Source organism: Sphingobium sp. LMA1-1-1.1 (genome assembly GCF_040676365.1).
Lineage (GTDB): Bacteria > Pseudomonadota > Alphaproteobacteria > Sphingomonadales > Sphingomonadaceae > Sphingobium.
The window spans coordinates 1-57,084 of record NZ_JBEGHS010000073.1 but is presented as its reverse complement, the minus strand read 5'-3'; the positions used below and the strand labels follow the sequence as shown (position 1 = coordinate 57,084).

The 57,084-nt window shown below is 63.4% G+C and carries 50 protein-coding genes, 1 tRNA gene and 2 pseudogenes (1 of these 53 only partly in view); 38 read left to right on the top strand and 15 right to left on the bottom strand.

All coding sequences use genetic code 11. The features are described from left to right. A protein-coding gene (locus MRBLMA1_RS21135) for a cadherin domain-containing protein (protein WP_363739648.1) crosses the window boundary here: on the top strand, positions 1 to 89 show its 3' portion. It extends 3,649 nt beyond the left edge of the window; the window shows 89 of its 3,738 coding nt (coding positions 3,650–3,738); its start codon lies beyond the left edge, outside the window; the stop codon is at positions 87 to 89. Between the two features lie 223 nt (positions 90 to 312). Here MRBLMA1_RS21135 and MRBLMA1_RS21130 read toward each other — a convergent pair whose 3' ends face one another. The 6 genes from MRBLMA1_RS21130 to MRBLMA1_RS21105 all read right to left on the bottom strand — a co-directional run bounded on the left by MRBLMA1_RS21130 (position 313) and on the right by MRBLMA1_RS21105 (position 6,161). Continuing rightward, positions 313 to 1,695: a lipopolysaccharide biosynthesis protein gene (locus MRBLMA1_RS21130; RefSeq protein ID WP_363739646.1), complete on the bottom strand. Its 1,383-nt coding sequence runs from the start codon at positions 1,693 to 1,695 to the stop codon at positions 313 to 315. 29 nt (positions 1,696 to 1,724) lie between these two features. Next, positions 1,725 to 2,315 carry a response regulator transcription factor gene (locus MRBLMA1_RS21125; protein WP_363739644.1) on the bottom strand — a complete coding sequence of 197 codons (591 nt, stop codon included), beginning with the start codon at positions 2,313 to 2,315 and terminating at the stop codon, positions 1,725 to 1,727. 504 nt (positions 2,316 to 2,819) lie between these two features. Continuing rightward, a complete protein-coding gene (locus tag MRBLMA1_RS21120; RefSeq protein ID WP_363739642.1) occupies positions 2,820 to 3,503 on the bottom strand; it encodes a PIG-L deacetylase family protein in 684 nt (227 codons plus the stop codon). A gap of 3 nt (positions 3,504 to 3,506) precedes the next feature. Then, positions 3,507 to 4,421, bottom strand: coding sequence for a formyltransferase family protein (locus tag MRBLMA1_RS21115; RefSeq protein WP_363739640.1), 915 nt, complete (start codon positions 4,419 to 4,421; stop codon positions 3,507 to 3,509). Continuing rightward, positions 4,384 to 4,980 carry a sugar transferase gene (locus MRBLMA1_RS21110; protein ID WP_363739638.1) on the bottom strand — a complete coding sequence of 199 codons (597 nt, stop codon included), beginning with the start codon at positions 4,978 to 4,980 and terminating at the stop codon, positions 4,384 to 4,386. The genes MRBLMA1_RS21115 and MRBLMA1_RS21110 overlap by 38 nt, the downstream gene beginning before the upstream one ends. Further along, on the bottom strand, positions 4,977 to 6,161 hold the full coding sequence (locus MRBLMA1_RS21105) for a glycosyltransferase family 4 protein (protein ID WP_363739636.1): 1,185 nt from the start codon (positions 6,159 to 6,161) through the stop codon (positions 4,977 to 4,979). Before MRBLMA1_RS21105 ends, MRBLMA1_RS21110 begins: the two co-directional genes overlap by 4 nt. Positions 6,162 to 6,526: 365 nt before the next feature. Here MRBLMA1_RS21105 and MRBLMA1_RS21100 point away from each other — a divergent pair, with 365 nt between their 5' ends. The 11 genes from MRBLMA1_RS21100 (at position 6,527) to MRBLMA1_RS21050 (ending at position 18,605) form a co-directional block, all read left to right on the top strand. Then, entirely contained in the window at positions 6,527 to 8,665 is a 2,139-nt protein-coding gene (locus MRBLMA1_RS21100) for a polysaccharide biosynthesis protein (RefSeq protein WP_363739634.1), read from the top strand. Between the two features lie 20 nt (positions 8,666 to 8,685). Then, positions 8,686 to 9,918 carry a DegT/DnrJ/EryC1/StrS family aminotransferase gene (locus tag MRBLMA1_RS21095; protein WP_363739632.1) on the top strand — a complete coding sequence of 411 codons (1,233 nt, stop codon included), beginning with the start codon at positions 8,686 to 8,688 and terminating at the stop codon, positions 9,916 to 9,918. Between the two features lie 17 nt (positions 9,919 to 9,935). Further along, a complete protein-coding gene (locus MRBLMA1_RS21090; protein ID WP_363739630.1) occupies positions 9,936 to 10,778 on the top strand; it encodes a sulfotransferase family protein in 843 nt (280 codons plus the stop codon). Between the two features lie 176 nt (positions 10,779 to 10,954). Then, the gene (locus MRBLMA1_RS21085; protein WP_133654428.1) at positions 10,955 to 11,530 is read left to right on the top strand and encodes a polysaccharide biosynthesis/export family protein; all 576 of its coding nucleotides are present in this window, start codon (positions 10,955 to 10,957) and stop codon (positions 11,528 to 11,530) included. Beyond that, positions 11,530 to 12,768 carry an outer membrane beta-barrel protein gene (locus MRBLMA1_RS21080; RefSeq protein WP_363739628.1) on the top strand — a complete coding sequence of 413 codons (1,239 nt, stop codon included), beginning with the start codon at positions 11,530 to 11,532 and terminating at the stop codon, positions 12,766 to 12,768. Before MRBLMA1_RS21085 ends, MRBLMA1_RS21080 begins: the two co-directional genes overlap by 1 nt. 161 nt (positions 12,769 to 12,929) lie before the next feature. Continuing rightward, positions 12,930 to 14,039, top strand: coding sequence for a glycosyltransferase family 4 protein (locus tag MRBLMA1_RS21075; RefSeq protein ID WP_363739626.1), 1,110 nt, complete (start codon positions 12,930 to 12,932; stop codon positions 14,037 to 14,039). Continuing rightward, positions 14,036 to 14,899 (top strand): sulfotransferase domain-containing protein, encoded by an 864-nt coding sequence (locus tag MRBLMA1_RS21070; protein ID WP_363739624.1) that lies wholly within the window; start codon positions 14,036 to 14,038, stop codon positions 14,897 to 14,899. The genes MRBLMA1_RS21075 and MRBLMA1_RS21070 overlap by 4 nt, the downstream gene beginning before the upstream one ends. Further along, a complete protein-coding gene (locus MRBLMA1_RS21065; RefSeq protein ID WP_363739622.1) occupies positions 14,835 to 16,037 on the top strand; it encodes a glycosyltransferase family 4 protein in 1,203 nt (400 codons plus the stop codon). Before MRBLMA1_RS21070 ends, MRBLMA1_RS21065 begins: the two co-directional genes overlap by 65 nt. Before the next feature lie 2 nt (positions 16,038 to 16,039). Next, the gene (locus MRBLMA1_RS21060; RefSeq protein WP_363739620.1) at positions 16,040 to 16,744 is read left to right on the top strand and encodes a metallophosphoesterase family protein; all 705 of its coding nucleotides are present in this window, start codon (positions 16,040 to 16,042) and stop codon (positions 16,742 to 16,744) included. A gap of 8 nt (positions 16,745 to 16,752) precedes the next feature. Beyond that, positions 16,753 to 17,724 carry an ATP-grasp domain-containing protein gene (locus MRBLMA1_RS21055; RefSeq protein ID WP_363739618.1) on the top strand — a complete coding sequence of 324 codons (972 nt, stop codon included), beginning with the start codon at positions 16,753 to 16,755 and terminating at the stop codon, positions 17,722 to 17,724. Beyond that, positions 17,721 to 18,605, top strand: coding sequence for an NAD-dependent epimerase/dehydratase family protein (locus MRBLMA1_RS21050; protein ID WP_363739616.1), 885 nt, complete (start codon positions 17,721 to 17,723; stop codon positions 18,603 to 18,605). The genes MRBLMA1_RS21055 and MRBLMA1_RS21050 overlap by 4 nt, the downstream gene beginning before the upstream one ends. A 54-nt stretch (positions 18,606 to 18,659) precedes the next feature. Here the strand turns inward: MRBLMA1_RS21050 and MRBLMA1_RS21045 are convergent, their stop codons facing one another. After that, positions 18,660 to 19,181, bottom strand: coding sequence for an outer membrane protein assembly factor BamE (locus MRBLMA1_RS21045; RefSeq protein WP_363739614.1), 522 nt, complete (start codon positions 19,179 to 19,181; stop codon positions 18,660 to 18,662). A gap of 141 nt (positions 19,182 to 19,322) precedes the next feature. Between MRBLMA1_RS21045 and MRBLMA1_RS21040 the strand changes: the two genes are divergently transcribed. From MRBLMA1_RS21040 to dinB, 4 genes are read left to right on the top strand one after another with little or no spacing between them, the layout of a single operon-like run. Further along, positions 19,323 to 19,838 carry a ubiquinol-cytochrome C chaperone family protein gene (locus MRBLMA1_RS21040; protein ID WP_363739612.1) on the top strand — a complete coding sequence of 172 codons (516 nt, stop codon included), beginning with the start codon at positions 19,323 to 19,325 and terminating at the stop codon, positions 19,836 to 19,838. Then, positions 19,835 to 20,359: a YceD family protein gene (locus MRBLMA1_RS21035; RefSeq protein ID WP_363739610.1), complete on the top strand. Its 525-nt coding sequence runs from the start codon at positions 19,835 to 19,837 to the stop codon at positions 20,357 to 20,359. The genes MRBLMA1_RS21040 and MRBLMA1_RS21035 overlap by 4 nt, the downstream gene beginning before the upstream one ends. Next, complete coding sequence (locus MRBLMA1_RS21030; RefSeq protein WP_363739608.1) at positions 20,356 to 20,895, top strand: hypothetical protein; 540 nt, start codon at positions 20,356 to 20,358, stop codon at positions 20,893 to 20,895. Before MRBLMA1_RS21035 ends, MRBLMA1_RS21030 begins: the two co-directional genes overlap by 4 nt. 51 nt (positions 20,896 to 20,946) lie before the next feature. Further along, positions 20,947 to 22,026, top strand: coding sequence for a DNA polymerase IV (gene dinB, locus MRBLMA1_RS21025; protein WP_363739607.1), 1,080 nt, complete (start codon positions 20,947 to 20,949; stop codon positions 22,024 to 22,026). Between the two features lie 111 nt (positions 22,027 to 22,137). On the opposite strand, the gene MRBLMA1_RS21020 is transcribed toward dinB, so the two are convergent. Further along, positions 22,138 to 22,947 carry a DUF1134 domain-containing protein gene (locus MRBLMA1_RS21020; RefSeq protein WP_363739605.1) on the bottom strand — a complete coding sequence of 270 codons (810 nt, stop codon included), beginning with the start codon at positions 22,945 to 22,947 and terminating at the stop codon, positions 22,138 to 22,140. Positions 22,948 to 23,177: 230 nt separating this feature from the next. On the opposite strand from MRBLMA1_RS21020, the gene MRBLMA1_RS21015 reads away from it, so the two are divergent. From MRBLMA1_RS21015 to MRBLMA1_RS21000, 4 genes and pseudogenes are all read left to right on the top strand, one after another. Beyond that, positions 23,178 to 23,269, top strand: a tRNA-Ser gene (locus MRBLMA1_RS21015). A 107-nt stretch (positions 23,270 to 23,376) separates the two neighbouring features. After that, positions 23,377 to 23,592, top strand: a pseudogene (locus MRBLMA1_RS21010) (Arm DNA-binding domain-containing protein); the annotation flags it as partial. 166 nt (positions 23,593 to 23,758) lie between these two features. Continuing rightward, the gene (locus tag MRBLMA1_RS21005) at positions 23,759 to 24,652 is read left to right on the top strand and encodes a tyrosine-type recombinase/integrase (RefSeq protein ID WP_363739603.1); all 894 of its coding nucleotides are present in this window, start codon (positions 23,759 to 23,761) and stop codon (positions 24,650 to 24,652) included. Positions 24,653 to 24,680: 28 nt separating this feature from the next. Further along, a complete protein-coding gene (locus tag MRBLMA1_RS21000; protein WP_363739602.1) occupies positions 24,681 to 25,382 on the top strand; it encodes a replication protein A in 702 nt (233 codons plus the stop codon). A gap of 1,362 nt (positions 25,383 to 26,744) precedes the next feature. On the opposite strand, the gene MRBLMA1_RS20995 is transcribed toward MRBLMA1_RS21000, so the two are convergent. Together MRBLMA1_RS20995 and MRBLMA1_RS20990 are read right to left on the bottom strand one after the other, a co-directional pair. Continuing rightward, positions 26,745 to 28,328: a PepSY-associated TM helix domain-containing protein gene (locus MRBLMA1_RS20995; RefSeq protein ID WP_363739600.1), complete on the bottom strand. Its 1,584-nt coding sequence runs from the start codon at positions 28,326 to 28,328 to the stop codon at positions 26,745 to 26,747. Beyond that, positions 28,325 to 28,597, bottom strand: coding sequence for a hypothetical protein (locus MRBLMA1_RS20990; protein ID WP_363739599.1), 273 nt, complete (start codon positions 28,595 to 28,597; stop codon positions 28,325 to 28,327). Before MRBLMA1_RS20990 ends, MRBLMA1_RS20995 begins: the two co-directional genes overlap by 4 nt. Before the next feature lie 168 nt (positions 28,598 to 28,765). On the opposite strand from MRBLMA1_RS20990, the gene MRBLMA1_RS20985 reads away from it, so the two are divergent. From MRBLMA1_RS20985 to MRBLMA1_RS20970, 4 genes are all read left to right on the top strand, one after another. After that, positions 28,766 to 30,877, top strand: coding sequence for a TonB-dependent siderophore receptor (locus tag MRBLMA1_RS20985; protein WP_414714737.1), 2,112 nt, complete (start codon positions 28,766 to 28,768; stop codon positions 30,875 to 30,877). Between the two features lie 220 nt (positions 30,878 to 31,097). Next, positions 31,098 to 33,281 carry a TonB-dependent siderophore receptor gene (locus MRBLMA1_RS20980; protein WP_363739595.1) on the top strand — a complete coding sequence of 728 codons (2,184 nt, stop codon included), beginning with the start codon at positions 31,098 to 31,100 and terminating at the stop codon, positions 33,279 to 33,281. A gap of 342 nt (positions 33,282 to 33,623) precedes the next feature. Further along, on the top strand, positions 33,624 to 33,806 hold the full coding sequence (locus MRBLMA1_RS20975) for a hypothetical protein (protein WP_363739594.1): 183 nt from the start codon (positions 33,624 to 33,626) through the stop codon (positions 33,804 to 33,806). A 186-nt stretch (positions 33,807 to 33,992) separates the two neighbouring features. Further along, positions 33,993 to 34,262, top strand: coding sequence for a helix-turn-helix transcriptional regulator (locus tag MRBLMA1_RS20970; RefSeq protein ID WP_414714782.1), 270 nt, complete (start codon positions 33,993 to 33,995; stop codon positions 34,260 to 34,262). A 353-nt stretch (positions 34,263 to 34,615) separates the two neighbouring features. Here MRBLMA1_RS20970 and MRBLMA1_RS20965 read toward each other — a convergent pair whose 3' ends face one another. Continuing rightward, on the bottom strand, positions 34,616 to 35,503 hold the full coding sequence (locus tag MRBLMA1_RS20965) for a LysR family transcriptional regulator (protein ID WP_363739592.1): 888 nt from the start codon (positions 35,501 to 35,503) through the stop codon (positions 34,616 to 34,618). A 321-nt stretch (positions 35,504 to 35,824) separates the two neighbouring features. Between MRBLMA1_RS20965 and MRBLMA1_RS20960 the strand changes: the two genes are divergently transcribed. From MRBLMA1_RS20960 to MRBLMA1_RS20950, 3 genes are all read left to right on the top strand, one after another. After that, complete coding sequence (locus MRBLMA1_RS20960; RefSeq protein ID WP_363739590.1) at positions 35,825 to 37,168, top strand: aspartate aminotransferase family protein; 1,344 nt, start codon at positions 35,825 to 35,827, stop codon at positions 37,166 to 37,168. Beyond that, positions 37,165 to 38,559 carry an amino acid permease gene (locus tag MRBLMA1_RS20955; protein WP_363739588.1) on the top strand — a complete coding sequence of 465 codons (1,395 nt, stop codon included), beginning with the start codon at positions 37,165 to 37,167 and terminating at the stop codon, positions 38,557 to 38,559. Before MRBLMA1_RS20960 ends, MRBLMA1_RS20955 begins: the two co-directional genes overlap by 4 nt. 347 nt (positions 38,560 to 38,906) lie before the next feature. Continuing rightward, entirely contained in the window at positions 38,907 to 39,431 is a 525-nt protein-coding gene (locus MRBLMA1_RS20950) for a MarR family winged helix-turn-helix transcriptional regulator (RefSeq protein ID WP_363739587.1), read from the top strand. 153 nt (positions 39,432 to 39,584) lie between these two features. On the opposite strand, the pseudogene MRBLMA1_RS20945 reads toward MRBLMA1_RS20950, so the two are convergent. Next, positions 39,585 to 41,010: pseudogene (locus tag MRBLMA1_RS20945) on the bottom strand (aldehyde dehydrogenase). Between the two features lie 197 nt (positions 41,011 to 41,207). After that, a complete protein-coding gene (locus tag MRBLMA1_RS20940; protein ID WP_363739586.1) occupies positions 41,208 to 42,101 on the bottom strand; it encodes a 3-keto-5-aminohexanoate cleavage protein in 894 nt (297 codons plus the stop codon). Positions 42,102 to 43,084: 983 nt separating this feature from the next. Between MRBLMA1_RS20940 and MRBLMA1_RS20935 the strand changes: the two genes are divergently transcribed. From MRBLMA1_RS20935 to MRBLMA1_RS20910, 6 genes are all read left to right on the top strand, one after another. Next, complete coding sequence (locus tag MRBLMA1_RS20935) at positions 43,085 to 44,446, top strand: MFS transporter (protein ID WP_363739584.1); 1,362 nt, start codon at positions 43,085 to 43,087, stop codon at positions 44,444 to 44,446. 43 nt (positions 44,447 to 44,489) lie between these two features. Further along, entirely contained in the window at positions 44,490 to 45,917 is a 1,428-nt protein-coding gene (locus MRBLMA1_RS20930) for an NAD-dependent succinate-semialdehyde dehydrogenase (protein ID WP_363739582.1), read from the top strand. An 83-nt stretch (positions 45,918 to 46,000) separates the two neighbouring features. Next, entirely contained in the window at positions 46,001 to 46,672 is a 672-nt protein-coding gene (locus MRBLMA1_RS20925; RefSeq protein ID WP_363739581.1) for an aminotransferase class III-fold pyridoxal phosphate-dependent enzyme, read from the top strand. Positions 46,673 to 46,842: 170 nt separating this feature from the next. Then, positions 46,843 to 48,306, top strand: a complete 1,464-nt coding sequence (locus tag MRBLMA1_RS20920) for a carotenoid oxygenase family protein (protein WP_363739579.1) — start codon at positions 46,843 to 46,845, stop codon at positions 48,304 to 48,306. 32 nt (positions 48,307 to 48,338) lie between these two features. Beyond that, complete coding sequence (locus MRBLMA1_RS20915; RefSeq protein ID WP_363739577.1) at positions 48,339 to 49,790, top strand: NAD-dependent succinate-semialdehyde dehydrogenase; 1,452 nt, start codon at positions 48,339 to 48,341, stop codon at positions 49,788 to 49,790. Between the two features lie 87 nt (positions 49,791 to 49,877). After that, positions 49,878 to 50,366, top strand: coding sequence for a DUF3237 domain-containing protein (locus tag MRBLMA1_RS20910; RefSeq protein ID WP_363739576.1), 489 nt, complete (start codon positions 49,878 to 49,880; stop codon positions 50,364 to 50,366). Positions 50,367 to 50,539: 173 nt separating this feature from the next. On the opposite strand, the gene MRBLMA1_RS20905 is transcribed toward MRBLMA1_RS20910, so the two are convergent. Further along, positions 50,540 to 50,803, bottom strand: coding sequence for a hypothetical protein (locus MRBLMA1_RS20905; RefSeq protein ID WP_363739574.1), 264 nt, complete (start codon positions 50,801 to 50,803; stop codon positions 50,540 to 50,542). A 5-nt stretch (positions 50,804 to 50,808) separates the two neighbouring features. Beyond that, complete coding sequence (locus MRBLMA1_RS20900; RefSeq protein ID WP_363739791.1) at positions 50,809 to 52,398, bottom strand: serine hydrolase domain-containing protein; 1,590 nt, start codon at positions 52,396 to 52,398, stop codon at positions 50,809 to 50,811. 346 nt (positions 52,399 to 52,744) lie between these two features. On the opposite strand from MRBLMA1_RS20900, the gene MRBLMA1_RS20895 reads away from it, so the two are divergent. The 5 genes from MRBLMA1_RS20895 to MRBLMA1_RS20875 all read left to right on the top strand — a co-directional run. Continuing rightward, complete coding sequence (locus MRBLMA1_RS20895) at positions 52,745 to 53,191, top strand: acyl-CoA thioesterase (protein ID WP_363739573.1); 447 nt, start codon at positions 52,745 to 52,747, stop codon at positions 53,189 to 53,191. 268 nt (positions 53,192 to 53,459) lie between these two features. Further along, positions 53,460 to 54,527, top strand: a complete 1,068-nt coding sequence (locus MRBLMA1_RS20890) for an amidohydrolase family protein (protein WP_363739571.1) — start codon at positions 53,460 to 53,462, stop codon at positions 54,525 to 54,527. 197 nt (positions 54,528 to 54,724) lie between these two features. Further along, entirely contained in the window at positions 54,725 to 55,057 is a 333-nt protein-coding gene (locus MRBLMA1_RS20885; protein ID WP_363739570.1) for a LysR family transcriptional regulator, read from the top strand. Next, positions 55,021 to 55,662 (top strand): LysR substrate-binding domain-containing protein, encoded by a 642-nt coding sequence (locus MRBLMA1_RS20880; RefSeq protein ID WP_363739789.1) that lies wholly within the window; start codon positions 55,021 to 55,023, stop codon positions 55,660 to 55,662. The genes MRBLMA1_RS20885 and MRBLMA1_RS20880 overlap by 37 nt, the downstream gene beginning before the upstream one ends. A gap of 497 nt (positions 55,663 to 56,159) precedes the next feature. Continuing rightward, on the top strand, positions 56,160 to 57,084 hold a 925-nt coding region (locus MRBLMA1_RS20875; protein ID WP_363739569.1), incomplete at its 3' end, for a TonB-dependent receptor plug domain-containing protein.

Genomic DNA, 57,084 nt, shown 5'->3' with positions numbered 1-57,084 from the left:
ATGCCAATGGCGATGGCGCATTCGACCAGAGCGTTCAGCTGGTCGGGGTCAACACCCTGGCCGGGGTCGATGCGAGCAGCTTCTTCTAGATTGGTTTCGATCTGATCAGATCGACCGCTCAAATGACATAAGCAGCCGAGCCGATCAAATCGGCTCGGCTGCCATATTTTTTGAGCCGTCCTTTTCTGGAACGAAAGATGACGCTGCCTGCCGAGTTCGACGGCCAGGCAGCATGCCACCGTCGCGGGCACTTATTTCTGACCTTACCGCGGCGGACGGGGAATGCGCCGGGCGAGTCACCGCCCGGTTGGCTCATCCGATGCTCGCCGCGACCGGCCGAACCCTCGCCCTTCGCAACCAGGCGACGTCCAGCAACACTGCCGTCACCACGCCCAGGATGACATGGGCCATATTACCGCCAATGGGTCCATAACGGGGAACGGCATAGGCCGCGACCGCCACGAACAGCGCCGTGCCGAAGCCCGAGATCGCAAGAACGGTCCAGCTTCGGTTCATGGCCAGCATGGCCGATCGGGAAGGCGCCGCATGCAGCATCAGCATCACGGCGACCAACTGTGTCAGCAGCAGGATATAGGTTTCCGAATAGGCGACGCCCGGCCCGATGCGGATGAGCAGCGGACCCAGCAGCCAGGCCCCGGCGAGCATGGTGAAGCCGACCGCCGCCAGCGCCATCTGCACCTGCAGCGTGGCCGCCCGGAAGGTTCGGATGTTGCCATTGGCCCACATGCGGGCAACGTCGGGATAGACGACAGCCTGCACCTGCGCGCCCACCTGCGTCGCGACCTTCGCGATGCGCTTGGCGAGATAGTAGACCGCGGCGGCCGAACTGCCCGCCACGGCGCCGACGAACAGCGAGTCCGCTTCCGTGGTGATGACGCGCAGCGTCAGCGACAGGTTGGTCGAGCAGGCAAAACCGAAGAAGCCGGGGAAGTCGCTTACCAGGCCCTTCAGCCGGGCATGCAGCGGATTGGGTATTCCCATCTTCCGCAGGGCCCGGAAACCAACCCAGAAGACCAGAACGGAACCCAGCGCCTGCGAAACCGTCCACGCCACCATGAAACCGATGATGCCGGCATGGGTCACCATGCAGAGGAAGGCCAGCAGGATGCGCAGCACATTGCCCGCAACCTGCGCATAGGCCAGCATCTTGAACTGGCCGGACAGGCGCAGCGCCGCGGTCGGCACGCCGGCGATGTTGAACAGGGTTGCGACCGAATAGATCGCCACCAGTTCGACATGCAGGGGCTTGAGGCCGAAGAGCGGCCCGAACAGCCATGCCAGACTGACCGCACTGAGCGCCGCGACTGCCGCAGCGCCGATGTCCAACATCAGCCCATAGCAATACAGCCGCTGCATTCGCCGTGTTGAACCCTTCGCCTCTTCCTCCACGGCGAACCGGATCAACGGCTGCCAGGATTCGAAGCGCAGAATTCGTTCCACCACGCGATTATAGGACAGCACCAGAACCATGACGCCATAGGTCGCTGGTCCCAGGGATCGGGCGGCCATCGCCACGCTGACCAACATGATCAACGCGTTCAGGAAATTGCCTGACAGCAAATGCCCGATTGCGATCAGCCGGTTCCGAGTCCCCTTTACCAGGAAATCACCGAACCGGCCGCGCAACATGGGCAGGGCGCGCGCTGTCAGCGCGCCCCTTATGTCATATGCCATGACGATCCCCCCATTTGGGGTCGTGAAGATCAGGCGCGGTTAGCCACGCCGGCCATTTCCAGGACAGGAAGCTGCGCTGGATGAGGTATGGCGGCAGGAAGTTCAGGTTCGACCTCCGTCACGCGTCCGCGCATGCCGTGATTGGCTGCCCAGATCGCCGCCTGGGTCCGGTTCTTGACGCGCAGCTTGCGCAGCACGGCCTTCACATGGACCTTTACGGTTGCCTCGCTGATGTCCATCCGCTTGGAAATGACCTTGTTGGGGCATCCCATGATGAGCCAGCGTAGGATTTCCAGTTCCCGATCGGACAGGCAGGCCGCATCCACCGGACGTTCGACCTCCAGAGCATCGGTCAGACTGGGCCGGGATTGCAGCTCGTCCGCCAGTTGCGGCGGAAGAACGCGCTCGCCCATGGCTACCAGCCGCAGAGTCGCCACGAGTCGGTCGCAGGAGATTTCCTTGACGATATAGCCCAAGGCCCCCAGACGGAACGCCTTCAACATGATCTGAAAATCAAATCGGTCCGACAACAGGACAAGATAGGAACAGGGAAAGCGCTTCTGCAGAACGGAAAGCGTTTCGAGGTCCATGGATTCGGTGCCGTCGTCGATCAGGAGCAACGATGGTCCCGGATCCTCTTCCGGCACCTCAACTTGTTGAAGTACAGTCGCAATATTTGGGTATTGAGTTACGCGGAAATCCCGTTCCATCAGGATACGGCTCAGCCCTTCCCGAACGATTGCATTACCGCACAACAGACGCACATTAACTGGGTACGACATTGGGTGGTCCCCTCATGATCTCCTCTACCTTCGTAAGCAGGCCCCAAACGAAATGTAGAAGACCAGTAATCAAATGCCTGTAGTGCGACCCTTTCTTTTCGTTTCAACAACTTATCAGTAGCATATTTTTGCCGCGAGAGTCCCTTAATGTACACTGGAAATTTCGGGTGCAAACGACCAGAGGTTAACGCATTGTTAAAATAATGTAATTTTGCCGCACTGCGGAATTTTTCCGCGCTCGCAGCAGTTCTGATTACCACTTTGGTAGTATGCCAACGGTCCGGAGGACAGAAAAGGCGGCTATCGGACATCGCGACTGATTCGCCTTTTTCGCAACATAAGTTAGTTAATTTGTCGAACCAGAACAAATGCTTCCGCCGCGATTCGATATACGGTGGCGCCCCTCAGGGTTGCCAGTGCCCGGATGGCCTCCACCGACCTTTCGTCGGGGCTTGGTTTGACCTGAGACTCGAATGACTGGAAGGCGGCGATCTTCGTTTCTATGGTTTCGCTGATGTCCACGAACATGTTCGGAATGAAGGCGGGCGTGACGCCGGGCGCCAGCCAGTTGGTCTCCGACAGCGTTTCATAGGCCAGAACACAGGCGGGGCCGCCGGGCCCGCGCGGCCGGGCATGGACCAGGGCAGCGTTGAATACGATCTGATGGTCCAGATGGATATCGCCGACGAATGGGATCAGCAGCAGGTCGGGTTTGATGCGGGACAACGCATCCGACAGCGCCGCGTTGAGTTCGCTTCGCCTGACCTGGTCCAGGGCGGCGGCGGGAAAATCCAGGAACTGGGTGTCGGTCACGCCGATCATCCCATGCGCGCGCAGGGTTTCGGAGCGGATCTGCCGCACCAGTTCCTCGTCGAACAGCGGCGGCTGTCCCCGGGTGACGACGACGACATGCACCTCCGCCCCTGCCGCCGCGGCGCGCGCCATGGTGCCGCCGCATCCCAATATCTCGTCGTCGGGATGGGGGGCGACCACTGCGATCCGACGGGCATTGAAAGGCAGCGACATTGATTATTCCCCCAGAATGGCGTGGAGTTTGGGCGGCTTTTCAGGACCGCCCCATTGCGTGACGTCAATCGCGGTCCGCTGACCGCACAGGATGGTGAAGCCATCGGCAGATCGCGCTACAACCTGCCCCGGCAGGGCCGCGTGACGCCCGCCCATGTCGGACGATGTCGCCGACCAGATGACAAGGTCCGCGCCGTTCGATCGGGTGAAGGCGCCGGGATAGGGGTGGCCAGTGGCGCGGATCAGACGCAACACGTCGCCGGCCGGCTGCCGCCAGTCGATCAGCCCGTCCGTCGGAGTGCGGCGCGCGGCCCAGGTGGCGCAATCTTCGTCCTGCGCCATGCGCGGCATCTCGCCCGCGGCCATCCGCTCCAGCGTGCGGTCCAGCATGACGGCCAGAGCCTGCATATGCTTGGCATAGAGCGACGCTGCGGTTTCATCCGGCGCGACATGGAAGAATTGCTGGTCGACTATGTCGCCCGTGTCCGTGCCCTCGTCTATCCAGAACAGGGTTCCGGCCGTGATCGGTTCCTGCTGCAGGATCGTCCACGGTATCGCCGCGCGACCGCGCAGCCGGGGCAGGGCCGCGGGATGATAGCCGACCACCCGATCGGGAAAGAGCGCGCGAAAGGCGGCCCCGCAAATCTGCGACCAGCCCATGACGAAAGCCATGTCGGCGCCGGCATTACGGATCGCGGCGAGCGCTTCCTCCCGGTTGATATTGTCGACATGGATGATCGGGCAGCCTTCGCGCCGCGCCGCCGGTCCCAGGTCGACAAAATCGGAATGGCGCGCCGCCAGCGCGGGATCGAGCGTGACAAGCGCGGCGATGTCCCACGCCGGATGGCGGGCGATCGCTTCGAAGGCGATCCGCGTGGTTTCAACTGCCCCAATGAGGAGGGCGCGCTTCGTCGGCATGCCAGTCGATCCTTTTTTCACCGCCGACCACGACCAGCAGCGTGCGGGCGATGATCTGCGCGTCGAGACGGGCGCTGCGGTGGCGTACGTACCAGAGGTCGAAGCGCAGCTTTTCCTCGACGGCCAGCAGCGTATTGCCGCTGACCTGCGCCAGACCCGTCAGTCCGGGCCGCACCTTGCCGCGCTCCACGCCGTCGCGACCCATGGCGGCGATGCTATGGGGCAGCAGGGGCCGGGGACCGACGAAATCCATGTCGCCGCGGGCGATGTTGATCAGCTCGGGCAATTCATCCAGCCGGGAACGCCGCAGGAATCGCCCCAGCGCCGGGGTCCGCTGCGCATCGGGCAACGGGTCGCCGCGGCTGTCGCGCAGGTCCCGCATGCTGCGGAATTTGATCATGGCGAAGGGCTGGCCGCCCAGACCGCTTCGCACCTGGCGGAACAGCACGGGCCGCCCCAGGCCGACCAGCACCAGCAAGGACAGCAGCAGCAGCAGGGGAGCGAGCAGCGCGAGAAGAGCCATCGCCAGCCATGCCGAAGGGCGCAGCCAGGCGGTCATGCGCGTTCCGGCACCAGCAGCGCTGGCGGCGGCACAGCCCGGGGCGGCGTGTGCGCGGTGCTTTGCAACTGCATGGTTTCCAGCAGCAGCGCATTGACCTTGTCCACATCATAGACGTCGACCGCTGTCTGCCGCGCCGCCCCGGCCATGGCGGTGACGCGCTGCGGATTTGCGATCATCGCTTCCATGGCGTCCGCCAGTGCTGACGCGTCGCGCGGCGGCACCAGCAGGCCGTTGACGCCATGTCTGATAGGATCACGGCAGCCCGGCATGTCGGTGGTGATGACGGGCCGTCCGGTCGCCAGCGCTTCCAATATCGTGCGCGGCAACCCTTCCCGATAGAAGGACGGCAGTACAAAGGCATGGGCCGAAGCGATGAAGGGCCGCACGTCGCGCGTCTCCGGCAGGAATTCGATCAGCCCCGCCTCGCGCCATCGGTCAAGATCGGCAGCGGTGTAGCCGGTGGGATTTTCCGTCTCGGGCCGGGTCAGCAGCAGGAAACGCACGTCGGGGTGCCGGGCGCGGACGATGCGGGCCGCCTCGACATATTCGCCGACCCCCTTGTCGCGCATCAGGCGGCCCATCATCAGGAAGGTGAAGGGCCCCTTCGGCAGGGGCTGCTCGGCAAAATGGCGCAGGTCGATGCCCGAGCCGGGAACCTGCATCACCCGCTGTGTCGGCGAAACGATCCCGCTTTCCTGCATCAGCCGGTGATCGTCGCTGTTGAATACGAAGATGCACCGCGCCTGGGCGATGCCGATCCGGTAGAGGCGCGATACGACGCTTCTCAGCCAGCGGCGGCCGTCTGCCTCCTCGCTGAACACATAGCCAAGGCCGCTCATGATCGAGAAATAGCGGGCCCGGCTCCACAGCCGTGCAGCCAGCCCGCCATAGATGATCGGCTTCTGCGTATAGGCGACGACCACATCGGGCCGTTCAGCGCGCATCAGGTGCCGATAATGGAGCAGGGTGCGGACGTCGTGCAGCGGGTTGGTGCCGGCCCGCGCCATGGGCGTCCGACGGAAGCGCACGCCCATCCGCGCCAGCCGCTCCAGCACCTCCGGTTCCTCGTCGGGGGCGCAGGCGACGACCTCGTGCCCCTCCTCGATCATCCGCGCGATCAACGCGCCGCGGAAGTTGATCAGCGACCAGGACAGGCTGGAGAGGATAACGACTTTCATGGCGCCTATGCCTCCCGCTTTCCGCCTGAACCCATTGCGTATCGAGGATGGGAGGTATCACAGCCCGTTCCGCTGCTCGGCGGTGCATCGGTAGATTACCCCTTTGAGGCAAGGCGGCTCCCCTCCGCGCCCGCCATTGGCCCGTTTCTGCCAACATGGGGCCTGCCGCATAGCCCCAATGGGCGACCGGACGCGCCGGGCGAGCCCGGGGTGGGATAAAGGATAGTGTCCGCTCGACCGATTACCGGAATGCCCTTGTTTCGATAGCTTCAAATGCACCGGCGGTTGTGGACGGCACGCAGGGCGGCGCCTCCAGGCAGCCTTCAGCCCCCGCAACCGGCGGACCATGGATCGGAGACATCGGAATGCCGAACATCGCATCAGCCAGGCTGGACGGGACCGAAAGCGTCGTTCAAACGCCACCCGCCGCCATGCTTCTGCGGCTGGACGCGGCAGCCCGCGCCTTCGCGGCGCAGGGCCCGGCGCGTTTCCGCGCGATCAGGCTGGCCGTCATCCTGGCGCTGGATGCGCTGATCATGCTCGGCAGCTTCCTGCTTTCGCGGCTGATCCTGTCCGACCTGCCCATGCCCGGGACGCTGATGGAACCCTGGTTCATGACCCTGTTCGTCGGCGTTAACCTGGCTGCATTGTTCGTCGTGGGCACCTATCGGCAAAGCTGGCGCTTCCTGTCGCTCGCGGATGCGCTGTCGCTCGCGGTCAGCCTGCTCGCCAGCAGTTGGCTCATATGGATGATCACCGCCGGGCTGCTGGCGCCGCAGAAGATGATGCGCGGGCCGATGACCGTCTTCCTGACCGTCGACGTGCCGTTGACGGTCGCCGCGCTGCTGGTGGTGCGCGTGTTGCGGCGGCAGTTCTTCAAGCATGTCCGGGCGGCGCGGTTGCGCCGGACCGTGCAGGCGCGCCGCCGCATCCTGTTGCTGGGCGAACTGGACTGGGCACGGGTGATGGCGGATCTCGTGCCCACCGACACCCAGTCCGGGCTGGAGATTGTCGGCGTCATCTCCTTCGACGGGCATGAGCGGCGGCTAAACCTGGGCGGCCTGCCCATATTGGGATCGCCCGACATGCTGCCCCGGATCGTCGCGGATCTGGACCGCGCGGGCAGGCGGCCCGTCAGCCTGGTGGTGCAGGAAAGCAGCGAACGGCTCGACCGGCAGCAGATATTGCGCATCGCGGCGCTGGCGGAACAGGAAAATCTGGTCGTCTCGCGCTTCCGCAATCCCTGGACCAGCGCGCAGCCGCTGACCGGCGACCGCATGGCGATAGAGAAGATGCCGCTCGCGGAATTGCTGGGGCGTCCGGAAATCACGGTGCAGCACAGCTATCTCGAGCGGGTCGTCACCGGGGCGCGGATCATGGTGACGGGCGCGGGAGGCACCATCGGCGGCGAGCTGGTGCGCCAGCTTGCCTATTATGCGCCGGCGGAGATCGTGCTGCTCGATCACAGCGAATATAATCTCTACACCATAGAGATGGAGGCGCGGGAGAAATTCCCCCATGTCCGCTTCCACGCCGAACTCTGCTCGATCCGCCAGCGCCCCGCGCTTTGGCAGGTGTTCGAGCGGCGGCGGCCGGAAATCGTCTTCCACGCCGCTGCGTTGAAGCATGTGCCGATGGTGGAGGCCAATCCCTGCGCGGGCGTGCATACCAATGTGCTCGGCACCCGCAACGTTGCCGACGCGGTGTGCGAGTTCGAGGCGCGGGCGATGGTCCAGGTGTCGACCGACAAGGCGGTCAACCCGGTCGGCCTGATGGGCGCGACCAAGCGGCTGGGCGAGCTGTACTGCCAGGCGCTCGACCTGATCGGCAGTTGCGATCCGGACAGCCCCCGCTTCCTGACGGTGCGTTTCGGCAATGTCCTGGGATCCAGTGGCTCATTGATCCCGCTGTTCCAGCAGCAGATCGCCAGCGGCAAGCCGCTGACCGTCACGCATCCGGACATAGAGCGCTTCTTCATGACGGTGCAGGAGGCGGTGCTGCTGATCCTGCAAAGCAGCGCCCGCGCACTGGAGACGGATTCGGAGCGCGGCACCATCTTCGTTCTCGACATGGGCGAGCCGGTCAAGATCGTGGAGATCGCTCGCCGCGTCATCCGCATGGCGGGACTGCGGCCGGAAATCGACGTGCCGATCAAGTTCATCGGGCTTCGTCCAGGGGAAAAGCTGTTCGAGGAACTGTTCGACAGCAGCGAGGACAAGATCGAAAGCGCGATTCCGGGTATTTTCGAGGCCATGCCATCCCCGATTCCGCTGGAGATGCTGGTGGAGGGCTTTGCCCAGCTCGCCCGGCTGATCGCGGTGGGTGACGCGGATGAGCTTGTCCGGCTGACACACGAAATGGTCGCTGCTTCCGCCAGCTCGCGCTGGGCGGAGATATTGCGGCGGCTGGCGGCGGAAAGTTCCGACACGCTGCTGATGATGCCGCCGCGCCCGACGGATATTCCGGCCGCCCTGACCCCGCCGCTGCCGCGCGATGTCGCCTGACCTTTTTGGGGGAAACCAAGATGCAAGCCGTGCCTGCGCAAGCCCATATTCAGTCCCCTGTTCCGCTGCGCCTCAGCCCGCTTGACCATGCCGCGTTGCGTTGGCCGCAGCATGAGCCGGACGAGATCGCGGCGGTGACGCGGGTTCTGGAAAGCGGGCGGGTCAATGCCATGGTCCATGGCGAGCAGAACCGCGCCTTCGAAGCGGAATTCGCGGCGTTTTGCGGCATGCCCCACGGCGTCGCGGTCAGCAATGGGACGGTCGCGCTGGAACTGGCATTGCGGGCGCTGGGCATCGGGGCGGGCGATGAGGTGATCCTGCCCTCGCGCAGCTTCTTTGCCAGCGCGGCCTGCATCGTCGCGGTCGGCGCGACGCCGGTCTTTGCAGACATCGACCCGATCAGCAACGCCATTGATCCTGACTCCGCCCGCCGGATGCTGTCGCCGCGCAGCCGGGCGATATTGTGCGTGCACCTGGCCGGCTGGCCCTGCGACATGGCGGCGTTGCGCGCGCTGGCCGATGATCACGGCCTGTGGCTGATCGAGGATTGCGCGCAGGCGCATGGCGCGACCCTTCATGGCCGTCGGGTGGGCAGCTTCGGGGATGCCGCCGCCTTTTCCTTCTGCACCGACAAGATCATGTCCACGGGCGGCGAGGGCGGCATGCTCCTGCTGCGGCAGGAAGCGCACTGGAAACGGGCCTGGGCCTATAAGGACCATGGCAAGAACCCCGAAAAATTCTTTACGCCGGCCACGACGAGCGGTTTCCGCTACCTGCACGACAGTTTCGGCAGCAATTGGCGGATGACGGAGATGCAGGCCGCCATCGGGCGGGCGCAGCTCGCCAAGCTGCCCCGCTGGCTGGCCGCCCGGCGCGACAATGCCGCAACCCTGATGCGCCTGCTGCGCGCCAATCCGGCGGTGGAGGTGCCCGATATTCCGCCGGAGGTCGGCCACGCCTTCTACCGGCTTTATGTGACCGTTGCGGCCGACCGGCTGGGGGAGGCGGGGACCACGCCGATCATTGGCCGGATGATGCAGATGGGCATGCCGGTGGGTAGCGGTTCCTGCGCCGATATGACGCGCGAAGCCGCCTTTGCGGGTCGGAACGTCCGCCGCGACGGCGCTCTTCCGATCGCGCAGGATCTCGGCCGCCGCAGCATAGCCTTTCCGGTGGATCATCTGCTGGATGCGGAAGACATGCACCGCCTGGCGAACTGCCTGGAGATCGCCATGGCGGAACTGTCCTGTTGACGAAGGGAGAAAAGACGATGGCCAACGGCCGCCTGCCGCATTTTGTCATCATAGGCGCCGTCAAGGGGGCGACGACCTGGATCCACAACCAGCTTCAGGACAATCCGGCGATCTACCTGCCCGCGCCGGAGCCGCATTTCTTCAGCCAGGAGCATGCGCAGGGGCTCGATCATTATCGCCGTTTCTTCGATGGCGCGCGGCCCGACCAGATCCTGGGGGAAAAGTCCGCCGACTATCTCGCCCACCCGGACGCCCCCGCCCGCCTTGCCGCTGCCCTGCCAGAGGCGCGGCTGGTGGTGCAGCTTCGCAATCCGGTCGACCGCGCCTATTCCGATTACAAGATGCTGTTCCGGCGCGGTACGGTGACAAAGGGGCCGGAATATTATCTGGACGGGCGGCCGAACGACCAACCCCGATTTCTGGAGGATGGGCTTTACGCGCAGCATCTGCGCCGCTGGCTTGCCCATTTCGACGCGGAGCAAATCAAGATACTGCTGTTCGAGGATGTGAAGGCCGCGCCCGAGGCGAGCGTCGCCATCGTCAGCGACCATATCGGAGCGCCCCGTCATTATTCGAAGCAGGTCGGTTCCGACCCGCGCAACGACAGCAGCGAGCGTTTCCTGCCGCTGCCGGTACGGACCGCGCTGGCGCCGTTGAAGGAGGCTGTGCGGCCGTTGCGCGGCAAAGCGATGTTCGAACGGGTGCGTGGGGTATTCGCGCGGCAGATCGCCTATCCGCCATTGCCCGCGGCGCTCCGCCAGCGGATGGTCGACTATTATGCGCGGGACATTGCCGATCTGGAGGAGCTGATCGGGCGCGATCTCAGCCATTGGAGGCAGGATCGGAAGCTGGCGGCATAGCGCAGGGCCTGTTGCCGCCTCCGCAGGCGCATGGCGGTTCCAGAATTCTCGTTGGTATCACTCCCAAAGCGTTCGGGCGCCTGTCCCTTTTTGCCTGTCCGCCAGCCGTTATTGCCCGCCCCGGAATCAGCCAAAGGGCTTAAACTTCCGCCACATCCATTTGAGAGGGGACGCAGATGCGCAACCGGCTTCATCATGGCCTTTTCCTCGGCCTTTTTGCCCTGACAGCCGCCTGCTCGAGCGGGCTGTCAGGCCTCGCCAGCCTGCCGCCGGCACCGACCGTCGCCTATCGGCTGGGCGCGGGCGATGAGGTGCGCGTGGCGATTCCCGGCCTCAGCGCGGCCGATCCGGGCGGCAGCAGCTATGTGGTCAACGATCGCGGCCAGATTTCCCTTCCGGTGCTGGGCGATGTCGATGCGGGCGGCAAGACCGTGCCCGAATTGCAGGCCAGCATCGCCCAGCAATTGACGCAGCGCCAGTTGCTCAATGCCCCGACCGTCAGCGTCCAGCCCGTCAGGCTGCGTCCCTTCTATGTGCTGGGCGAGGTGAAGAGCCCCGGCGAATATCAATATCGTGCGGGAATGTCGGTGCTCGCGGCCGTGTCCGTCGCGGGCGGTTACACCTTTCGCGCCGAACAGGGGAGCGTCGCCATCACCCGCATGGTCGATGGTCGACAGATGGTCGGCCGGGCGAGCGAGCGCGACATGATCCAGCCGGGCGACACAGTGCGCATTTATGAGAAGTGGTTTTGATGCCCTCCCCGGCTCTGGGGCGGGCCGCCGGGAGCGTTGCGGCCCTGTTGCTGATCACGGCCCTGACGGACGCCCATGCGCAGGATCTGGACCCCGCCGGTCCGGAGCAGGGGACGCCGGGCGGGCTGTTCGAACCGACGCCGCTGACGCTGGGGAGCGCGACCTTAAGGATCGGCGGCAGCGCCCGGCTGGAATATGACAGCAATATCTACGCTCAGGCTTTTGGCGAGAAGGATGATTTCCGCCTTCAGGTCCGCCCTTATATCGACCTGCTGCGCAAGGGGAGTGCACTGGAGGTGACCGCCCGGGCGGAAGGGGATATCCGCAAATATTTCCAGTATCAGAAGGAAGATGCGGTCGGTGGACGCATAGCCGCCGGGTTGAACTGGAACCCGTCAGCCGCCGACCGCCTGAACGTCGCCGCGAGCTGGCAGCATCTCATAGAGGATCGGGGCGAGCCGGAGGGCAATACCCTGCCCAATATCGGTCCGCGCGAACTGAACCTGGTGGATGGCGACCTGTCCTATCTGCACCAGGGTTCGCGGATCGGATTTCTGGCCAGGGCCACCGGAGCGCGCATGCGATATACCCGGGCCATCGATGAGGAGCGTGATCTGGACGCGGTTGGTGGGCTTGCGCGGGTGATGATGCGCGTGTCTGCGCTGACGAGCCTTTTTGTCGAGGGGGTGGCTGCGCATCGCGATTTCCGCCGTGCCCCCGCGCCGGGCCAGTTCGACCGCGACGCGTCAACCTATGGCGCCCGGGTCGGCATCGCCATCGATCCGGGTGGCACGTTGCGCGGCGATGCGGCGGTCGGCGTCTATCGCCTGGATGCCAAGGACAAGCGGATAGAATCGCAGACCCGCATGTCGGTGCAGATCGGACTCACCTATGCCCCTCGCCCACGCACCGCCATCACGCTCGACGGCTTCGTCGGCAATGTCGCCACCTACCGGACCGGGGTGCAATCGCGCGAGGACATGCGCTTCCGGCTGGGAATAAACCAGGAAATCCGCCACAATCTGAGAGGACAGCTGGGAATCCTCTACCGCCGCAGCAAATATTTCGGCGTGGACGACACCGACAAGCTCTACGGCGTCACCGGAGAGCTGGAATATGCCCTGAACCGCCGAGTCGCCATCGCTGCGACGGCCCGTTTCTCCAAACGCGACAGCAGCGTTCCGCTGGACGAATTCGACCGCATCCGCGGAGGTCTCGAACTGCGCGTCCATTATTGACGCGCGGCCGTGCCGGAGCGGGACAGGACTGATCCAAAGGGCTGCCTCCTAACCCCTTCGCGCAATGGACTTGGGCTCCCCCGGCTAGGACAGTGAACGGCATAAAAGCGTGATTATACAGGAACCCCGCCGCCATGCTGGTAAGAGCATCCAGGCCACCCATGCTTGCGTTCGTCCTTCCGGGCCTGGGCGCGGGCGGGTCGGAACATATCGTCAGCCTGCTCTGCAACCATTTCGCGGCGCAGGGCTGGAGCATCACCCTGATCGTCTTCGAGGAGGCGTCCGCCCCCTCCTATTACGCCTATCATCCGCAGGTGCGAATCCTCAGGCTGGGCATGAAGTCGCGCCGCCGTGCCGTCGCGACCGGCGCGCTGGCGATGCTGCGGCGGCAGAGATTGCTGCGGCGGGCATTGAAGGCGGTGCGGCCGGAACTGGTGGTAAGCTTCCTGACCCGCACCAACATCCTCTCCCTGCTGGCCGCGCGGTCGCTGCATATCCCGGTGATCGTATCGGAACGCAACAATCCCGCGCTCCAGACGGTGGGGCCGGTCTGGAGCCGGTTGCGGCAGATGACCTATCCGCGCTCCGTCGGCCTCATCACCATGACGCAAGGGGCGATGGACTGGTTCAAGGGGGCCATGGACGTGGAGGGATGGGTGATTCCCAATCCGGTGCCGCCTGCCGGTGCCGCGCCGGATCGCCGGTCGGACGGGCATACCATCGGGGCGGTGGGGCGACTGGTGCCGCAAAAGGGCTTCGACCTGCTGCTGGACGCCTTTGCCCATGTGGCGCAACGCATTCCGGACTGGAAGCTGGTGATCTGGGGCGAGGGGCCGGAGCGCGCCGCGCTCGAGCGGCAGCGCGACCGTCTGGGCCTGGCCGATCGGGTGAGCCTGCCCGGCGTGACGGAGAAACCGGGCGACTGGGTGCCCCGGACCGACCTCTTTGTCCTTTCCTCCCGCTTCGAGGGCTGGGGCATTGTCGTGGGCGAGGCCATGGGCGCAGGGTTGCCGGTCGTTTCCTTCGATTGCCAATGGGGTCCGGCCGAAATGATCGAGCATGACCGGAGCGGCCTGCTGGTCCCCAATGGCGACGGCGCTGCATTGGGGGAAAGCATCGTCGCGCTCTGCAACGACCCGGCCCGGCGCGCCGCGCTGGGGCAGGCGGCTCGGGAGCGGATAGCGGATTTCGGACATGATCAGGTGCTTGCCCGCTGGCAGTCGGTCATCACCAGCGTGCTCGACCATCATCGGGTGAGGGCAGGGTCATGAACATGATGTCGCTGAAGGGTTTTGCGCGGGCGATGCGGCGGCGGCTGCGGGACGAACCGCCATTGCGGCTGGCGGCGGCGCGGGCCGATGCCTTCCTGGTGTCCTATCCCAAGAGCGGGCGGACATGGCTGCGCTTTCTGCTCTCCTGCTATTTCGCGGAAAGCGCGGCGCTGGGGTTCGAACCCGACCTGACCAGCACGTTTCGCATCCTGCCCAATTTCGACCGTGATCCGGTACGGGGGATCGATGCCTTCATCGGCGGGACGGGCCAGGCTGACCTGCCGTTGGTTCTCGTCAGCCATCTGCCCTATCGCGAAAGGCTGTTCCTTGACCGGCCGGTCCTGTTCCTTGTCCGCGATCCCCGCGACGTGATCGTGTCCGCCTATTTCCATGCGACCCGCCACAAGAAGAGCTTTTCCGGCGACATGGCGGCTTTCCTGGACGAGCCCAAATATGGGATGGCGGCGCTCACCGGCTATCTGAACGGCTGGGCGGCGGGCCTGACCGGACGACGGCATCACCTGATCAGCTACGAACATATGCTCGCCGAACCCATGTCCACGGTTGCGGGTATCCTCGCCTTTCTGGGCGTGCAGCCGCAACCGGACATGCTCGCTCGCGCCGTTGCCGCCGCGCAATTCGACCGGATGCGCGACAAGGAACGCGACGGCGGCATTCCCGGCCATGATTATGACCGCAGCGACGACCAAAGCCTGCGCATGCGCAGCGGCAAGGCGGGCGCCTTCGGCGAATGGCTCAGCCCCGATCAGGCGGATCTGGTGCTGGAGCGTTGCCGTGCCGATCTGTCGCCGCGCGCCCTGGCGCTGCTGGCGGCGACCGGGGTCGATCTGGCGGCTTGAAATGCGCATCTGCTCGATCATCACCAGCTTCACCTCGGGCGGCGCCGAAATGCTGGTCTGCAATCTGGCGGAGGCCTTTGCGCAGGCGGGCCATCAGGCGGCGATCCTGTCCCTCAGCGATGCCGGACAGGTCGGCAATGCGCCCGCCACCGAAGCAGCGATGCGGGCGCGGCTGCGCGAGGGCGGCGCCACGGCCTTTTCGCTGGGGCTGGCCAATCGCAACAACATTGTGGCAGGTACGCTGGCGCTGCGGCGCGCCCTGCGCGCGATCCGGCCGGACGTGATCCACGCCCATACCGCCCGTGCGCTCTTCCCCCTCGCGCTCGCCATGCCGGGCGTGCCCGTGATATTGACCCACCATAACAGCCGCCTTTCCTTTCCGCCCTCTGCCTTCACCCTCTTCAACCGTATCGTCGACAGCTATGTCGCGATCAGCGACCAGTGCGAGACGCTGCTCCGCAGCCATGCGCGAAAGCCTGTCCGCATGATCCTGAATGCTGCCAGCCCCCGCTTCCATGCCGGGCAGCCGCGCGTTGCCGCCGGGCGCGATCCGATCATCCTGGCCGTGGGCACGATATCGGCGCAAAAGGATTATCCGACCCTGCTCCGCGCTGCCCGCCCGCTGGTGGGTGCACTGGCGGCGCAGGGCCGCGCAGCGCGTATCTGCATCGCGGGTGCCGGGCCGGAATTGGAAGGGCTTCAGGCCCAGGCGGCGGGAGAGCCGGTCGAACTGCTGGGCGCGCGCAGCGACGTCGATATGTTGATGCGGCAGGCAGACCTTTTCGTGAACTGCTCGCTTTGGGAGGGTTTTCCCATCGCGATGATCGAGGCCGCCATGAGCGGCCTGCCCATCGTCGCGACCGCGGTGGCGGGCAATCGGGAGATGGTCCTGCCCGGCGTCAACGGCCAGCTCGTCCCGCCCTCCGATCCCGCCGCGCTGGCGCAGGCCATGGCGGATATGCTGAGCGATGACGTCCGCTACGCCGCGCTGTCGCAAGGCGCGCTGCAAGCCGCCAGCCGCTTTTCCATCGAAAATTGCGCGGCGGCGCATCTGGACCTTTATCGCGACCTGATCGCGGCCCGCCATCCACGCATCGCCATTGCCCCTCTGGCCCGGCCGATATCGCCATGCGAATAGCCGTGCTGACCGATATCCATGCCGCCAGCGACCCGCTGCAACTGGCGCTCACCGCCGCACGGCGGGAGGGGTTCGACCGGATGCTGATCCTGGGCGACCTCCTGACCTATGGGGTGCAGCCGCTGGAGACGCTGGAACTGGTGCAGGGCGCGGCGGCGCGGGACGGCGCGATCCTGATCAGCGGCAATCACGACATGCTGTACCGGGGGTCGCCGGCGGCGGAACGCTATCGCGCCGACCTGCCCGAATGGCTGCGGGAAAGCGTCGACTGGACGGCCGCCCATATCCCATCCGGCAGCATGGCGGCCTTCGATTGGCGGGAAAGCTGGTCGTTGGGGCCGTTGTTCGCCGCCCATGCCAATCCGTTCGCCTATGGGGACTGGCGCTACATCCGATCCGCGCAGGAGGCAGAGGAGGCCGCCGACACGGTTGCGGCGCGGGGCTTCCGCTACGGCCTGTTCGGCCATGTCCACCGGCATCGCCGCTATGATTGCGCAGCCGCCACCATCTTCACCCTCGCCTCGCTCGGCCAACCGCGTGATGACGGGGACCGGACGCCCAAATGGGCGATGATCGAAGTCAGGGGAGATTTTGTGACCATGGAAAGCCGCGATATCGATTTCGATCCGGAGGACCAGATGCACGCGATCCGCGCCACCACCCTGTCCGCCGCCACGCAGGAGCGGCTCTGCCGGTTCTTCGCATGAAAATCCTGGTGACCGGAGCTGGCGCGGTGCTGGGGCAGGGCATCATCAAGTCGCTGCGGCAATCGGCGCTGGAGTGCCAGATCATCGCGGCTGACCCCAATCCGCTTTCCGCTGGCCTTTACTGGGCCGATGGCGCCTATCGCCTGCCCTTTGCCGACGATCCGGCCTTTGGCGATCGCATCCACCAGCTGCTGGATCGGGAGCGGCCCGATATGGTGCTGGTCGGCACCGATGTGGAGCTGTCCTATTTCGCGGCGGAGAGGCATCGGCTGGAGGCGCTGTTCGGGACGCATGTGCTGGTCAGCGATCCGCGCGTCGTCGCCATCGCCGACGACAAGCTGGAAACCGCGCGCTTCTTCGAAAGTGTCGGACTGCCCCACCCCGCTTCCGCCGCGGCGGAGGACAGGGAAGCGGTCGAGGCGCTGATCGCCGCCGTCGGATTTCCGCTGGTGGTGAAGCCGCGCATCGGCGCGCGGTCGGTGGGCGTGTCGCTGGTTCACGACCGGGCCGCACTCGCGTCGGCGCTGGAGGGGCGCAGCGGTCTTGTCGTGCAGCAATGCGTGGGCGACGCCGACAGCGAATATACCGCCAGCACGCTGGTCTTCGATGGCGAGGTGCAGGCGTCGATCGTCATGCGCCGCGACCTGCGCGACGGGAACAGCTATCGCGCTTATCTGGGCGACTATCCCAGGCTCAACGAACAGGTGCGGGCGCTCGGCAGGGCGCTGCAACCCCATGGTCCCGCCAATTTCCAGTTCCGCACCGATGCCGACGGCACGCCTCGCGTGTTCGAGATCAATGCCCGCTTTTCGGGTACGACGCCGCTGCGTGCCATGGCCGGCTTCAATGAGGTGGAGATGTGCGTGCGGAAACTGCTCTACGGCACGCCGGTCGTGCAGCCGCCGGTGCGCGAGGGCGTGATCCTGCGTTATCTGGACGAGATGTTCGTGCCGCAGGAGCGCATAGACGCGGTGCGATGAACGGCGGCGCTCCCTTGCTGGCGCTGACCGGCGGTTCGGGCTTTGTCGGCCGCGCCTTCGCGCCGGCGGCGCGCCGGGCCGGCTGGCGCATTCGCCATCTCTCTCGCTGCCCGCCGCCCGATGTTGATCCGGACGATGAATGGGCGTTGCTTGACCTGTCGGCGGTCGAGGCGGTTGAGCTGGGCGGCTGCGCGGCGCTGGTGCATCTGGCCGCGCACATTCCCTCCGCCCATCATGACCTGGCCGAAGCGGAGCGTTGCTGGCGAATCAATGCGCTCGGCACGCTCAAGCTGGTCGATGCGGCGATTCGGGCCGGCGTCGGGCGGATCATGCAGGCGAGCAGCGCCAATGCCTATGCGCCGACCGCTCGACCGCCGCACGAGCAAACGTCACTCTTTCCCCGCAGCAGGGGCTATTATCTGGGTTCAAAGATTGCCCAGGAAATCTATGCGGAGGAACGCTGCCGTGGGGAGGAGGTGCTGCTCCAGACGCTGCGCCTGGCATCGGTCTACGGGCCTGGCCAGCAGAGCGGCGCCCTGGCTGCGATGGCACGAGCGGCGACGAGTGGGCGCCCCATCCGCGTGCACGGCAGCGGCGCCTTCGGTTCCGACCTTGTCCATGTCGAGGATGTGGCGCAGGCCATGCTGCTGCTGCTCGCCAGCGGGCATGCGGGGGCTTTCAACGTCGGCAGCGGTGTTCGCACCACCATTGCGGAACTGGCGAGGATGCTGGCGGAGCGCTGCCGCGTACCGATCGCCTATGAAGCTGAAGCAGAGGAGGACTGGGGTTTCCCCGCCCTCAATGTCGACCGGATGGCAGCATTGGGATATCGCCCGCGACCACTGGCGGCGGGGCTGACCGACATATTGAAGACGGACTGAAGCCAGGGCGCCATGCTGCTGCCTGCGGGAACAGCATCTTGGCCGGCTGTTCCGTCAGCTCCCGTTCGGGCCGCCGCCGCCGCCGGTATTGCTGCCGCCGCCACCACCGCCCATGCCGGCAGCGCCGACCGCGCCGATATTGCCGAAAATCTCGTCGAACAGGCTGCGATGGCGGCCCAAAGTCGGCGTCTTGTCGCCCGAAGGCGAAATCCTGGCGACCTGTTCCAGTCCCTTGCGATCGACCGCCACGACATTCCCCGCGCCGTCGAAACGGACGTGCAGGATCGTCTGGGACACCGGCTTGGGGTTGGAAAAGGCCAGCGCGCGCATGTCGCGCGACACATAGTACCAGTCCTGGTCGCCGAACTGCGCGACGAAGCTCGGCCGGCCCAAAGTGCCCTCCACGGAGGCGCGATTGTCGATGCCGGGCTGGATCGAATCCACCAGCAGCTTGTCGACCTGATAGCCCTGATGGGTGCGGATGCGGGAACATCCCGACGCGCCCAGCAGCAGCGCGCAAAGGCCTGCGCCAAGCAAAATCCGCCCGCTGCGGGATTGGCGGCTGAACTGGCGCATGAACTTCTCCTGCGGGGCTGGCCCCGGACCTTGCCGAAAAACAAAGCCGCCATTGCATCGGGCGGCCGGGCGATCAATATGGAAATGCGCGAGCCTCGGCAAGGGGCCGCCGACCGGTCAAGCCAGGAAACAGTCAAACTCATGCCCAGCATCTTTCAGCGTCTGTTCGCGTCGAGCGATCCCAGGGACGCGATGCGCACCCTCTACAACGCCGTCGTCGCAGAGGGACGACAGCCCCATTGGTATGTGAAGGGGCAGGTTCCCGATACGATGGACGGCCGGTTCGACATGATCGTCGCGATCCTCGCGCAGGCGCTGATGCGGCTGGAGGCGCTGGGCGCCGCGCAGGAGAGCGTCTGGCTGACCGAATTGTTCGTGGACGATATGGACGGCCAGTTGCGGCAGGAAGGGATTGGCGACGTCGTCGTGGGCAAGCATATCGGCCGGATGGTGAGCGCGCTGGGTGGCCGGTTGGCTGCTTATCGCGCGGCGTTGTCGGGCGAAGCCGACCTGGGCGAGGCGATTGCCCGCAATCTTTATCGCGGCGAGGCGCCGTCCACAGAAGCGCTGGCGCATGTCGAATCGCATCTGCGCGCGCGCTGGGTGAGGCTCGGCTGTCTCAGCCGCGACGCGCTGATGGCGGGAGACCTTGGATGAGCTCCGCCCCCGAATTTTCCCGTCCCGTCCGCATTGACCAGCTTGCCCGCCATGCGCAACCGGTGACCATCACCGCCGATGCCGCCGAGCGCGAGGCGCTGGCGAAGCGCTTCAACCTGCTGGCGCTTGACCGTCTGGAGGCGGATTATGCCCTGAATGAGGAAAATGGCGCCATCTTCGCCAAAGGACGCGTGCGGGCCGATCTTGCCCAGCCCTGTGTGGCGACAGGCGCGGCAGTGCCGGAGAAGGTCGACACGGATTTCCTGCTTCGCTTCGTCCGGGAAGGGGAGGATGTGCCGGAGGGTGACGAGCTGGAACTGGATGCCGGGGATTGCGACACCATCGGTTTTGACGGGCTTGTCATCGACATGGGCGAGGCAGTGGCCGAGACCGTGGCGCTGGCGATGACGCCTTATCCGCGCTCTCCGGAAGCGGACAGCATCCTGCGCGAAGCGGGCGTGCTGAGCGAGGAGCAGGCCAGCCCCTTCGCCGCGCTGCTCTCGCTCAAGGACAAGACATGAAGCTGGCGCTGGCGGCGGCGCTGCTGCTCAGCGCCATGCCGGCCTTCGGAGCGGAAACCGGGACGCGGATCGGGGAAAGGCGCGCCCGCGCCGAATGGGCCAAAGCGGAAAACCGCAAATCCTGCGCTCCGCTCGCGCTCGCCGCGCCCGGAGAACCGGAAGGGACGCCGCGCGCCGCCCGCTTCGGCGGCGGCTGGGGCGTCGCCTTCGACCTTCCCGGCCTGCGCAGCGCTTATGGTTTTGCCGGGACCGGCCTGTTGCCGGATGACAGGGCGGACCCGCGGACGCAGCGGCGCAGGCTGACCGATCAGTGGCCCTATATGCGCGAGCTGGCGCGGCTGCCCACCCCGTCCTTTGCCGGCTATGGTCAGGAAGGGGCGCAGCCCTATCCCGCCGCCAATCCGGGCGGTCAGGGCCTGCATTCCCTCGCCTATCTGCGCGTCGGCGGCCAGCGCTGCACCTATAATGTGTGGAGCCGGATCAGCCGGGCCCATCTGGAATGGCTGCTCGACAATCTTCGCCTGCTCCGACGCTGACGCCCGCCTTGCGTTTCCTTTTCGTTCCGGCCTGTGGCATAAGCGCGGGCCATGGAAGCTCCGCCGCGCAAGATCATCCATATCGACATGGATGCCTTTTACGCGTCGGTCGAGCAGCGCGACGATCCCAGCCTGCGCGGCAAGCCCCTGGCGGTGGGCGGCGGCGGGCCTCGCGGTGTGGTCGCGACGGCCAGCTATGAAGCGCGCAAATATGGCGTGCGCTCCGCGATGCCGGGCGCGCGGGCGCGGCGCCTCTGCCCCGACCTGCTGTTCGTCCGTCCCCGCTTCGATGTCTACCGCGCCGTGTCGGCCCAGGTGCGGGAGATTTTTGCGCGCTTCACCGACATCATCCAGCCGCTGTCGCTGGACGAGGCCTATCTCGACGTCACGCAGAACAAGCCGGGCATTTCCTCCGCCACGCTGATCGCAGAGGAAATCCGCCGCCTGATCCGGGAGGAAACCCGGCTCACCGCGTCGGCCGGGGTCTCTTACAACAAGCTGATCGCCAAGCTTGCCTCCGACCAGAACAAGCCTGACGGCATCTGCATCGTCCGGCCGGAAGAGGGTGCGGCCTTCATCGCGACGATGCCGGTGCGGCGTATCCACGGCGTGGGGCCGGTGACGGCGAAGCGGATGCAGGCGCTGGGCATCGAAACCGGCGCGGACCTGAGGGCGCGTGAGCTGTCCTTCCTCCAGCAGCATTTTGGCAGCGCGGCGCTGTTCTACTATCGCGCGTCGCGGGGCGAGGACGACCGCCCGGTTCATGAGCGGCAGGAACGCAAATCCGTGAGCGTCGAGGATACCTTCTTCGACGACCTCATCACGGAGGAGTCGCTGATCATGGAACTCGACCGGATTGCGGAGAATCTCTGGGGCCGTATCGAAAGAAGCAGCGCCTATGGCCGTACGGTGGTGCTGAAGGTCAAGTTCGCCGATTTCCGCATCATCACCCGGTCGAAGAGCTTCGCTGCTCCCCTACGCTCGCCTGACCTGCTGGTGCAGACGGCCCGGGGGCTGCTCCGCGCCCAACTGCCGCTGCGCATGGGTGCGCGCCTGTTGGGCCTGGGCGTCCACAATCTGGATCATGTGGAGCCGGACGAGGCGCGCGGCCAGCTCAGCCTCAGCTTGTAGAGCGGCGCTCCTCTTGGATCAGGCCGCCGCTCAGGAGTTCCTGTGTTCGGCGATTTCTCGACCAGCGATCGCCCGGAAATCGCGTTGCGCCAACCCAATGCTCCCTATGCGTCAGAAGGGCAGCCAGTTGCGCTTTTCGGTGAACTTCATGTAGCCGGCGTTGATGCCCAGCCGGTATCCCACGCCCAGCCGGATCGGGATGAGAACGACGCTGCCCCAGCGCAGATAGCTGGCGGTGAAGCCGCCCACCAGATAGGCCGTGCCTTCCGCCGCCGGGAAGCGGTGATAAAGGTCCTGCGTATCGTAGAGATTATAGACGAGGACAAAGGTATTGGCCGCATTGCCGCCCACGTCGAAGCCGATGGATGGGCCGGTCCAATATACCTCCCGCTTGCCCTCCACCTTGTGATTGAGCGTGCCGGATCCATAGCGCAGGCCGACCACGAACGCGCCCGACGCCTCTCGCCCGGCGATATAGGCATTGGGACGGCCCTGATCCTTCAGGATCTTTTCGATGATCCCGGCCAGGCCTTCAGCGCCCTTGCCGAACACCCCTTCGGCCGCGCCGATCAGATCGTCCTGCTGATAGGAATCGCCAGGGGATATGGCCGCCGGCGGGGAATTGGTTGTCACCGGCGCGCCTGTCGCGGTGGAGCCGGAACTTACCGGAGGCGGATTATAGGAGGTGCCGCCGCCCGCAGGCGCACTGTTTCCCGGCTGGGAACTGGTGTCTACCCCGGGGTCGGTCGGCGTGCCGCCCGGCTGCGGCACGGGCGCTAGATCGGAATCGATCGCGGTATTGGGGTCGACCGTGCGCACCTGCGCCTGCGCCACGGGTGCCAGCATGACAGCGCCAAGGGCGATCGCAAGAGCGCCCGCCCTTCCAGCGCGGCCCGAAACCCGCTGTAAAATCCCGATCATGCCCGCTACTCCCCAGAGAAACCGCTCTTCAACCACATTTCAGATTATCGGGGAACAAGCTGAAACGACAATGAACGAACGGCGACCCGAGTCGATTCCGCGCCAGTCCGAATCTGTTTTTCGAAATCCGGGTGATTTTTCTCCGTGCCGGACCGTTGCCATGCATGAAACCCGTCGCTATAGGCCGACATCTAGCCACTGCTCATCTTATCCGGTGGGCAAATTCGTGCGGAGACGTGGGTGAGTGGCTGAAACCAGCGGTTTGCTAAACCGTCGTAGCCTTAAGGGGCTACCGAGGGTTCGAATCCCTCCGTCTCCGCCAACACCTTTTCCTGATGGATCCCACATCGTCTCAAAAGGCGCAGAAATGCGTTATTTCTTGTGCACCTGCGATCTCCCTGTATCTCATATGTTCTCGTGAAAGCTTGAATGATTCGGGGGCACCGGATGCTGACCGACCTGCAATGCCGCAAGGCGAAAGCAGGGGAGAAGGACTACAAGCTCTCCGATGCCCACGGTCTCTACCTGTTCGTTACCAGGACCGGCTTTCGCTCCTGGCGCTGGAAGTACCGCTTTGCCGGCAAGGAAAAGCGCCTGGTGCTGGGCAGCTATCCCGACATGAACCTGAGCGCGGCCCGCGAAGCGCGGGAGAATGGCGCGCGCCTGCTCAGGAGCGGCATCGATCCTGCCCTGCAGGCGAAGCAGCTGGCTGCGATACGGCTGGAGGAGGCGGAGACGACCTTCGAGACGGTGGCGCCGCGAATGGCACGGCCAGCAGCTGGGCGGCTGGGTGCCGCGCCATGGGGCCGATGTGATCAAGAGCCTGGAGCGGGATGTATTCCCGAAGATCGGCGCCCTGCCGGTCAAGGGCATCACCTCGCCCATGGTGCTGGAGGTGATTCGGGCGATAGAGGACCGGCCTTCCATCGAAACGGCAAGAAGAGTGCGGCAGAGGATCTCGGCCGTTTATGCCTATGCCATTGCATCCGGCCTTGCCGATGCCGATCCGGCGGCACCCATCAGGGCGGCGCTGAAGCCGCTGATCAAGGGTCGGCAACCCGCGCTTGCCACGCTGGAGGAAGCCCGCGCGCTGCTGCGGCAGGTGGAGGCCGCACCCGCCCATCCCATGACCAAACTCGCCTCCCGCATGCTGGCACTCACGGCTTTGCGACAGGGCGTCCTGCGAACGACAATGTGGTCGGAGCTGGAAGGACTGGACCTGGACGAACCGGTCTGGCGGATACCTGCCACGCGGATGAAGCTGAAGCTCGACCGCAAGATCGACCCGCGTTTCGATTTCATGCTGCCGCTCTCCCGTCAGGCCACGGAGGTGCTGGAGGCTGCGCGAGCCTTTGCACCCCACAGCCGCCTTGTCTTTCCCAGTCAGCGCCACGCACACAAGCCGATCAGCGAGAATGCGGTTGGCTATCTCTACAATCGACTGGTTTCCCATGGGCGTCATGTGCCTCATGGCTGGCGCTCGACCTTCTCCACCACCATGAACGAACGGGCACAGGCGCAGGGTCTGGCAGGAGACAGGGCGATCATCGACCTGATGCTGGCGCACATTCCCGAGGGTGTCGAAGCGAGCTACAACCGGGCTACCTATATGCCGCGACGACGCGAGATCGCGCAGGAATGGGCGGACCTGCTGATGAAGGACATGCCGCCGGCCATGGCGCTGCTGGAAGGTCCACGCCGCTAAGGGGCGGTTGGGCTGAAGGAGGCGCCGCATGAGCGCGCGCTCCCTTTTCGAGATCGCCACGGGCATCGAGCATAAGGCGCGGCGGACCTTTCAGCCCGTTCGCTGCAACAGCTATCATGCCGGGGAGCGCGAGGGCCGTTTCTGGCGGCCGGTGAACCCCAAGGACAAATGGGCGCATATTAGGGCGGCGGAGGCCTATGATCGCCAGCGCAAGCAGGCAGGAAAGCGCAATGGGCCGCTTGGTCATATCGCGCTGGAACTGCTGCGCGAGCTTTACCGCATCGTCGATTACAAGACCGGCAGGCTCGAGCCCTCGATCGATTATCTGATGCGGCAGCTGCGCCGATCCCGGGCCGCGATCGTCCAGGCGATGGCCCGATTGAGGGAGCATGGCTTCCTGGAATGGATCCGCCGAACCGAGCCGACCGGCAATGAGGGCTTTGGACCGCAGGTGCGCCAGATCACCAATGCCTATCGCTTCTGCCTCCCGGCAGCAGCGCGGCGGGTCGTGGACCGGATTGTCGGCAAGGGGCCTGTCCCGGCGGATGCTGTCCATCACTGCGAGACCGCCGCGCGGGAGATGGAGGCCATGCTGGCATCGCTGCCGGCCCGGCGCATGCATGCCATGATCGACGACGAAACACTTGCCGCAACTCTTGGTCGCATCGGGCTTTTGCTGGAAAGTAACGCGAGTTCACCGAGCAGCCAGAATCCCGGCATGGATATATAGAAGGAACGGTTTCGCCGTGCGCAGCGTAGTGGATACGGTCTCATAAGCGACATTCCCCGCATAGCTCTCTTCTGGTCGAGAGGTGAGACGCACCGCCCATGGCGGTGCGCTTGCTCCCCAGCGGGCGCAAGCGGCTTTGCCGTGCCCAAAGGCGGCCATTTCCCCTGCCGAGAGCACGATGCACCCAAGGCGCGCAGCAACCCCGTCCAGATGCATCAAAATGCATCAGTGCATGGGAGCTGGAAACTGCCCTGAAGCGCCCAGCCTGCGCGGCCTCAAAGCCTCTTCGATCGGTGCATCAAAACCGACATGAAAAGCGCGCGGGCGAGGCGGGGGGAAAAGCGTGTTTTGAGGGGTGACAGGTCCGCAGGCATCGGTCCGATGATCGATTGCGGCGGGTGGAGCCAGGTAAGGACGAACGACCCAGTCCCCGCCGATCGCGAATGGCCGCCATCTCTAAGGGCTCGCCCCCTTTTAGAGGCTCAGCCGCGCCAATATTTTATGTTGTGGTGGACGGTTGAAGCGTAACTTTGGCGCCGCTTTCGAGAGTACCTGTGGCGAAGTATGCAGGTTGCCACGCGACGCGAACTTCAAGCGTTTTGTGTATATCCGCTCTGCGAGGTCGGGCTTTCGTCGATGACGGAGGGCCTGTCTTCAAGCAGATCAGCACAGCTTCATGCACGCCCAGAGATTGTTGGGCTCGACGCGATCCGGAAGTGGAAGACCGTCGCGTCCGCCGGACGTATCATAATCGCTCTCAGCCCCACAGCTCATGTCGGCTTTGTTGGACGATACGGAACGTCTCCTTCGGAGCGCGGAGAAGCGACAGCCGTCACCGCCGGGCCACGCGTGGGAGGGCAGCCACTTTACTTTCGCTGCCAGAAACCTGCCCGACCGAAATCCTGTCAGGTCAAGCCGATCAGCGGTCGTTCAGCACGGCGCCAAATTTTGTCGTGGAAATCGGCTTCGCCGACTCCCGAAACAAGACATTAATCGTGATAGAGATCGAAGCGAAAGCGAAGGATGATCAACTTTAACCGTGCCGTGACACTTCATCCTCGGGGAGGCATATCAACCGCGGTCGGTATCAATTTCTCTCTTGCGCGCCGCGGCTGAACCAAATTGCTAGCGACCAGCCAATCACACCGCAGCCACCGAGCCAGATGAGGAAAGCCGCCGCATCGCCTATCTGAGCGCATAGAAGGCCAGGAAGACAGGCTGCGGCAGTCAGCACTTGCCGCAGCCGTCCTGTCTGACCCGTTTCCCGCATCCCGGCCGCGCGTTTGCGTTTGGGGTCACTAAGGCACAAGGCGAGAAGGATCAGCACGGATATGGCGGTCGCAACGAAGACCAACAGCATAGTCATTCGGCCGGCACCGGACGGGCTGGGAACTGCAATCGCCTTGCAGGCAAAGCCGCCGCCCGCCAAACCATCCAAATTCCGGCGAGAAGGAAAGCCAAGTCGAGTGCGGCGATGATCGGCTGACCTGCCTCGATTGCGCGGTCCCAGCCGGGCCCTCCGGAAATCCAGCGGAGTGGGACCAAGCCAGCCATGACCAATCCGGTGCCGAGTTGCAGAATTTGTCCCAGCACAGCCACCGACTGTGCAATCGCGCCGCCCAATATGGCCACGCCGGACGCGATCAGGAAGGCGACAGGGGTCCAATAGGTCGCCGATCCCAGCGGCATTGCGATGAGGAAGGCGGCGGCCGAGACCACCAGAGCGAAGGGGAGGCCGAAACCCACGACCATGACGGTGCGATCAAGCCATTCCAGCGATCGCATATCCTCCCGTCGCCGCGCGAGCCACAGCCGCAGCCCCGTAAATGTGACATAGCACATGGCGAACCCCAGCGCGAACCACACAGCTTTGGACAGCATGCCTGCGAAATTGCCGAAATGCATGGGCGCCATGATCGCGGCCAGCGTGCCGCCTGCCGACGGCTGCGTGCCGATCGACGGCTTGGTGTGGAGGAACTGCGCTTGTGCCCCGTCATACAGCAGGGTCACAGGCTCGATGTCACCTGCCTTGGGGGGATGGAAGCTCGTGACCTTCGCGTCGGCGCGGCTGAAATTCTCGATGGTGATGAAGGTCGGAACCTCGCCCGTCCGGCGAATGGCATCGGTAGCGACCCGGTCCATATTGCCGATGACTGCGGGCCGGGGGTCTGGCCGGCCCGGATTGCCGAAGACGGCGTCGTTGAGCGCTTGAACATCACCGCCAAAGGCCGCCATGGCGACGATGGGAACGCCGATCGTGCCGAAAAAGGAGAAGAAGCTACCCGTAAAGGCCAGGATGAAGGCGAAGGGCAGGCTCCACGTCCCGGCCACGCTGTGCCGGTCGCGATCCACCAACACCGGGCTGGCGGATCGGCGCAGAGTGAAGATGTCCTTGAAGAGATGGCGATGAATCAGCAGCCCGGAAATCGCGGCCACCAGCATCACCAATCCGACTATACCTGTCAGCAGCAAGCCCCAAGGGTTGGGAACATGCAGGCGGACATGGGTATCGACCAGAAAGCTGCTCAGCGCATCGTCGTTGCGCGGCCCGAACACCTCCTCGCCGGTTCCGTGCAACGCCTTGGCAACATCGCCCTTCTTATCGAGCTGATAATAGATGCCGCGGCTGACCAATGCGCCGTCAGGATCGGTTTCATGCCGATGGAAAAACGCGCCGAGATTATGGTCGCCGATCTCGAAAAGATCGACGCCTTCATGATATTTGACGGGCGTTTGCGCGGCCAGGCGGCGGATGCTGCCATCCATCGGCCGTTCGAAGGCCGACCTGGTTTCGACATGGCCAGCCGACCAGATGCCGATCTCCTCCGCGAACACCGCCGCCATTCCGGTGAAGATCACCGCATAGAGCAACAGCCCCAGCACGATCCCCGACCAGCCATGGACCGCGATCATCAGCTTCGTCTCATCCTTCTTCAGGTGGATCATGAGCGATGCTCCCCGGCGGCTGGGCGCTGGTCCAGTAATTTGTGCGCGACCAGGCCTGCGTGCAAAAGGAAAAGGGCGGCAGCGACAGCCGCTACGCGCGATAGCCTGCGATCAAGGCAGGCATGGAAGAAGAGCGCTGCCCAGATCAGCGGCACAAGAACGAGCGGCAGCACCAGATTGTCGACACCGGCCGCCCCGCCCGGAAGCCACAGCGGCATTCCGGCCATGACGACGAGTGCCACCAGCACCGCACCCGGCCCGGCCAACAAGATGCGCGTCCATTTTCGCCAGCTTTGCGACACTGAATTCTCCGGCGCCCGATCCAACTGGGCCGGAAAGACCGTTAGCAATGACCCTCGAAGCAGGCAAGAAGAATGCTATTGAGAGTCTATCTCAATATCGCTATGGGCGCCCGACCAGGGGAAAGGGATGAAATGATGAAAAAATTTGCCGTCGCCGGTGTTGCCGGTCTTCTGTCGATCCAGCCGGCTTTGGCAAATGATGAGGCCGCTGCGCCAGCGGAGAAGGCAGGCGAGGTCAGTGATCAGATCATCGTCACTGCCAATGCCGGTACTAAGACCGAAACGCCGCTGGTCGAAATGCCGCAGCCGATCACCGTGATCACTTCGGAGCAATATATCTCACAGGGTGCGATCAGCATCAGCGACACGGTCAAATATGCCGCCGGTGTGCTCGCCAGCCCCTATGGGCGCGATACGCGCGTCGACGGCTTCAGCGTGCGCGGTATCGATGCGCTCCAGTTCCGCGACGGCATGCGCGACATCTTCAGCTATTATGCCAGCATCACGGCGGACCCCTACAACTTCTCCCGCGTGGAGATCGTGCGCGGCCCCGCGTCGGTGCTGTTCGGCCAAGGCTCGATCGGCGGCCTCGTCAACCTTGTTTCCAAGACCCCTGAGTTCAAGACGGGCGGCCAATTGAGCCTGGTATATGGCAGCTACGACCGCAAGGAGGCGATGGGCGATGTCAATATCGCGCTGGCCGACAATCTGGCGATCCGCGCCGTTGGCCGGGTGCGCGACGCCGACACCTATGTCGACCATGTTCCGGACGACCGCGTGCTGTTCGCGCCCTCGATCCGCTGGCAGCCGACGCCTGACACGGATGTCGTCCTGACCGGCCTCTATCAGGAGGACGACACCGGCTCGACCGCGCAGTTCCTGCCGATCGTCGGCAATTTCCGTCCGAATCCCGCGAATCCCTCCGAGCGGCTCGATCCCTACACCTTCGTCGGTAAGCCCGGCTGGGATCGCTACGCCGGCCGTTTACTCCAGGGCGGCGGTTCCATCACCCACAGATTCTCGGACAATATCCGTCTCAGCCTCAAGGCCCGCTATATCGACAGCGACCTTGAGTATAAGACTCACTATGCGGATAGCTACACTTACCCAAGCGATCCCTTCTTGGTGTACGGCACCGACGGCCGCACCATCGGTCTCTATGCCGATGCCAGCGACGCGCGGATGAACGTCTTCTCGACCGACAACAACCTCCAGTTCAACTTCAACACCGGCACCGATATCGAGCACAAGCTGCTCATCGGCCTGGACTATAGCTGGAACAAGGTCGGCAAGCGCGGTATCTTCGGCTTCGAAACCGTCGATCTTTACAACATCGACTATGACGCGCTGCTGACCTACGAGCCGACCGGGCCCTACGCCAATGTCTCGCAGAAGCAGCTGGGCGTGTATGTCCAGGACCAGATCCGCTTCTTTGAGCGCGTCTCGGTCGTTCTGGGCGCGCGCCGCGACCATGTCACCAACTCCGCCGGGCAGAAGGACAATGCCACGACCTTCCGCGCCGGTATCATCGGGGAAATCGGCGCGGGCTTCTCGCCCTTCTTCAGCTATACGGAAAGCTTTCTGCCGGTCGCGGGAAGCCTGACGGGTCCGGGCGGCGTCGTCGGCGATCCCTTCCAGCCCCAGACGGGCACGCAATATGAAGCAGGCGTGAAGTGGCAGCCGACCCCTGCGACGCTTGTCACGGTGACGGCTTTCCACATCAAGGAAAAGAACCGCGTCCTTTACCTGCCGAACAATGTCACGACCCAGTCCGGCGAACTGACCACCAAGGGCATCGAGGTCGAGGCGAGCCATCGCCTGCCCGGCGACTTCGAATTGCTGGTCAATTACGGCTATAACCAGCTGAAGTCGGAGGTGAACAGCAGCCTTGAATATATGCCGCGCCACATCGCGTCGATCTGGTCGACCAAGAGCTTCGGCATGACGGACGGCGCGCAGCTGCGTCTTGGCGCCGGCGTCGTCTATAGCGGCAAGAGCAAGTCGACCGGCGCCCTTGACCCCTATGGCCTCAATCCCGCCATCCCGGCCGGGACCCTCTATACGGTGGTCACCCCGTCCCGCACCACCGTCGACGCCCTGGCGGAGATCAACTGGCAGAGCTGGCGCTTCGCACTCAATGCGACGAACCTGCTGAACAATAAATTCTACGCATCCTGCCTTGCGCGCGGCGACTGCTTCATGGGCGCACCCCGCAATGTGATGGGCACCGTTAGCTATCGCTTCTGATCGACTGGATGTGGCCGGGCGCACAGCCCGGCCAGAAAGTGTGACCCAGCCGAACTCCCCCTCAGCCTTCCCGCCGATCCGGTGCTGAAGGGACGCATGCGCGTCATGTGAAACGTAACCCCAGCAATTGCGAATGATAACAATTACTATTGCATATCATTAGCAATTTGAGATACGGGACTGGCTCGGTCTTGATCGAGGCACATTTGGGGGATCATCAATGGTTCGTTCTTTCCTTCCGGCCTTCAGGTTCGCACTCTTGGCAGCGACTTTCCTCTCCGCCCCCGCCTTCGCGCAGGACGGCGAAGACGCTTCGAAGCAGGAGGCGGGAAGCGAAGCGAAGGACGACACCATCGTCGTCTATGGCAGCGGCATTGACCGGAACAACGCTGCCACCGGGCTTGACCTGACGCCGCGCGAGACACCGCAGTCGCTCACCATCATCACCCGGGAGCAGATCGACGATCAGGCTGCGTCTACAATCGCCGATGTGCTTGAATATACCACCGGCTTGTCCGTGAAGCGGGTGGATCGTGGCCGCAACCTCCTGTCCGCTCGCGGCTTCGACATCACCAATTTCCAGCTCGACGGCCTGCCCTTTGCTACCGGCAATATCGGCCTGGAGGAAAGCAGCACGGTCATCTACGATCGAGTCGAAGTCGTTCGCGGCTCGGTCGGTCTGCTACAGGGCGCGGGTGAGCCTTCGGCATCAATCAACATGGTGCGCCGACAGGCCAACGCCCGCGAATTGACCGGCACGATGACCCTCGAAGCCGGATCCTGGGATCATTTCTCTGCCACCGCTGACATCAGCACGCCATTGACAAGCGACGGGTCGATACGAGCGCGTTTTGCCGCCGAAGTCTATCGTCAGGATGCCTTTGTCGATCTGGAGAGCAGCAAGGGCTTTACGCTTTATGGCGTGATCGGGGCCGACCTGGGGCCGGGGACGCGGCTTCGTGCGGGCGCGAGCTATCAGCGGGATGAGCGCAAAGGCGTGATGTGGGCGCAGCTGCCTTATTGGTATGCCGACGGCTCGGTCGCGAACTGGTCGCGATCAAGGACGACGGGCGCCAAGTGGAACGAATGGGACACGGTCGAAAAGTCCGCCTTTCTGACGATCGAACAGGACCTGGGGGAAAGCTGGCAGTTGAAGGGGGACGTCTCCTATTTCACGCAGAACGAGGATTCCAAGCTGATCTGGCTATGGGGGAACCCGGATCAGGCCACAGGCCTCGGCATGGATGTCTGGCCCTATTGGTATTTGGCCAAGCCTAAACAATGGAACCTCAATCTCCAGCTCAAGGGAAGTTACAGCCTCTTCGGTCGCCAGCATGAACTTGTCGTTGGCGCGATGTATAATCACCTGAAGAATGGTTGGACCAATCGCGATCCTGATCCCGCGTCGGTCGCGCCAGTGGGCAACTTCAACGACTGGGACGGCAGCTATCCCGAACCCGTTTGGGGTGAGCGCTATCGCATGAGCGACTTCGGCACGACGAAGCAGAGTGCGATTTACGGCGTGACGCGATTCCAATTGCTGGACAGTCTCAAACTGATCGTCGGCGGACGCCTGAGCAACTGGATCCGGGACGAGGAACTGGCGCTCTATACGCCCGAAGCGTACAAAATTAAGAAAAAGAAGGTGTTCACGCCTTATGCGGGCCTGATATTCGATTTCAACGATAGCCTATCCGCTTATGCAAGCTATACCAGCATCTTCAATCCACAGACCGCGCGGGATCGCAACGGGCGCTATCTGGATCCGCTGGAAGGCAATAATTACGAAGCGGGCCTGAAGGCGGACCTGATGGGCGGTAAGCTGCGCGTGTCGGCCGCTATCTTCCGCATCGAGCAAAATAATTTCGGGGTTCCTGATACTGAGATCGACCCTGATACAGGGCTTCCCTACGTCGTGCCCGGCACAACAGATATCGCTTTTCGCCCTGCCGATGGCACGGTCTCAAAAGGCTATGAACTCGAAACCCAAGGCGAATTGCTGCCCGGATGGGACCTGAGCATGGGGTGGAGCCATTTCAAGGCGAAGGATGCTGACGGCATTGATGTCCAAGCGCATCAGCCGCGAAAGGTATTCCGTATGGCAACGAAATATGAATTCAGCGGCGCGCTCGACGGCTTCAGCGTTGGCGGCTCGGCTCGCTGGGAAAGCCGCCCGCCCCAAACGGCGGCAAATCCCGCGACCGGCGAAACCGAGCGGGTGGGGCAGAAAGCCTATTGGCTCGTGAACCTGATGGCAGCTTATGATTTGAGCGATCGGGTTTCGCTCCAGGCCAACGTCAACAACATTTTCGACAAGACCTACTACAACACCAATTCTTGGTTTGGTGGATATATCTACGGTGAGCCTCGCAACTTTCGCATGACGTTAAGCTACGGATTTTAAGATCGATGTCCTCGTTGAGCTCATCATCCGTCGGTCAGTCTCGAATCCACCCATTCCGACCGCAGGGCTACCCAGCGCATTCTCCATACCGGTCATTTGGACGGTCGGCTCGAGTGCATGAATGTATGGCTGGTTACGACGGATGAATTTGGCCCTGGGAGCGACTGCTCTGTTGGCGCGTGCTGCTCGGCAGCTTGCCCGTCTCAAACCGGGAGGGTCGCCAATTGTGCGGGCCGCTCGCGTACCAGCGCCGCCGATGGTCAACGATGGGTGGTTTGCAGAAGGTCCGGTTTTGGGCAAGACGACCCTGAAAGCTGACATTACATAGGACGCGACAGTGTGATGGAGATGCAAGTGGCGCGACTGAAACACACCATTAAAAACAGCAGCAGTCAGCCGCAATTTGTGAACTTCGAACTCTCCACACAGCGCTACCGGCTCGAACCGGGGCAACAAATGTATTTCTTTTACGAGTCCGATTTCCCGACACGCGATGGCTCTTTACCCATGCGGGTAACGAACTGATCGCGGTTCCTGAAGATCTGAGGCTGGCATCCATTCGGCCGGAGCATATGCGGAGCTACATCATGATCAATCTGTCGCGCATCATCAGGCCGATCTGGATGCGTTAGCAGATACCATAAACGAAGCGGGCCGGGGGATGCTCCAACATCGTCCCGACCCTCACCACGATCGATCCTGGAGGAACATATGGCTAAGAACCCCCATATCATACAAGCAGATGAACAACAGCCCACACGCGAGATGTACGTTTTCGATGGGGTGCCCCCCATGGCGATCCTCCGGCTGCCTGCGGTCAAGGCGAGGACGGGGCTGAGCCGAGCGACCATATACCGCAAGATCCAGAACTCAGAGTTCCCACGGCCGCATCAGTTGAGCCAGCGGGCCGTTGGATGGCTTGAATCCGACGTCGAAACGTGGATTGCCAACTGCCTTGCAGGAGGTACCAATGACCGTTGAGATTGGGGGCATCCTTAGGGGGCATTGATTGCCAAAGGCGTAATAAATATTACGAAATTTCAAGATATTGCGTAGATTTTGATGAATCCCTCCCCTCTCCGCCACTTTTCCTCCTGTTGCAAGACTTTCCCCTTCGGGGTGACCTGTGCCTGCAAATGCTCCGCAACATATCGCTGGTCGGGCGATTGCCAGTCCGATGTCATCATCTGACAGCCAAGAAACTCGATACTAAAGGGATCGATCAGATCCAAAATCGATCGAGAGCATTGCGCGGCGGCCAATCTACCAGGAACAATTCTGCCGGCCATGTTGAAGGGACGATTGCCGAACCTTCAGATCAGGAAATCAGATAGTCAGTCTGGACGTGCCATGGCTTTGGGTAATGTGCCTTTCAAGGCGGCGACAAAACGTTGCACCTTCGGAGAAAGGTGACGTTTGTCAGGATAGACCGACCAGATCGGCTCCTCGGGAGGAGCGAACTCTTCGAGAATGGGCACCAACTGGCCCGATTGAACTGCGTCATTGAGATAGAAATTGGGCAATTGGCAGATGCCCATGCCGTCCCGGGCTGCTTCCAGGACGGCGTAGCCATTGTTGCAGCTCCAGACGGGACGCGGGCGGTATAGTATTTCATCGCCCTTTTCGGAAAAGTGCCACTGCAATGTGATGCCTGTCAGGCAATCGTGCTCGTTCAGGTCAGCGATCTTCTCAGGTGTCCCCATGCGTTCCAGATAGGCCGGGGCGGCACAAGTACGGGACCGTCGCGAAGCAATCTTTGCAGCAATCAGGTCGGAGGATGGAAGATTGCCCGTGCGAACGCCAAGGTCATAACCCTCGGCCACCAGGTCGATCGTGCGGTCCGTCACATCCAGATAAACGGTCAGCTGGCGGTGCTGCTTGGCAAATTGTCGCGCAACCGGAGCGATGAAACGCTCGCCCAGCGCAACGCAGCAGGTGATCCTCAGATCGCCGCGCGGCTCGCCCTGATCACGGATGAGCGCAACGGCCTCGTCTCTTTCCTGTACCAGCCGAATGCAGTGGTCGAGGAAAGTTTGCCCGGTAGGAGACAAGAGCACCCTACGGGTGGTGCGGTGCAGCAGCTGGGCCCCCAGCCGATCCTCCAGCCGGGCGAGGGCGCGGCTCATATGCGTGCGCGACACGCCGAGCGAAGCGGCTCCGGCGATGAAGGAGCCAGTCCGGGCCACGGCCACGAATTCCTCTATCCCTTCCCAACCGTCCATTCGATTCGCACCCTTTTAGAGCCCAATATACTCTGGTCGCTCCACTTAAGTGTAAGGGCGGCTCTATGCTAGGCGGCGTGGACAAATTAGCGATGTTTGGCGAACAGATCTCGCTGGGCTTGGTTGACCGCTCCGCTGTCCGAATCGATTTTCCGCTTTGACTCCGGTCGAGCCCGCTCTCGAGCCAAGGAATGCCCCAGTGTATCCTGGTGCCCAAAGAACACCGCCTGTCATCGAATATGCATCTCCCCCGCCTATCAGGGCTCAATAGAAATTGAAGCATCGGCCAGCCATCAGCCATGGCGCAAATCACGAGAATCGATGCAACACTCCCCTCAACAACCCTCCGTCGTCGAACCCTCCGCTGAGGACATGTCGGCCTTCTGGATGCCTTTCACCGCCAACCGGGCCTACAAGGCACGTCCGCGAATGCTCTCTTCGGCGGACGGCATGTTCTATCAAACGTCGGAGGGACGGACCGTGCTCGACGGCACCGCTGGCTTATGGTGCGTCAACGCGGGCCATAATGCGCCCAGCGTTACCCGCGCCATCCAGGATCAAGCGGCGAAGCTGGATTTCGCACCGACTTTCCAGCTGGGCCATCCGCTTCCCTTCGCGCTCGCCACCCGCCTTGCCGCGCTGATGCCCGCCGGACTCGACCGCATCTTCTTTACCGGTTCCGGAAGCGAATCCGCGGATACCGCGCTCAAGATGGCGATCGCCTATCACCGATCGCGTGGCGACGGATCGCGTGTACGGCTGATCGGCCGTCAACGCGGCTATCATGGCACCAATTTCGGCGGTATGTCGGTCGGTGGCATCGGCGGCAATCGCCGTGCCTTCGTCACACAGGTCGCCGGAGTCGACCATCTCAGCCATACCCATGGCGTGGTGCCGCGCTTCTCCAGGGGGCTCCCGGAATCGAACGTCGATCTCGCGAGCGAACTGGAGGACGTCGTCGCCCTGCATGGAGCGGAAACGATCGCAGCGGTCATCGTGGAGCCCGTCGCGGGCTCCACGGGTGTATTGATCCCCCCTCGCGGCTATCTTGAACGACTGCGAGAGATCACACGCCGTCATGGTATCCTGCTGATTTTCGACGAGGTTATCACGGCCTTTGGTCGTCTCGGCACCGCGACGGCCGCTGAATATTTCGGTGTGACACCCGACATCCTTACCATGGCGAAGGGTTTGACGAACGGCGCCGTGCCCATGGGGGCGGTGGCCGCGAGCCGGGACGTCCATGACACCATTGTCGACAATGCGCCCGACGGGATAGAATTCTTTCACGGCTATACCTATTCGGGCCATCCGCTTGCAGCCGCGGCCGGCCTCGCCTCTCTGGAAACCTATGCCGAATCTCGCCTGTTTGAACGCGCGGCCAGACTCGCTCCCTATTGGGAAGCGGCAATCCATCGCCTTCAAGAGGCGCGGCATGTCATCGACGTTCGCAATCTTGGGCTTATGGCCGGCATCGAACTTTCACCGCGAAAGGACGCAGTGGGCGCGCGCGCGATGGAGGCATTCCACGCCGCCTTCGACAGAGGCGTCCTCATCCGCGTGACCGCCGATATCATCGCGCTTTCACCCCCCTTGATCATCAGCGAAGGACAGATCGACCACATCGTTGAAACGATCGCGCACATCTTGGAAGAGGTCGAATGACGACAATCGCTAAAGCCGAAGCGACGCCCGAAGCTTTAGCACTCGACGGCGAGAACGGCCGCCTTTCCCGAAGTCTGCGACCCCGCCATGTCGAGATGATCGCTATTGGCGGCATCATCGGGGCGGGCCTTTTCGTGGGCAGCAGCACCGCCATCGCTGGCATCGGCCCGGCCGCGATTGTGAGCTATATAGTCGCGGGCGGCATCGTCATGCTGGTCATGCGCATGTTGGCCGAGATGGCCACTGCGGAACCGGGCGTTCAATCCTTCCCCGAGTTCGCGCGGCTTGGCCTGGGCGACTGGGCTGGTTTCATGAGCGGTTGGCTCTACTGGTATTTCTGGGTGGTTGTGGTGGCGATCGAGGCGATCGCGGGCGCGACGATCCTGGCGCAATGGTGGCCTGGCCTCTCGATCTGGCAAATCGCGGCGTTGCTCACCATTGCGCTGGCGGGCACCAATCTTCTTTCCGCACGATCCTATGGCGAGTTCGAATTCTGGCTGTCGGGGCTGAAGATCGCGGCGATCCTCGTCTTCATCCTTGTCGGACTTGCCTATGTGACTGGTGTGTTCGGGACCAATGCCGGCCTTGGCAACTGGACGGCGCATGGCGGCTTTTCCCCCAAAGGGCCTTTCGCTCCGCTCGCCGGGGTCACCAGCGTGATCTTCGCCTTGGTCGGGGCGGAGATCGCAACCATTGCGGCGGCAGAATCGGACGCAGGCCCACGCGTTATCGCCCGGATGACCTTCACGGTCGCGATCCGAATCCTGCTGTTTTACGTGGTTTCGATCGCGTTGATCGTCGCTGTGGTTCCCTGGAACGAGATCCTGCCCGGCCAATCGCCCTTTGCCGCCGCCATAGCCAGGATGGGGATTCCCGGGGGCGCCATGATCATGCAGGCGGTCGTGCTCATCGCCGTACTGTCGTGCCTCAATTCCGGTCTGTATGTAACCTCTCGGGTCCTCCATTCCCTCGCTCTGCGCGGCGATGCACCGGCGGCGCTTCGGGTGGTCAGTGGTCCTGGCGTGCCGCGTCGCGCAATCATATTCGGCACGATCTTCAGCCTTGCCGCGCTGGCGGTTGCCATCGTCTCCCCCGACACGGCTTTCGCATTTCTGGTCAACGCGTCCGGGGCGATCATGCTGGTCCTGTATCTGCTGATCGCCTCTGCGCAATTGCGCCTGCGCATGAAGATGGAACGGGAAGCCCGGCGCCCCGTCTTAAGCATGTGGCTCCATCCGTGGGGCAGCATCGCGACGATTGGCGCGATCGCCGCTGTTCTGATCACGATGGCGATCGATCCGGACCTCCAAAGCCAGTTCCAGGCCAGCTCCGCAGCGGTCGCTATCGTACTGATCGGGTGGGCGGCACGGCGATCCAATCTTCTCACATAATTTCAAACCTCGAAACTTCGCCGCCTCTCCAGCGACTGGGTTCCCACGGCGCGGCAGCGATGTGAACCCTCCCTTCGACCGGCATCGTATGATGGTGACCGGCGCCGCCTTGTCGCCAATCGTCGTGCGCACCGTCTGGCCCGTATTTCTCATTCTCCAGGGTCGAATTCGCATCCGAATCCTGCGGGAAGATCAACGGTGTACATCCGCTCAGGGAAACCTTCCTACCCCGCCGCGAGGCAGGACAATGATATCGACGCCGTGATTTTGATGACAAGTCAAACGTCTGCCACTAGGATGCTCTCGACAGGCCCTTGTCGATCAAGGCCGAACATGGAAGTGGAAGCGTGACCAAAATCAATACCGCTAAGGTACGCGGAACGAACCCGTCGCCGGAATCCGGGGTATCCGATCCGATCAAGCTGTCAGGCTGGGTGCTGCCGGGAATGGATTACCCAACTTATCGTCTCTCGCTTGTCGGCAAGGCGATGAACCGCATCACGGTCCGCAAGCTCTCGGCGGCCAACGATCTGACCTATGCCGAATGGCGCGTGTTGAGCCGATTGGCGACGACTACCGGCGGGGCGACGATACGACAGCTCGCGGATATGTCGTGGGCCGACCGCGCGGAAGTAAGCCGGGCCGCCAGTCAGCTCGAGGGACGAAGCCTCGTCGAGCGCCGCGACAATCCTGAGGATCGCCGCATGCCGATCCTGTCGCTGACCAAGGCGGGTCGCCGCAAGTATGAGGCGCTGGTCGGTGAGCGTACCGCGTTCCACGAGGCGTTGATGAGTGATCTGACTGACAACGAGCGAGTTACCCTGGACCGCATTCTCGGCAAGATCGCGCTCCGGTTGGAATCGATGAAATGATCTTCGGCTAAAAGCCGGGAGGTGCAGCGAGGGAGAAGCGCCGGCCCTCGTTGCCGAACCTACCGGCGTAACTTTCCGCCACCTCGTTCCACGATCGATCGTTTTCCCAGCATCGGTCATGCTCGCCGTTCGCGCACATGTGCGAGCGGCATTTCAGATCGGGTAGTGGCCGGGCTGGGTTTCGATCGTGATCCACCGCAATTCGGTGAAGGCGTCGATGCCGGCGCGACCGCCGAAGTGGCCGTAGCCCGAGGCCTTGACCCCGCCGAACGGCATCTGCGCCTCGTCGTGCACGGTAGGTCCATTGATGTGGCAGATGCCCGACTTGATCAGCTTGGCGACGCGAAGTCCGCGCGCCGTGTCCCGCGTGAACACCGCCGCCGACAGCCCATATTCGGTATCGTTTGCGAGCTCGACTGCATGTGCCTCGTCGCGTGCGCGGATCACTCCCACCACGGGTCCGAAGCTCTCCTCTCGGAACAGCCTCATTTCGGGCGTCACTCTGTCGATGACGTGCGCCGGCATCAGCACCCCGTTCGCCTCGCCGCCGACGAGCTGCTCTGCGCCGTTCGCAATCGCGTCGTTGACGAGCTCGCGTACCCAATCGACCGTCTTCTGGTCCACCACGGCGCCAAGCGGGGTCTTCCCCCCGCGCGGGTCTCCGACCGGCATGCTCTCCACCTTTTCCTTGAATCGGCGGTTGAACTCGTCGGCCACGGCGTCCAGGACGATGATGCGCTCGGTCGACATGCAGATCTGGCCCTGGTTCATGAACGCGCCGAACGCGGCAGCCTTCACCGCCTCGTCAAGGTCGGCATCGTCCAGAACGATCAGCGGCGCCTTGCCGCCCAACTCCAGCAATGCGGGCTTCAGATGCTCGGCCGCGCGCCTGGCGATGATTTTGCCAACGTGGGGTCGAGCCGGTGAAGTTGATGCGCTTCACCTCCGGATGATCGATCAGCGCGCCTACGATTTCCGCGGCGTCGGCAGGGGCGTTGGTGACAATGGAAATCGCTCCCTCGGGCAACGCCTCGTTGAACGCCTCGCCGATCAGCGCGTGCGTGCGCGGGCACTGCTCGCTGGCCTTCAACACCACCGTGTTGCCACATGCCAGCGGCGTCGCGACGGCGCGCACGCCAAGGATGATCGGCGCGTTCCACGGCGCGATGCCGAGCAGCACGCCCACCGGCTCGCGCAGCGCCATTGCGATGCAGCCCGGCCTGTCGGAAGGGATCACCTCGCCCGCGACCTGCGTGGTGAGCGCGGCGGCCTCCCGGATCATGCTGGCGGAAAGCATCAGGTTGAAGCGCGCCCAGCCTTCGGTCGCGCCGATCTCGCCCATCATCGCGTCGATGAACTGGTCGGTCCGCGCCTCCAGCGCGATCGCCGCCTTCATCAGCGCTGCGCGTCGGGCGTTCGGTCCCAGGGCCGACCATGCGGGGAATGCCGCTGCCGCTGCTGCTACGGCGGCTTGGGCGTCCTCGACACTCGCGGCCTTGACGGTCGTCGCCACCTCGCCGGTGAGGGGGTTGCGGCGTTCGAACACCGCGTCGCGCGGTGCTGACGGTTGGGTCTCCATGATCTATCCTCTAAAGCGTGTGACTTGACGCGATCAGGTCTCGCACCCTTGGTTCGGCCATCTGGCGGACCGTCGTCATCATGTTCGACAATCCCTGCGCGTCGTCGCGCCTCTTCCATTGTCCACATGAGACGCGTGGGTCGCCGCCAGCCTCACTGAAATGCGCTCAGCTCGGAAGGGGAGCGACCCCCCCCAGCTTACTGCGATATCTTCGCTAACCCGAGTATCTCCCGCGCCTCTTCGGGGGAGGCTATCTCCCGTTGGAGTTCGTTGGCGATCCTCACCGTGCGGGCTACCAGCTCCTCGTTGCGGGCTAGGCGACCGCGGCTGTAGTAATTATTGTCCTCCAGACCGACCCGGACGTGTCCGCCCAGGAGCATCGCCTGAGTGGTTGCGGGAAGCTGCGCTGGTCCGATCGCCGACACGCAGAAGATCGATTGCGGCGGCAGCATGCTCACCATCACCGTAAGAATGTCGTGACTATAGGGCATCGCGCCCTGGAAGCCGTGGTCCGCTCCCAGGACCATGTTGATGTAATAAGGGGGTTTGTCATACCCCTTCTGGATCAGGCGGGTGACATCCTGCAGAATGTGGCTCGGACCGAACACCTCCCATTCGGGCTTGATGCCACGCTCCACCATCCGCTTGACGAGGGTTTCGCACCGCGATGGCGGCGTGACGACGAGAATTTCCCTGCCGCCGTGGACGTCCACGAACGTCATTCCGTCGAAGGTCGCCATCTCGGCGCCCGCCTCGCAGCCTTTCAGCCGTTCCTCGAAGTTCGATTCGAACAGGCCGTCCTCGCGGGCGACGAGCATGTCGCCGCTGGAGCCGCCACCCGTCGAGTTATTGATGATGATGTCGCATTTGGCGCGAATCCGTTCGTTGATGTCGCGGTAGATGTCTGCATTGCAGGTGGCCCCATCGTCCGGCCGCCGCGCGTGGAGCGCCGCGATCGTCGCGCCTTCCTTGTAAGACTTGTAGACCGAATCGGCGATCTCGGCCGGCTGCGTTGGCAGATTGGGGTTCTGTGCTTTGGAAGCCATGCCACCCGTCGGTGCCACGGTGACAATCAACTTCGAGCTGGCCATTCGATATCCTTCCGATTCAACGATCAAGCATGACACTGGCTGGGCCTTTGCGACGTGCCCACAGCTTTCGGGAAGCTGCCCGCCGGCTGGCGACCGCTTCCTGCAACGGCCCGGTCCGTGCGCCCAGTCTTCAAACACATTGATGAATCAACGATAGCGTTCAGAAAGGACTCGTGCAAGCAGATCGAACATCGCGGTGAAGAGGCTGGGGGTTCATGCCTGTTCAAGGCGGTGCGGTGCCGGGAACGGGCTGTCCCTGCACCCGAAGATGAGCGCCGATGTGCTAAGGGGCACCGGGGCCGACCAACTGTTCGCCGTGGCAGCTTGCACAGTTTTGGCTGTAGGATGCGGCGCCGGCGACGAGCTGTGGGGCCATCGAGCCTGAGACCTGAGGCGCCGCCGCTGCTATCGGCTGCTGCGCCCACGCGAAGCCCGCCCCCGCCAGGAGCGCCACGGATGCCGCAGCTGCGATGATCATTGTCGCACCGCCCAACAGCCGTCCATGACCACTCTGCTGCACCATAGTATCGCTCCTAAGTTCTCCAGCCAGGATGCTGTGGGCACATCCTTGGCTATTCGCCTCCAAGAGGCGCCCTTCCCGCTAAATGCGACCTGAAGTGGAACCGCAATGTCGATGCCGCCGGAGCCTCAGGGCAGAAGGATGCGGTATATGATCAGGACGCCAGGAACTCAAGATACTTCATGACTCATCATGGATTTCTGTGCTGGAGCGTTCCGAACCGGCGCTCCGATGGACTGGCGAGCGTTGCGGGAACCTGTCCTCTATATGCTCTGGGCCACAGTTGGAAGGGCAGCTATAAACTAGGCGAGTGCAAAAGTCGTTGCACTGCTCGTATCATTGATCTATCAACTATTTGGCAAGGAGAGGCAAGGCCGATCTCACTTGCTGCGCGATGCCGTTGTCGACTGTCGGGCGCTGCTCGTGGCGGCGTGCTGATTGACCGCTTGAAAGGGGGCAGGGCATGGAAGGTAGTGGGCGCCGGGAGGTGAATCTCGCCGCGGTGCTGGACAACCAGCCCTTCGGCCGGACACAGATTTCCGTCCTTATCCTCGTCGTCGCGGCGATGTTCGTCGATGGATACGACATCTTCATGCTCGGGAAGATAGCTCCGGCCGTCGCAGAGGGTGTAGGTGTGAAACCCGCTGCCATGACGATCGTCTTCCTCCTGCAGCAAATCGGACTCACGGTCGGCTCTTTCGTTGTCAGCCCGCTGGCTGATCGCTTCGGAAGGAAGCGTGCTCTCGTCTGGTCGCTGCTCGTCTTTGGCCTCATCACGCTTGCGACGTCCCTGGCGCACAACATTATGCAGATCGCCGTGCTCAGGGGCCTGGCCGGCATTTCTCTCGCCGGTACCGTGCCGATGGGGGCTGCCCTCATTTCCGAGTTCGCGCCTCGACGGCTGCGGAGCACAGTGATTGGGGTCGCGATGGTGGGCTACTCGGCTGGCAACGCGGCCGGCGCCGGAGCGGCGTTCCTGATTCCGGTCTACGGTTGGCAGGCTGCCTTCTGGGTGGGCGGAGCGCTTCCGCTCCTGCTCACTCCGCTGATGGCTGTTTTCCTGGTTGACTCCGCCGTCGCCCAGCCTCGTCGAACAGGCGCGGGAAGTGATCTGAAACGGTTGGTGCGGCGCATCGATCCCAGACTGGATCTGAGCGGTGACGAGCGGTTCGTGCTGCCGGAACGGCTGCCCCGCGAGAGGTCCGGCGTCTTCGAAATCTTCCGGGGCGGCCGGGCACGTGCGACCACGATCATCTGGATCTGCTGCTTCTTCAGCATGGGCAACATCGCCCTGCTCTACGCTTGGCTGCCGTCCTTTTTCCGCGAGATGGCGGGGGTGTCGCTGCAGCGTTTCGCGGTTGTGGCTGCTATCGGCTTCTTCGGAGGCGTCATGGGCACGCTGAGCGTCGGCCGCCTCATGGACTGGTTCGGTGCGGGCCGCCTCATACCGCTATTCTACGGTGCTCTGGCGGTGTCGATTTTCGCCATCGGACAGGTGCCATTCGACAGCCCGTTTTTCGTGCTCGTGCTGGTTGTCTGGAGCTTCTTCTCCGCCGGGGGACAGTCCGGACTGAACATGCTCATGGCCCAGATATATCCGCCCGAGATGAAGAGCACCGGGATCGGCTGGGCCGGAGGGGTCGGACGGATCGGCGGCATTGTCGCGCCCCTGCTGGGCGGCGCCGCGCTCACCTACAACTGGTCGCTCCCGATGACCATGACCACGATTTCCATACCCCCGCTCATCGTCGCGATGCTGTTCCTGTTCATGCGCGGCACGCCGCAGGCTGTAGCTGACGTCGCACGGCCAGCAGGTCTGCATTGAGCGAGCGAGCGGCGGTCCATCATTTCAGCAACAAGGGACGATAATGGCCTATCCTGAACTTTGCATGATCATCGACGGCGAGCGGATTCCCGTCGGCCATCGTCGCACGCACACTGTCATCAATCCCGCGACGCTGGAGCGACTGGGCGAACTGCCCCTGGCGGACGCCGCCGACCTGGACCGGGCACTTGACGCTGCGGCGCGTGGCTTCGCGACATGGCGGAAGTCGACGCCGGAGCAGCGCGCCGCGGTTCTGCTGGGCGCCGCTTCGATCATGGCCGCGCGGGCCGAAGACATCGCGCGGGTCGCGACGGCCGAGCAGGGCAAGACTCTGGCCGAAGCCAGAACCGAAGTAGCGATGAACGTGAACCTGTTCCGGTTTTACGCGGGCGAGTGTCACCGGCTTTACGGGCGTTCGCTCGTGCGGCCAGCGGGCTCACGTTCGATCGTGACGAAGGAGCCCATTGGCCCCGTAGTCGCGTTTAGCCCATGGAATTTTCCCATCAACAATCCGGGGCGCAAGCTGGGCGCGCCTATTGCTGCGGGCTGCTCGGTGATCCTCAAGTCGGCGGAGGAGGCGCCGGCGTCGGCAATCCTCGTGCTGGAGTCGCTGCTCGAAGCCGGACTGCCAAAGGACGTTGCGCAGGCAGTATTCGGCATCCCGGACGAGGTGTCACGCCATCTTCTGGCATCGCCTATTGTGCGCAAGCTCTCCTTCACCGGATCAACTCAGGTTGGAAAGCATCTCCTCAAGCTTGCGGCTGATGATTTCAAGCGGACCACCATGGAACTCGGCGGCCACGGCGCGGTGCTCGTGTTCAAGGACGCGAAGGTGGAGAAGGTGCTGGACACGGTGGTCGCCCACAAGTTCCGCAACGCCGGCCAGGTGTGCGTCGCACCGACGCGCTTCATTATCGAGGACGCCATTTACGACGAGTTCGTCGACGGCTTCGCCGGTCGCGCCGCCGCACTGAAGGTCGGCAACGGCGCCGATTCCGACAGCCAGATGGGTCCGATGGCGAACGCGCGCCGGCTGGACGCCATGGACCAGTTGATCGGTGACGCCAAGGCGCGTGGCGCCCAGGTTCGGGCCGGCGGGGAGCGGATCGGAAATCGGGGCTTCTTCTTCCAACCGACCGTCATCACGGATGTTCCGCTGGACGCCGACATCATGAACACGGAGCCCTTCGGACCTGTAGCCATCTGCAACGCCTACGGGTCGGAGGACGAGATGGTCGCGGAGGCCAATCGGCTACCCTATGGGCTGGCCGCCTATCTGTGGACCGACGACGCCAATCGGCAGCGCCGGCTGTCGCGTGAGATTGAGACCGGCATGCTGGGCATCAACACCAGCAAGATCGGCGGGGCGGATGCCCCGTTTGGCGGCGTCAAATGGTCGGGCCACGGCCATGAGGACGGCCTGGAAGGCGTTGACGCCTGCCTCGTCACGAAGGCCATCCACGAGGAGTAGTCCGGCGCACGGGCTAAATCAATGATTGGCCAATTGAGAATCGTTCGACGTTCAGAAAAACGCAGGATTCTTCAGTAGGCACTTTGCACGCCGCGCAGGGCGAGGGCGGCTTCCATGTCGCTCCAACCGAACTGCTCCAGGCCCTGCGCCGGATCTGCGACGAGCACGGTATCCTCCTCATCTCCGACGAGGTCCAGTCGGGTTTCGCCCGTACGGGCAGGATGTTCGGCATCGAGCACAGCCACGTCGAACCCGACCTCGTCTGCGTGGCCAAGTCGCTCGCCGGCGGTTTCCCGCTGGCGGGGGTGATCGGTCGCGCCGAGATCATGGACGCGCTGGATCCGGGCGGACTCGGCGGGACCTATGGCGGGTCGCCGGTGAGCTGCGCGGCGGCGCTCGCCGTGCTTGACGTAATCGAGGAGGAAGGGCTCAACGCCCGTGCGGAGATCATCGGAGCGGCACTGCGGAAGCGCATCGAGGGATATCGCGACGCCGGGCTGCCGGTCGCGAACCTCCGTGGCCTTGGCGCGATGATCGGCTTCGACGTGCTGGGAACAGACGGCGTGCCCGACGGCACCGCTGCCAAGGCGGTCTGCGCGGCGGCGCTTGAGGAGAGCTTGATCGTCCTGTCTTGCGGAGCGAAGGGGGAGACGATCCGGATCCTGGTGCCGCTCACCGCTTCGGACGCGATAATTGGGGAAGGGCTCGATATCATCGAGCGCGCGCTGAGAGCGGTGGCTGGTTTCGGGCTCTGACCTGGCGCGGCGGATCGGCAAGTCGCCTGCCGATCCGAGAGCGCTTGACCCGCGATCCTCGAAGTGTAATGTCGTTGACTAAACAATGATGTCGCGCTGAATCGCGTCGCCACATTTGGCGGCCCTGCGGTGCCGCCGAATATATCATCATCATCTCGACGAGGCACGGTATGAAATTCCCGGACACGCCCAATTTCACCGGCTTCTTCGCCCCTTCCGGCGTCGAGGCCGAAGTGCGCAACCTCCCGGTGGTCGCGGGTGTCATTCCGGCGGACCTCGACGGCAGCTTCTACCGCGTCGCGCCCGATCCGCAGTACCCGCCACTCGCCGGAAACGACATCTGGTTCAACGGCGACGGCATGGTCACGCGGTTCCGCTTCAAGGATGGCGAGGTCTCCCTGCAGCAACGCTGGGCGCGCACCGACAAGTTCCGACTGGAACGCGAAGCCGGGCACGCGCTTTTCGGCGCCTATCGCAATCCACTGACCGACGACGGGAGTGTGAAGGGCCAGGTGCGCGGGACGGCGAATACCAATGTGGTCGTCCATGCCGGCAAGCTGCTCGCGCTCAAGGAGGACAGTCCGCCGGTGTGGATGGACCCGGAGACGCTGGACACGATCGACCCCAAATACACCTTCGGGGGCCGGATGACGTCGGAGACCTTCACCGCGCATCCGAAGATCGATGCGCGCACCGGCGAGATGCTTGCCTTCGGTTACGCCGCGAAGGGGCTGTGCACACGCGACATGGTATTCTACGTGATCAGCCCGGAAGGGGAGATCACGCGCGAAGTTTGGTTCGAGATACCCTATTACTGCATGATGCACGACTTCGGCATCACCGAGGATTATGTTGTTTTCCACGTCGTGCCGATCGTTGGCTCCTGGGAACGGCTTGAGGCGGGCCTGCCGCATTTCGGCTTCGATCGCGGCCGCCCCGTTCACCTCGGCGTCCTGCCACGGAACGGTGGCGCCGAGGACATCCGCTGGTTCTCGGCGCCAACCTGCTTCGCCAGCCACGTCATGAACGCGCACAATGAAGGCACCACGGTGCATTTCGACGTGCCGATGGCGAGCGGCAATATGTTCCCGTTCTTTCCGGACACCGACGGCGAGCCGTTCGACCCGGTCGCCGCGGCGGCGCGGATGACCCGCTGGACCGTTGATCTGCGTTCCAACAGCGAAGACATCCAGATGACTCCCCTGGCGGAGCTGACGGGGGAGTTCCCCCGCATCGACGATCGCTTCGCGGGATTGAAGAACCGCTACGGCTGGCAACTCGCGCAGGATTTGTCGAAGCCGATCGATCTGCCGGGCGGTCGGAGCGCGGCCGGCTTCATGATGAACACGCTTGGCCGGATCGACCTGGAGACGGGCGAGACGGACACATTCTGGGTCGGCCCGACCTCGTCCCTCCAGGAGCCCGCCTTCGTCCCGCGTCCGGGATCGACCGAGGAGGGGGACGGTTATCTCATCTGCATCGAGAACCGGATGGCGGAGAACGGATCGCGCCTGCTGCTGCTCGATGCGCTCAACCTGTCGCAAGGTCCGGTCGCTTCGATCGCCCTGCCGTTCCGCCTGCGTCAGGGTCTGCACGGCAACTGGGTGCCGGGTCAGACCCCAGGCGCAGCCTGATCGTACCGAACAACCGTTGAACCGAGGACGTGATGAAAAGCTTCAGCGAAAATGATCTGCTCCGCGAGGCCTGCCTGATCGACGGGACTTGGATTGAGGCCGGAGGCGACGGGATCGCCGTCGACGACCCCGCGACGGGCGAGATCGTCGGCCGTGTGCCGAAGCTCGGCGCGGCGGAGACCGAGGCGGCGATCGCCGCGGCCGACCGGGCCATGCCGGCGTGGGCAGCGCGCACCGCCAAGGATCGGGCGCAGGTTCTGCGTGCATGGTTCGACCTCATCATGGCGCACCAGGACGTGCTCGCGCGCATCCTCACGCGCGAACAGGGCAAACCGCTCGCGGAGGCGAAGGGCGAGATTGCCTATGCCGCCAGCTTCATCGAGTGGTTCGCCGAGGAGGCGAAGCGGATCTATGGCGAAGTCGTGCCTGGACATATGCCTGACAAGCGCATCGTCGTGCTAAAGCAGCCGATCGGCGTCGTCGCGGCGATCACGCCGTGGAACTTCCCGGCCGCGATGATCACCCGCAAGTTGGCGCCGGCACTGGCGGCGGGTTGCACGACGGTGCTGAAGCCGGCGAGCCAGACGCCCTTCACCGCCCTCGCGCTCGCCGTTTTGGCCGAGGAGGCAGGCGTGCCCGCCGGCGTGATCAACGTGGTCACCGGCGGTGCGGCCGCGATTGGCGGAGCGCTGACCGCGAGCCCGGTGGTTCGGAAGCTGACGTTCACGGGATCTACCGAGATCGGCGCCAAGCTCTACGAACAGAGCGCGCCGACGATCAAGAAATTGTCGCTGGAACTCGGCGGGAACGCGCCGTTCATCGTGTTCGACGATGCCGATCTGGACGCCGCCGTCGCGGGAGCGATCGCGTCGAAGTACCGCAACGCCGGACAGACATGCGTATGCGCCAACCGCCTCTATGTGCAAGCGGGCATCCATGACCGTTTCGTAGAGGCGCTTGCGAAGGCGGTGAACGGACTGGTCGTTGGAAATGGACTGGATCAGGCGACCACGATTGGCCCGCTGATCGACGAGGCTGCTGTCGCCAAGGCCCAGCAGCATGTCGATGACGCCGTCGCCAAGGGCGCTCGCATCGTCACCGGCGGCAAGGCTCATCCCTTGGGCGGTCGCTATTTCCAGCCGACCATAATCGAGGGCGTCAAGGCCGGCATGCTCGTCCTGAACGAGGAGACTTTCGGCCCCGTCGCACCTATTATCCGGTTCGAGGACGAGTCCGACGCCATCGCCAAAGCCAATGCGACCGAGTTCGGCCTTGCCGCCTACTTCTATGCGCGCGACATGGGCCGTGCGTGGCGCGTGGCGGAGGCGCTGGAGAGCGGCATAGTCGGCATCAACACGGGCCTCATATCCACCGAAGTGGCGCCGTTCGGCGGCGTGAAGGCCTCTGGCCTCGGACGGGAGGGATCCCGTCACGGCATCGACGATTATTTGGAGATCAAATATCTTTGCATCGGTATCGCTTGAGCCTGGAACGACCTGCGGATGCGTCGCTCGGTCGCAGATCCGGCCCTGAGACGACAGAAGTTGCGCCAGGATGCTGAGGAGACGAGAATGTTAGATGGTCCCGATCTGGCGCTGCAGTACGAGCATGCGTTCGACATCCGCGTCAACTTCGATCGACGATGGACGACGGGTCCCATCCATCCTGGCGGTCCCGACTGCGGCTACACGTCGGTGGGCGAGGGCGGGATCGTGTTTGGTCCCCTACTGAACGGGCGTCTGGTCGACTATAGCGGCGCCGACTGGCCGATGATCCGCAGCGATGGCGTCGTGGAGCTCAACGCCCACTACATGATTGAGGCGGATGACGGCGCGCGCATCTACATACGCAATCTTGGCTACGTACACGGTCCGTTGGAGCGGCCTGGACGGCCGCCCCTCCCACGCTATTTCCGCTGCACGCCTTATTTCCGTGCGCCCGATGGTCCGCACGAGTGGCTGAACCGCACCGTGATCGTGGGCGTGGGACAGCGCCGGCCGCGGATCACTCCGGACGACGAGCCCGACCACTCGCTATTCCGCTACTACGCGATCAAGTAGGCGGCGGTGACGCGAACGGCTCTCGACAAGTAGAGACGATCGCGCATCCTGCCGATCACGCGCCCAAGAAGGTCGCTCACCGCGCGCTCGCGCGGAAATCCACATCCCTCACAAGCGAATACCGCACTCGACCGCGCTCTCCCGCCGCGCCACCGGCAGGAGATGCGGCCACTTCAGCGTTCCCCGGTTGGGGCGGGAGAGCGCGGCCGGGACACGGCCTCAATCGGGAGGGAAGGCACGTTGAGCGTTTGCGTGGCCTCGGTCGCGGCGCGCACGCTGTCTTGATCGAGCGGGATTACCTTCAGGTCGAGATCGACGTGCCGCTGGATCTGATCGGTGAGGTGAGAATTGCCGCGTCCTTGCGGATCGATGAAGAGGTTTTGGCCGCCAGCGTCCACGACGCTCAGCATCTCGCGCCGATCCTTGGCCAGCTCCATGAAGGCTACCCACTCGTCGCCGCCATTGTCCCGCACGAAAGCGGGGCGAGTCCGCGCATCGCGGCGGGCAGCTCGACGTCACCATGATCGAAAAAGCCGTCAACTGGCGCGGTGGGCCGGCTTGACTCCTTCTTCGAGGGGTCGAAATAGCGGTAGTAGACGGGCTGGCGAAGCCCGCGCAGGGGCCCTTGACCGAAGTCCGCGCGGAGCTTGGCCAAGGTGGTCGTCAGCGTCGAGCGCAACACCGCGTCACGATCCCGTCCCTGCAGGAAGTCGAACTTCGCGGGCGTGGCGGCATCCTTGCCCTCTATCACCCGCAGAAGGAGGCTCGTGCGGTACTTTATGTGCTTGTAGTCGTCGATCCGGTGCCACCAGTCGCCGATGACGGAGCCCACCAATGCTTGTTGCGCGATCGGCAGCCAGGCCTCGAACGCCACCAGACCGGGATCGTCGTAACGGCCATCCCCGTCGGCATCCGTGAAGAGATCGTTCCAGCCGGCCATCAGCTCCACCAGTTCGGTGACCCACCACTGGTAACCGTAACCCGTGCCGTCCGCGTCGGCGACCTGCGTCGGATATGTGGCCTCTGCCACCCAGCCATCGGGCAGTACGGATCTGCCGTTTTCATCTTTTCCGCCGAGCATGAAGAACCGGCCGAATCGCGCATAGTCGCGCAGCGTGGCGTTGAGGAAGCCGCTGCTCATGATCCGGCCCGCGCCGTCGACGATCCAGCTTGCGTCATGCTCCATGCCGGCCGGCACCCAGACCTTTTCAGACAGATACGCGTTGAGCGGCTTGCCGGTGGCGTTGGCGACGATGACGCCGAGCAGCCGGGAGACGCTCGACGCGTAGTTGAACGTGGTGCCCGCCGGGGCGAGGCGCTTCGATTTCGCGAGGAAGGTGAGGAGGTCGACACCTTCCGGCACGGGCCTGCCGTCCGGTACCGCGAGCCCGGTGATCCGCCCACCATCGCCGCCTTGGCCGTAGATCTCCTTATATTCGATGCCCGTGCTCATCGTCAGAGCATGACGGATGGTCACGTCGTCCCAGGCGCTGCCGCGCAGCTCCGGAACATATTTCGTGACCGGATCGTCCACACTGCCGATCTTGCCGTCCTTGATCGCAGCACCCACCAGGGTCGAGGTGAAAGACTTGGCGGCTGAGTTCGAGACCCAGACCTTGTCCTTTCCGAGGCCCAGGCCGTAGCGTTCAAGCACGATCCTGCCTCTATGGAGCACGAGCAGCCCGGCGGTGTGATTGTCCGCCATATAGTCTGCGATAGTGCGAATCCGACCCTTTTCGCGATAGCTGGCCTTCAGCGTCAGTTTGGACGCGGGCAGGGGGGTGATGCGCGGACCGCGTGCAACGGGCGCGGCGACGTAGAGCTTCGCCATGTTTCGAAACCCTGCCGAGCGGACATCGTCGGGCCAGAAGACGAACATCTGGCTGGCGGGGGGAAGCCGCTCTGCGAGAGGCGGCGCTGCGGCCTGTGTCCGCGCACCATGCGGCTGCTCCGCGCTGGCCGGAGCGACAAGCGCGCCGATCAGCAGGGCCGCCAGTCCCGCTCGACGGTGCATGATTCTGTCCGACGACATGCTCAAGAGACCCTTCTTTGATCGGGCAGGTGGACCAGAGCTGCTATCCTCCATGCAGCGATCGGCCGGAGTATAGGGGCTATCCGCGAACCCGGTGTGTTGCAAAATTTCATTGATTTAGCATTATTCTTGCTGGTCGGGCACTGTCAATCCTCACGCTTGCATTATGAAGGGCCAAGGACAGCGCGGCTCCCGGAGGCTTGGAGACCCAGCATGTGTCGACACTAAATGCGGTCACCATAATTTATTGACTGATCAATGAAAATGACTAGACTGCCAGGGAAGTCGGGGCACGGCTGCGTCGCCGACGGGGTGGAGAGGAAGAGAATCGATGATTGGGCAGGAGATGAAGGAGTTCGACTCGGAAAAGGTCGGATTCTTCGCTGAGCGTTCATTCATCATCGAGTGGGGGCAATGCGATCCCGCCGGGATCGTATACTATCCACGGTATTTCGACATGTTCAACGAGTCGACGATCCATCTCTTCGCCGCGGCGGGCTATCCGAAGCATGAAATGCTCGAGCGTTTCGACATGATCGGCTATCCGATGATCGCGACCAACGCTTCTTTCCATTTACCTTCGACATTCGGTGACACCGTCACGATCAGGAGCTTCGTGGCGGGGTGGGGGAAATCGAGTTTCGAGATCCGTCATGATCTGCTGCACGGTAGCGCGCTGGCCGTTGCGGGCTACGAGAAGCGGGTCTGGGCGGCGCGCGATCCGGAGACGCAGCGCATCCGTGGCGTCCCCACGCCCAGGGAGGTGGTCGAGCGCATGATGCGAGCCCGCTGAGTTCCGCACGCGGAGCACTTTTCGAACGCAATTTCAATTCAGCTTGAGATTGTTGATTACTCAATATACATGCTTCTGATACGTACAGAATGGGCGCGTACCTGATCACCGGGGCGCCGGGGGCGACATTGCAATGAGGGGACCGGGCGGAACCCTTCCGACGCACCCGATCGGCGCGCGAGCAACGGTAGCCACGCCATTCGCCCCGCACATTACGGGTTAACCTAAACCCACTGGCCGATCGAACGGCATCAAAGGAAGGATCAGCATGACAAACACAGACTATCCGCTCCGCACCGGCGGCGATCGCGGCTACCTCCGCATCGCGACCGAGGAAGCATTCTGTCCGCCCGAACTGATGGACCGCTTCATGAAGATCATGGAGGATCGGTCGATCGACGATCCGGGCTTTTACAGCCTCTGGGGTTTCTACGGTGGTCCCAGCGAGCGAGCGCGACTGCTCCGGGAGCGTATCCAGGATCTGGGCGACCGCCGCATCGCCGACATGGATGCTACCGGCATCGATATGCAGATCCTTGGCATCACATGTCCCGGCGTCCAGATCTTCGAGCCGGCCGAGGGTGCGGCCATGGCGATCGATGCCAATGACCAGTTGGGGGAGGCTGTAGCCGCGCATCCGGACCGTTACGTCGGCTTGGCTGCCATCGCGCCGCAAGCCGTCCACGAGTCCGTGCGGGAGGTCGAGCGCGCCGTCACGAAGCACGGGTTCAAGGGTGTGATCGTGAATTCGCACGTTCAGGGCCGCTATCTGGACGAGGCGGACTTCTGGCCGATCCTCGAGGTGATCGAGGCGATGGACGTGCCGCTGTACATCCATCCCAATACGCCTTCGAAGCAGCTCATCCAGCCTTTTCTGGACCGGGCGCTCGAAGCGGCGATCTTCGGCTTCGGCGTCGAAACCGGACTGCACCTGACGCGACTGATCACTGCCGGCGTGTTCGATCGGTTCCCCCGGCTGCGGGTCGTGGCGGGGCATCTTGGCGAGGCTCTGCCTTTCTGGATCCGCCGCATGGACTTCTGGCACACGGCCTCGGTGCCGGCCGGTCGCAAGGGCACGATCAAGCTGGACCGCTCCCCGCTCCAGGTACTCAAGGAGAATTTCTGGTTGACGACCAGTGGCATGCCGTGGACCGACACGATCCTCTACTGCCAGAAGGTCATGGGTACGGATCGCGTCATGTACGCGATGGACTACCCATATCAGTATGTGGCGGACGAGGTGCGCGTCCAGGACAATTTGCCGATCGGTTTTGAGGAAAAGCGCCAGTTTTTCCAGACAAACGCGGAGACCGTCTTCAACATAAAGCCCCGCTGACCGTCAGCGGCTGGCTGCATCGTAGCCATATCATCAACGATGTTCGGACCGGCCGGCGCTTTGCCGCCGATCCTCTCTCAGCCGAGTTTGGGTAGGGGGTCAGCGCAAAGACGCCGCGGGCACATTGGTGACTTCTCCATTATAACCGGGGTGGGCCGTGAAATCGAAAGGTCGTTCTGGTGGATTAAGGAGGTTTGGTGGCCAACCCGAAAGACTACCCGCCACTGGCGGCGCTGCGAGCCTTCGAAGCCGTTGGCCGGCTACATGGCATCCGCCGCGCCGCGAAAGAACTGACGGTGGACCATGCTGTCGTCAGCCGCCACATACGATCACTGGATGCGTGGGTCGGCGCACAACTCTTGACGAGAAATGCGAAGGGCTATTCGCTGACCGAGCTGGGCAGCACGTATCACGAGCAGATTTCCTCTGCCCTGGGAGCCATCGCCAGCGCGACGAGCATGTTGATGAGCAGGGGCGGCGACCTTAACTCAGCATCGAGTGCATTCCGGGCTTCGCGTCCCTGTGGCTGAGCGATCACCTGGGCGATTTCATCAGCAAGAATAGCGACATAGACGTCGACTTCCGCCCCTCCGACCATAGCCCCGATTTCCGGGGAAATCTGGTCGATACGGACATCCGCTATTTGCGCGAATGGGAAGAAGCGGCACTGCCCAAGTCCGTACGGCGCTTCGAATTCGTTCGTCCCACGGTTTTCCCCGTGGCAAGCCCCGCGTGCGCCGCAAACTTGAAGCCGATCGACAGTGCCGAGGATTTCCTTTCCCTGCCGCTCCTGCATGAGGAAAGCGACTTGGAATGGCGGCACTGGCTGCTGAGTCATGACGTCAGAGTGCCGGATCGGATCGGGGGGTCGCGCCTCTGGCACGCTCACCTTACGCTGGCGGCAGCACGCCAGGGCCATGGCGTGGCATTGGCGAACCGCTGGCTGCTGCGCGACGATATTGAAGCGGGACGGCTGGTGGAAATCATCCCCGCCAATGGCAGCTTTCGTCCGATCCGTTTCGGCGCATACACGATCCTTGCGCGAGAAGATCGCTGGAATTCTCCCAGCGTGCTTCGCTTCCGCAGGTGGCTTCAGGAGGAAGTCGCATCCAGCGACACCGCATCCGGCAACTGAGGCTCGAAGGAAGCGGCAAGGGCCGCCTGTCGGCGCGCTTTGCAACGATCCGCGCGTCGAACAAATCACCCCCGCCTAACCCGGCCACAGCTTATCTGCAAACCGTTCGGAAAGGCGGCGGCCCTGATCGGATTGCACCACCAGCGAAACAAAGATGTCCAACTTGCTCACTTGACCGAATTTTGACTCACCCATAGCTTCCCGACCCGATCTCACGAGATAACTACATAAATTCTGAGAGTGCGATCAATTTTCTGCACCCAAAGGGAGCCATTTTCAGTCCATGTAAAATTATATGAAGAAGATGGATTGAAGACAAGGCAGCGGAGATCTTGAAAAGTCGGGTGCTTGTCACAAAATCGGGGGGTAATATGTCTCTGAAATTGAAGAGCATACTAAGGGATGCTGCGTCAATTGTAACCATATTCGTGCTCTTGCCTGCTGTTGCACAAGCAGAGAAAAATCGCGCCCCGCAGTCGAAAGCCTCTGAAGGCGGCATGGACAACGGCGAGATTGTCGTGACGGCGCAGCATCGTGAGCAGCGTCTCCAGGATGTCGGCATCTCGATCACCGCCCTGGGGAGTGAGCAGCTGGCCCGGCTTGGCGTGACGAGCAGCATCGACATTGGCCGCATTACGCCGGGCGTCCACGTTTCGGGCAATTTCGGTGGCCAGACCGCACAATATACCATCCGCGGCGTCACCCAGAACGACTTCAGCGACGTGCTCGAAGGCCCGGTCGCGGTCTACTTCGACGATGGTTATATCGGCAGCCTCAGCGGCCAGATCTTCGGCACCTTCGACCTTGAGCGCGTGGAAATTCTGAAGGGGCCGCAGGGAACCCTGTTCGGACGCAATGCCACGGGCGGCCTGGTCCACTTCATTCCGCGCAAGCCGACCGACCAGCTTTCGATCAACGCGAACGCGACCTATGGCCGGTTCAACCAGACCCGCCTTGAAGCGGGTATCGGCGGCCCGCTGGGCAATGGCTTCTCTGGCCGCGCCACGATCCTGTACAATCGCCAGGATCCGATCTTCAAGAACATCTATCCGGTTGGAAACAGCGCGCCCGGTCCTGTGCCTGCCCGCTGCTGCGAGAACACCTGGAACGACAACACCCTCGGCGGGCGGTTGCAGCTCCAGTACGAAACGGGTGACTGGAAGATCCGCGTGCAGGGTTCGGCCCTGCGCAGCATCGCGTCGACCAGCCCGTACAAGTCCTTCCCCGCGGCGCCGGTGTTCAACAGCGACGGCCAGTTGATCGATACGATCAGGCTTCCCGAAACGGACCCGGTTCTGGGCGCCACTCAGCAGCCGCGCGACAACAACTACATCTCCCAGGCGATGGCGCTTGACGACCGCAACCGGATGCAGACCTACAACGCGGCCCTGCACATCGACGGGTCGATCGGTGCGGTCGATG

Excerpts from the sequence above, each read along its gene's own strand:
- MRBLMA1_RS21105 (WP_363739636.1), bottom strand. The coding sequence starts at position 6,161 with ATGAAAGTCGTTATCCTCTCCAGCCTGTCCTGGTCGCTGATCAACTTC.
- MRBLMA1_RS20905 (WP_363739574.1), bottom strand. The coding sequence starts at position 50,803 with ATGGAGCTGGCCAAGGATCGGCGCGAGATGCTGAGCGTCGTGGACGCT.
- MRBLMA1_RS20935 (WP_363739584.1), top strand. The coding sequence starts at position 43,085 with ATGGAAGGTAGTGGGCGCCGGGAGGTGAATCTCGCCGCGGTGCTGGAC.
- MRBLMA1_RS20955 (WP_363739588.1), top strand. The coding sequence starts at position 37,165 with ATGACGACAATCGCTAAAGCCGAAGCGACGCCCGAAGCTTTAGCACTC.
- MRBLMA1_RS21115 (WP_363739640.1), bottom strand. The coding sequence starts at position 4,421 with ATGCCGACGAAGCGCGCCCTCCTCATTGGGGCAGTTGAAACCACGCGG.
- MRBLMA1_RS21075 (WP_363739626.1), top strand. The coding sequence starts at position 12,930 with ATGCTTGCGTTCGTCCTTCCGGGCCTGGGCGCGGGCGGGTCGGAACAT.
- MRBLMA1_RS20985 (WP_414714737.1), top strand. The coding sequence starts at position 28,766 with ATGAAAAAATTTGCCGTCGCCGGTGTTGCCGGTCTTCTGTCGATCCAG.
- MRBLMA1_RS21085 (WP_133654428.1), top strand. The coding sequence starts at position 10,955 with ATGCGCAACCGGCTTCATCATGGCCTTTTCCTCGGCCTTTTTGCCCTG.
- MRBLMA1_RS21120 (WP_363739642.1), bottom strand. The coding sequence starts at position 3,503 with ATGTCGCTGCCTTTCAATGCCCGTCGGATCGCAGTGGTCGCCCCCCAT.
- MRBLMA1_RS20975 (WP_363739594.1), top strand. The coding sequence starts at position 33,624 with ATGGAGATGCAAGTGGCGCGACTGAAACACACCATTAAAAACAGCAGC.
- MRBLMA1_RS21045 (WP_363739614.1), bottom strand. The coding sequence starts at position 19,181 with ATGCGCCAGTTCAGCCGCCAATCCCGCAGCGGGCGGATTTTGCTTGGC.
- MRBLMA1_RS21020 (WP_363739605.1), bottom strand. The coding sequence starts at position 22,947 with ATGATCGGGATTTTACAGCGGGTTTCGGGCCGCGCTGGAAGGGCGGGC.
- MRBLMA1_RS21030 (WP_363739608.1), top strand. The coding sequence starts at position 20,356 with ATGAAGCTGGCGCTGGCGGCGGCGCTGCTGCTCAGCGCCATGCCGGCC.
- MRBLMA1_RS21080 (WP_363739628.1), top strand. The coding sequence starts at position 11,530 with ATGCCCTCCCCGGCTCTGGGGCGGGCCGCCGGGAGCGTTGCGGCCCTG.
- MRBLMA1_RS21050 (WP_363739616.1), top strand. The coding sequence starts at position 17,721 with ATGAACGGCGGCGCTCCCTTGCTGGCGCTGACCGGCGGTTCGGGCTTT.
- MRBLMA1_RS20895 (WP_363739573.1), top strand. The coding sequence starts at position 52,745 with ATGAAGGAGTTCGACTCGGAAAAGGTCGGATTCTTCGCTGAGCGTTCA.
- MRBLMA1_RS20920 (WP_363739579.1), top strand. The coding sequence starts at position 46,843 with ATGAAATTCCCGGACACGCCCAATTTCACCGGCTTCTTCGCCCCTTCC.
- MRBLMA1_RS21110 (WP_363739638.1), bottom strand. The coding sequence starts at position 4,980 with ATGACCGCCTGGCTGCGCCCTTCGGCATGGCTGGCGATGGCTCTTCTC.
- MRBLMA1_RS21090 (WP_363739630.1), top strand. The coding sequence starts at position 9,936 with ATGGCCAACGGCCGCCTGCCGCATTTTGTCATCATAGGCGCCGTCAAG.
- MRBLMA1_RS20940 (WP_363739586.1), bottom strand. The coding sequence starts at position 42,101 with ATGGCCAGCTCGAAGTTGATTGTCACCGTGGCACCGACGGGTGGCATG.
- MRBLMA1_RS20970 (WP_414714782.1), top strand. The coding sequence starts at position 33,993 with ATGGCTAAGAACCCCCATATCATACAAGCAGATGAACAACAGCCCACA.
- MRBLMA1_RS20995 (WP_363739600.1), bottom strand. The coding sequence starts at position 28,328 with ATGATCCACCTGAAGAAGGATGAGACGAAGCTGATGATCGCGGTCCAT.
- MRBLMA1_RS20910 (WP_363739576.1), top strand. The coding sequence starts at position 49,878 with ATGTTAGATGGTCCCGATCTGGCGCTGCAGTACGAGCATGCGTTCGAC.
- MRBLMA1_RS21070 (WP_363739624.1), top strand. The coding sequence starts at position 14,036 with ATGAACATGATGTCGCTGAAGGGTTTTGCGCGGGCGATGCGGCGGCGG.
- MRBLMA1_RS20980 (WP_363739595.1), top strand. The coding sequence starts at position 31,098 with ATGGTTCGTTCTTTCCTTCCGGCCTTCAGGTTCGCACTCTTGGCAGCG.
- MRBLMA1_RS20965 (WP_363739592.1), bottom strand. The coding sequence starts at position 35,503 with ATGGACGGTTGGGAAGGGATAGAGGAATTCGTGGCCGTGGCCCGGACT.
- MRBLMA1_RS20890 (WP_363739571.1), top strand. The coding sequence starts at position 53,460 with ATGACAAACACAGACTATCCGCTCCGCACCGGCGGCGATCGCGGCTAC.
- MRBLMA1_RS21035 (WP_363739610.1), top strand. The coding sequence starts at position 19,835 with ATGAGCTCCGCCCCCGAATTTTCCCGTCCCGTCCGCATTGACCAGCTT.
- dinB (WP_363739607.1), top strand. The coding sequence starts at position 20,947 with ATGGAAGCTCCGCCGCGCAAGATCATCCATATCGACATGGATGCCTTT.
- MRBLMA1_RS21100 (WP_363739634.1), top strand. The coding sequence starts at position 6,527 with ATGCCGAACATCGCATCAGCCAGGCTGGACGGGACCGAAAGCGTCGTT.
- MRBLMA1_RS20930 (WP_363739582.1), top strand. The coding sequence starts at position 44,490 with ATGGCCTATCCTGAACTTTGCATGATCATCGACGGCGAGCGGATTCCC.
- MRBLMA1_RS21000 (WP_363739602.1), top strand. The coding sequence starts at position 24,681 with ATGAGCGCGCGCTCCCTTTTCGAGATCGCCACGGGCATCGAGCATAAG.
- MRBLMA1_RS20960 (WP_363739590.1), top strand. The coding sequence starts at position 35,825 with ATGCAACACTCCCCTCAACAACCCTCCGTCGTCGAACCCTCCGCTGAG.
- MRBLMA1_RS21130 (WP_363739646.1), bottom strand. The coding sequence starts at position 1,695 with ATGGCATATGACATAAGGGGCGCGCTGACAGCGCGCGCCCTGCCCATG.
- MRBLMA1_RS20915 (WP_363739577.1), top strand. The coding sequence starts at position 48,339 with ATGAAAAGCTTCAGCGAAAATGATCTGCTCCGCGAGGCCTGCCTGATC.
- MRBLMA1_RS21040 (WP_363739612.1), top strand. The coding sequence starts at position 19,323 with ATGCCCAGCATCTTTCAGCGTCTGTTCGCGTCGAGCGATCCCAGGGAC.
- MRBLMA1_RS20900 (WP_363739791.1), bottom strand. The coding sequence starts at position 52,398 with ATGTCGTCGGACAGAATCATGCACCGTCGAGCGGGACTGGCGGCCCTG.
- MRBLMA1_RS21095 (WP_363739632.1), top strand. The coding sequence starts at position 8,686 with ATGCAAGCCGTGCCTGCGCAAGCCCATATTCAGTCCCCTGTTCCGCTG.